Here is a 57,203-nt window from a genome sequence, read left to right as displayed (position 1 = left end):
GCATCGTGCGGAGCACGCGCGGCAGATCGAGCGCGCGGAACACGTCCCATTCGGTGACGATCACCGCGCAATCGGCCTGGTCGAGCGCCTGATAGGTGCCCGCCGCCATCGTCACCCCCGGCATCAGCGCGGTGGCTGCCTCCATGCCCTCGGGGTCATAGGCGATGACTTCGGCACCGGCGTCGATCAGCCCCTGCGCGATCACGATCGCGGGAGCGTCGCGCATGTCGTCGGTGTTGGGCTTGAAGGTGAGGCCGAGCAGAGCGATGCGCTTGCCTTCGACATCGCCGCCCATCGCCGCGATCACCTTGCGCGCCATCGCGCGCTTGCGCAGGTCGTTGACCCGCACCACCGCCTCGACGATCTGCAGCGGTGCCTCATGGTCCTGCGCGGTCTTCATCAGCGCAAGCGTATCCTTGGGGAAGCAGCTGCCGCCATAGCCCGGCCCTGCGTGCAGGAACTTCGACCCGATCCGGCCATCGAGCCCGATCCCGCGCGAGACGTCCTGCACATTGGCGCCCACCTTCTCGCAAAGATCGGCCATCTCGTTGATGAAGGTGATCTTGGTCGCGAGAAACGCGTTGGCGGCGTATTTGATCACTTCCGACGTGCGCCGCGAGACGAACAGCAAGGGCGATTCGTTGAGGAACAAGGGCTGGTAGATCTCGCGCATGTATTCGCGGGCCCATTCGACCTCGGTGCCCACCACGATGCGGTCGGGGCGCTTGAAATCGCCGATCGCGGCGCCCTCGCGCAGGAATTCGGGGTTCGAAACCACCTCGAAATCGGCGTCCGGGGCGGTATGGCGGATGATCTTCTCGACCTCGTCGCCGGTGCCCACCGGGACGGTCGACTTGGTGACGATGACGCAGCGTTTGCGGATCGATTCGGCGATCTCGCGCGCGGCATCGCGGACATAGCTCAGGTCCGCAAAGCCATCGCCGCGGCGCGAGGGCGTGCCCACCGCGATGAACACCGCATCGGCATCGGCGACGCTCGAGGGCAGATCGGTCGAGAACGACAGGTTGCCGGCGCGGACGTTCTTGTTGACCAGCCCTTCCAGCCCCGGCTCGTAGATCGGCATGACTCCGGCGAGCAGCGACTCGATCTTGGCGGGATCCTTGTCGACACAGACCACGTCATGGCCGAAATCGGCAAAGCATGCCCCCGATACCAGGCCGACATAGCCCGAACCAATCATTGCAATCTTCATGTCAGGATAAGCTCCAGAGCGTCTTTGCCCCGTCTAGTTGCCGTCACACAGGGCGTCAAATGTTCAACGGGCGGGCGATTGACCGCGCCTGATAGCGGCAGAATGTTGCAATGATCTGAACGGCGCGGCTGCGTCTGCCAGGGGGTCAGAGCGGCTTTTCGTAGATCACATATTCGCGGTTCACCTTGCTGTCGATCGCATCGGCAATCGCGACCATGCCCTGGTTGTCCTCCAGCACCCAGCCGAGCTCGCCGCGCACCGCGCCATATCTGCCCACCGCCTCGATGCGGATCGTCTCGATCATCATGAACGCCATCTGCGCCGCGAGCCGCGAATTCTGCAATTCGGTGCGCACCCCCATCAGCGGCACGCGCACGCTGGGCGAGCGGCAATCGCGTAGCCACCACAGCAATTTGGCCCAGCCGAACGGCAGCAGCGAACCCTTGAGCGGCGCGGTGACCGCGTTGATATCGGGCAGGGTCATCAGGAACGCGACCGGGCGCCCGTCATATTCGGCGATCATGATCAGGTCCTCGCGCACCAGCGGGCGCAGTTTCTTGCCGATATAGGCGATCTCCGCATCGGTGATCGGCACAAACCCCCAGTTGTTGCCCCATGCCTCGTTGAGGATCTCCAGGATGATCGCCGCCTCCTCGTCGAACCGGCTCTTGTCGACCTTGCGGATGCGGATGCGATCGTTGCGGTGGCCCGATGCGACGATCCGCTGGATCAGCGGCGAAAACCCGCCGACGATCGGCAGCTCATAGGTCAGCAGCTTCTTCGCGGGGGCATAGCCCATCGCCTCGATCCAGCCGCGATAGGCGCGGTTGTGGTGTCCCATCATCACCATCGGCGGTGTCTCGAAGCCGGCGGTCAGCAGTCCGGGCTCGTCCCAGATCGACAGGCTGAGCGGCCCCAGCGCGCGGGTCATCCCCTGGTCGCGCAGCCACGCCTCCGCCGCTGTCAGCAGCGCGCGCGCGACCTGTTCGTCGGCGGCCTCGAACATCCCGAAATTGCCCGTGCCCGGCCCCATGCCCTGGCTGACCGGCTGAGCGAGCGCGAGATGATCGATATGCGCCGAGATCCGCCCCACAACCTTGCCGCCGCGCAGCGCGATCATCGGCTGGACGGTGGCGTGGCCATAGAAAGGGTTCTTGGCCGGATCGAACATCTCGCGCATTTCGGTGCGCAGCGGCGGCACCCAGGCCGGGTCCGACGCGTTCAGCGTATAGGCAATTTCGATGAATGCCTTGAGCCCCGCCTTGTCATTGACCGGGCTGACCCTTATTTCACCTGGGTTCGTCAACGCCGTTTCCTTGTCCGGGCCGCGACCTCATCGGGGTCCGGCCGTGTGCGAAGCGTTCTTTGTCGCCCGGCCATGATCTGTGTCAAGGACATGCGGGCCAGATGTTGCCATGTTGCTGCCATCTTGGTCTGGCTTAAGCAGGCACTCACAAGCAGGATTTTTATGGCAAGCAGCTTTCCATTGACCGGCCCTGACGCCTCTGCATCGCAGGGTACGACCAGCGCGCGCGTCGTCGGCCAGGTGCCCGACGACATGGCGATGATCCGCGCGGCGGCGAGCCTGACGCGCGATCTCAACGCCGCGCGTCCGGCGATCTACTGGACCGATCTGCTGGCCTCGGTCGCGATCGGCTATGGCAGCCTGGCAGGCGCGATCCTGGCAGATTCGACTGCGCTCGCGGTGCTGTGCGGGCTGGTCGCGGTGCTGGCGCTGTACCGCGCGGGCAGCTTCATCCACGAACTCACCCATTTGCGGCCCGATGCGGTGCCGGGCTTCAATGCCGGGTGGAATGCGCTTGTCGGCATTCCGCTGCTGATCCCCAGCTTCATGTACGAAGGCGTGCACAACCTGCACCACCAGCGCCTGCGCTATGGCACCGTCAAGGATCCCGAATATCTGCCGCTCGCGCTGATGAAGCCGTGGACGGTGCCGCTGTTCGTCGCGGTGGCCGCGCTCGGTCCTGTCGGGCTGATCATCCGCTATGGCGTGCTTTCGCCATTGTCCGCGCTGATCCCGCCGCTGCGCCGCATCGTCGTCGAGCGCTATTCGGGGCTGGTGATCAACCCGGCATTCCGCCGCGTGATGCCGGAAGGTCCTGCCCGCCGCCAGTGGCTGGTGCTCGAGACGCTTGCCAGCGTCTGGGCGATGAGCCTGATCGCGCTGGTCGCGACCGGGACGATCCCGTTGCGCGTCTTTCTGATCGGCCTGGCCATCGCATCGGGCACGATGGTGCTCAACCAGGTCCGGACCCTGGTCGCGCATCTGTGGGAGAACGAGGAGCAGGTGATGAGCGTCACCGCGCAGTATCTCGACAGCGTCAACGTGCCCCCGCCCGGCCTGCTGCCCGAACTGTGGGCCCCTGTCGGCCTGCGCTATCATGCGCTGCACCATCTGCTGCCCGGCGTGCCCTATCACGCATTGCCCGAGGCGCATCGCCGCCTGTCGCGCGAACTGACCGGCGCCTCGACCTATGCGCTGGCGAATTATCGCAGCCTGTCAGGCCTGGTCGGTCGTCTGGTCCGCAGCACCTTCCGCACCACCGCGCGGCGCTAGTTTCGACCGTCATCCCCGCGCACGCGGGGGCGGCGGTCAGCTTTCAGCCGGGCTCGAGGCCGAGCCCGAACCCACGCCCCGCTTGCGCGGCTTGCGCTGGCGATCGACCATTTCGGGCTCGACCGGATCGCCCAGCACCGCGAGGCCCTGGCCCAGGGCCACGCGCTCGTCGAACACGAAGCAGCCGCCGGAAAACAGCGACTCCTCGGCGGGCACCTCCTCAAGATATTTGAGGATGCCGCCCTTGAGATGATAGACCTCGTCGAACCCTTTTGCGCGAACATAGGCGGTGGCCTTCTCGCAGCGGATGCCGCCGGTGCAGAACATCGCGATCTTCTTGCCCGACGCCTGCAGGGCGGCGGCCTGATCGTCAAACCAGGCGGGGAACTCGCTGAACCGCTCGGTCCCCGGATCGATCGCATGGACAAAGCTGCCCTGTTCGACCTCGAAGCTGTTGCGGGTATCGATCACCACCGTATCGGGATCGCTGATCAGCGCGTTCCAGTCGGCAGGGTCGACATAGGCCCCCTGGCCGTGCACCGGATCGATGTCGGGCACGCCCATGGTAACGATCTCGCGCTTCAGCCGCACCTTCATCCGGCGGAAGGGGGCAGAGCGCGCGCCCGAATACTTGACCTCGACATCGGCAAAGCCGGGCAGGCTGCGGATATGGTCGATCGCCGCGGCAACGCCCTGTGCCGATCCCGCGATCGTGCCGTTCACCCCTTCGCGCGCGAGCAGCAGCGTGCCGCACAGGCCATGCTGCGCGCACAGCGCCTCGACCGGGGGCCGGACGGCGGCGGGGTCCTCGATCCGCGCGAAATGATAGAGCGCGGCAACGGTGATCGGATAGTCGTCTGATTGGGTCATGCCCCGCCCATAAGCCACACCGCTGCCCGATGCCAATGCTCAGGCTTGCATGGGGGTGCGGACTGCGGCATGGCAGCGTCCATGGTTCCCCTTTCGTTCGCCGGACAGCAATTTGCGATCGTCGACCGCGCAGGCCTGTACTGGCCCGCGCAGTCCGCGCTGTTCGTCGCCGACCTGCATTTCGAAAAGGCGAGCTGGTATGCGGCATCGGGGCAGATGCTGCCGCCCTATGACAGCGCCGCGACGCTTGACCGGCTGGAAGCCGCGATCGCTGCGTGCGGCGCGACGAGCCTGTGGTGCCTGGGCGACAACTTCCACGACAGCCGCGGCGCGCAGCGGCTGGATGTCCGGCTGGCAGAGCGGCTCGAGAGCCTGTCGCGCCGGATCGCGGTCCACTGGATCACCGGCAACCACGACAGCGCGCTGGATGCGGGCTTTGGCGGGCAGGTGGTGGACGAGGCGGTGCTGGGCGGCCTCGCGTTGCGGCACCGTGCCGAATCAAGCCGCAGCGTGCCTGAACTTTCGGGGCATTTTCACCCGCGCCTGAGGGTGCGGCTGCGCGGCCGGATGGTGTCGCGTCCGTGCTTCGTGCGCTGCGCGGAGCGCTTGATCCTGCCCGCCTTCGGATCGCTGACGGGGGGAATGGATGCGGGCGATCCGGCCATATTGGGGGTGATGGGCGAGTCCCCCCAGGCGGTTGTCGCTACGGAAAGCAAGGCCCTGGCGTTCTATCTTCAAAAAACCGCAGATTTGCGCGCCTGACGCGCCCCCCGGGCGTGTGTTGCGTTTTTGCGACAATCGGCTGCATTTTTGCGGGAGACCCGCGCAAATGCTGGATTTGAGGCCGATTTGGTCTACCGTGAGCGTCAAGGCGGCAAAATAGCCGTCACGCTGAACCAAATCAGGAGAGAGATATGCCCAAGCGTTTCGGCACCACCAGCCGTGTGTCCCTCATGCTTTCCGCCGGCCTTGTCGCCATGGCCAGCCCGGCCCTCGCTCAGGAAGCCGCAGGCGAAGACGGCATCAACGACAGCAACACCATCGTCGTCGTCGCCCAGGGTCGCGAGCAGCTGCTCTCCGATGTTCCGGTCGCGGTGTCGGCGGTCAATGCCGAAACGCTCGAAAACACCGGCGCCAACGATATCCGCCAGCTCAACCAGGTCGTCCCCTCGCTGCTCGTGTCCTCGACCGGCAACGAAGCGAACGGATCGGCGCGTATCCGCGGTATTGGTACCGTCGGCGACAACCCGGGCCTTGAAAGTTCGGTCGCGGTGTTCATCGACGGCGTCTACCGTTCGCGTTCGGGCATCGGCCTCAACGAACTGGGCGAGATCGAGCGGGTCGAGGTCCTGCGCGGACCACAGGGCACGCTGTTCGGCCGCAACGCATCTGCCGGTATCATCTCGATCTATTCCAAGAAGCCCGAATTCGAATTCGGCGGCTTTGGCGAGGCGACCTACGGCAATTTCGACAACATCCGTCTGCAGGCGGGCCTCACCGGCCCGATCACGCAGGACCTGGCCGCCCGCATCGACGGTGTCTTCGAAAAGCGCGACGGCTTTCTGCAGGACGTCACCAACAACATCGATCTGAACAACCGCAACCGCTATTTCGTCAAGGGACAGCTGCTGTGGGAGCCCACCGACGCGGTGTCGTTCCGGCTGATCATGGATTATACCAACCGTGACGAACGCTGCTGCGGCGCGGTCTATCTCGGCCGGGACTTCAACCCGCTGATCGGTGACCTCAACAACCCGTCGGCGCCGCTGACGCCGCTCCAGGCCAATGGCAACAACATCATCAACGTGCTGCGCGATCTGGGCCAGCCGCTCAACTCGTTCAACAACCCCTTCAGCCGCCAGACCAACGTCACCCGCGGTCGCAACTACAACGGCAGCACCAAGGACGGCGGTATCTCGCTCGAGGTCAACTGGGACTTGGGCGGCGCATCGCTGACCTCGATCACCGGTTACCGCGAGTACAAGAACAGCCAGGCCGGCGACATCGACTACAGCGCGGTCGACATCCTGTATCGTTCCGATGACGAGGACGCGCAGTTCCGCCAGTTCAAGACCTTCACCCAGGAACTGCGGCTGCAGGGCGAGGCGTTCGACGGCAAGCTGGACTGGCTGGTCGGTGCCTATTATGCCGACGAAGACCTGACCGTCCGCGACAATCTGCGCTTCGGCAACCAGTACGGCCGCTTCGCGAGCTGCCGCCTGATCTCGGGTGGCGGTCTGGCAGGCCTGTACTCGCCGAACTCGCCCGGTTGCGTCGGTGCTCGTCCCGCGCTGTTCGGCGCGGCCTCGCCGATCATCTTCGGAGCGCTCGACCGGCTCGACAGCATCAACGATCGCGGTTCGATCAGCGATCGCTATTTCCAGAACAGCCGCAACTATGCGTTCTTCACCCACAACATCGTGCACATCACCGACCGGCTCGATCTGACGCTGGGCCTGCGCTACACCAACGAGCGCAAGCGCTTCAACGCGACCTTCAGCAACGACAACACCGCGTGCGTCCAGAACCAGGCCGCACTGACCGGCTTCCTCACCAACCCGGCGCTCGCTGCGGTGGCAGGCGGCATCATCGGCCTGTCGTGCCAGGGCAACTCGACCGCGGAACTCAACGGCGTGTCGATCAACGATCGTCGCAGCGAGAATGAGTTCACCGGCACCGCGGTGCTGTCGTGGAAGGTCACCGACGATCTGCTGCTCTATGGCAGCGCCTCGCGCGGCTACAAGGCTGGCGGCTTCAACCTCGACCGCTCGGCGCTCAAGGGCCCGATCGTCGCGCCGCTGGGCCAGGTTCCCACCACCACCTTTGCCTCGGTCGGCGGTGCGCAGGCGCTGGTGCGCAACCTGCAGTTCGACCAGGAAATCGTCGATGCCTTCGAACTGGGCATGAAGTACTCGAGCGGTCCGCTGACCGTGAACCTGGCACTGTTCCGCCAGCAGTTCGAGAACTTCCAGCTCAATACGTTCAATGGCACCGTGTTCCTGGTGCAGACCGTCAATGGCTGCTCGGCCAACCTCAATGGTGCGGATCGTGACCAGAACCTGTCGCCCCAAGGCGCGAACTTCAACGTAAACGCCGCGACCACCGGCGCGTGCGCTCCCGGCGACACGACCTATGGCGTGGTCGCGCAGGGCGTCGAACTCGAAGCCTCGATCAACCCGGCACGCAACTTCACCGTCAATGGCGGCGTGACCTATGCCCAGACCAAGTATCGCAACAACCTGGTCGGCAACAAGACCGGTGCTGCGCTGGATCCGGCGCTGCGCCTGCTGCCCGGCGACAACCTGTCGAACGCGCCCGAGCTGACGCTCACCGGTTCGATGGCCTGGACCCCGGATATCGGCGACAGCGGCCTGTCGGGCCTGGTCTATGTCGACACCCGCGTGACCGAGGGCTTCAACACCGGATCGGATCTGTTCCCGCAGAAGGAACAGCCCAGCTTCGTGGTGGTCAACGCCCGTGTCGGCCTGCGCGGACCCGATCAGAAATGGGCGCTCGAACTGTGGGCACAGAACCTGTTCAACGAAGACTTCACCCAGGTCGCGTTCAACAGCCCGTTCCAGGCTGGCGGTACCACAGCACCGTTCGTCGATCCGCAGTTCCCCGGTGGTCGCCAGATCTTCTCGGCGTTCCTTGCCGAGCCTCGCACCTATGGCGTCACGCTGCGCACGCGCTTCTGACAACAGCCTCGATCTGACAAAGGGCCCCGTCTGCACGCGCAGGCGGGGCCTTTTGTCGTTCTCGCCTAACGTGCCGCCTCGCCCCGGCCGTGGCGCGCCAGCGTGACCACCAGCACGGCCACCGCGCCCGCCATCAGACCGGCGGCAAGCACGAAGGGTGCGCCTGGAAACAGCAATCCGCGATCATCGGCATAAGCGGCGAACACCCCGGTCATCATCGGCGGGCCGATGATCGCGGTGAGGCTGATCACGCTGGCGATCGCGCCCTGCAATTCGCCCTGGGCATCCTCGCCCACGCGCGGGCTCATCAGCTGCTGCATGGCGGGAAAGCACATGCCCGGAACGCAACCGATGACCATGCCCAGGATGACCACCGGCGTGCTGGGCGCAAAGGCCAGGATGAGGAACGAGGGCACCGCAAAGCTGAGGCTCACCGTGGCGGTCCGCACCGGGCCGAAGCGGGCGATCATCCGGCCCGAGAGCACGCCCTGGGTGAGCACCAGCAATGTTCCGAACAGCGCCACGGTCATCCCCGTGATCGCGGGCGTCCAGCCGAACTTGAGCGTGCCGTAATATGCCCAGACCGATAGCTGCGACTGGCTAGCGAGCTGCATCAGGAAAATCGCGCCGAGGCAGCCGATGACCAGCGGGATCCGCGCCATGCGCACCAGCGTGCCGAACGGGTTGGAGCGGAAGGGATCGAACCGCCGGCGCTGCGCGGGATCGAGTGTCTCCTCGAAGCGCAACAGCCCGAACACCACCCCGATCAGGCACAGCACAGCCGCCGCGATGAACGGCAGCCGGTCGCCGAACTGGCCGATCAGCCCGCCGATCGCCGGGCCCAGCACGAAGCCGGCAGCGCCTGCGCCCCCCAGCATCCCGAAGGCGGCGCCGCGGCGTTCGGGCGCGATGCTATCGGCAATGCAGCTGTTGGCGGCGGCATAGCTTGCCCCCATGATGCCAGACACCAGCCGTCCGACGAACAGCCAGGTGATATCGGGCGCGGCGGCCATCAGCGCGTAATCGACGCCCAGCAGCGCGAGAGTCGCGAGCAATACGGGTCGTCTGCCGAACCGGTCGCTGAGGCCGCCGATGACCGGAGCGAACAGGAACTGCATCGCGGCATAGGCGAACAGCAGCCAACCGCCGAGCATCGCGGCCCGGTCGATGCCTTCGCCGGTGAGCTGCTGGATCAGCGAGGGCATCACCGGAACGATGAGCCCGATGCCGGCCATGTCGATGAACACGATCGAGGCCAGCACCACAAGGTTGCGATTGATCACGGCGGACCTTCCTGGAGATAACGGAAAGTCTCGGCCTGTGGACCGCGGCCGAGTCTGGAAACGAGAGCGGCTCGATCAACCACATCGCATGTGTGCGGTCCAGCGCGTTTTGCGCCGGTCCCCGGGCGCTATTCGTCGTCGGCAGCCGCCTGCGCCGCGCGTGGCTTGCGGCCCTGCGCGATGACGTACCATTCGCTGCTGGCCTTGCGGCTGGCAGGCGGCTTGGCATGCTTGACCGACTTGAAGTGCTGCTTGAGCAAGGCGAGAAGCTCGTTGTCGGTGCCCCCCGCCAGCACCTTGGCAACGAACGCGCCGCCTTCTGCGAGGTTATCGACCGCAAAATGCGCCGCAGCTTCCACTAGGCCCATGGTGCGCAGATGGTCGGTCTGCTTGTGGCCCACGGTGTTGGCGGCCATGTCGGACAGGACAAGGTCGGGCTGCGCGCCCAGCGCCTCGATCAGCGTGTCGGGCGCATGGTCCGCCATGAAATCCATCTCGAAGATGGTGACGCCCTCGATCGGGTCGACCGGCAGCAGATCGATCCCCACCACGGCGGCCTTGGGGTTGATCCGCCGGATCAGCTGCGCCCAGCCGCCCGGGGCAATCCCCAGATCGATGATGTGCCGCGCCTTGCGCACCAGCGAGAACTTTTCGTCCAACTCCACCAGCTTGTAGGCCGCGCGGCTGCGATAGCCGTCGGCCTTGGCCTTGCGCACATAGGGGTCGTTGAGCTGGCGCGAGAGCCAGCGGTTGGACGAGGCGGTGCGGCCCTTGGCGGTCTTCACCCGCTGGTGCAGTGCATCGCCATAGCGTCCGGTGGGCTTGCGCGCGCTTGAGCCGGGCACCTTCTTGCTGCCGCCGGTACCGCTGCCGTCCTTGCTTCCGCCGCCCTTGCTTCCGCCGTCCTTGCCGTCGCTACCGCTCATGTCCTGCTTCCGTGTTGGGCCTGCGCGGTCGGGGAGGATGGCAGCGGCGCATCGCGGCCCATCAGCGCGCGCAATATGCCCTCGCGGATGCCGCGGTCGGCCACGCCCAGCCGTACCGCGGGCCAGATGTCGAGAATCGATTCGAGGATCGCGCAGCCCGCCACCACCAGATCGGCGCGCTCCTTGCCGATGCACGGCAGTTCGCGGCGCTGCTGCAGGCTCAGCCCCGCGAGCCGGGCGCTGATCGCGCGCATCGATTCGGACGGCACGATCAGCCCGTCGATTGCATCGCGGTTGTAGCAGGGCAGGTCGAGATGCAGGCTGGCGAGCGTCGTCACGGTGCCGCTGGTGCCCAGCAGCCGCCGGTCGTCGTCTGCCAGCTGCGGCAGGCGCCGGGCGAAGGGGGCAAAGCTTTCCACCACGCGCGCGCGCATCCGGCGATACGCCGCATCACGCGCCTGTGCGTCATCGGGGTCGAACGATTCGCTCTCGGTCAGCGTCACCACGCCCCAGGGCACGCTCATCCAGTCGAGGATGTCGGGCACCGGTCCCGAGCTGTCGACCAGCACCAGTTCGGTCGATCCGCCGCCGATGTCGAAGATCAGCGCGGGGCCGTCGCCGGGCTCGAGCAGGATGTGGCAGCCCAGGACCGCCAGCCGTGCCTCTTCCTCGGCGGTGATGATGTCGAGCACGATCCCCGTCTCGCGGCGCACGCGCTCGATGAAATCGGGGCCGTTGCTCGCCTTGCGACAGGCTTCGGTCGCGACAGAGCGCGCCAGCGCGACATGGCGGCGGCGCAATTTGTCGGCGCAGATCGACAAAGCTGCGACCGCACGGTCCATCGCCGCATCGCTCAGCCGCCCGGTCTGGCCAAGGCCCTCACCCAGCCGCACGACTCGCGAGAACGCATCAACGACGACAAAACCATCGGCCGCCGGCTTGGCGATCAGCAGTCTGCAATTGTTGGTGCCAAGGTCGATCGCCGCATAGGCGCGGCGCGCGTTCCAGTTGCTGCGGTCCGCCATCCGGCCGTGCGTGGCGTTGCCCTGGCCATGACCGGCCTGTTTCGTGCTGCGCTGTCTTGCCGCATTCCGGCCACCGATGGCGGGTTTCGCCAGTTCGCCCGAGGCTGCCCCTGGATCGTCAGAGTGCGGTGCCAACGGTTCAGCCTGCGGCAACGGTGTCGATCGCTCCACCATGCCAAGTTGCTCTTTTTTCTCATCCGGTCCTGCCCGCGCGGCCAATATGCCCGCGCATCGCCGGTACTTGGGGCCAAGGCTAGCCAATATGGCGCTTCAGCGCAAGCACGGCGCCCATGCTGCCCCTTTTTGGGTCTTGACCCTCTTTGCCGAGACGCTTAATGGCGGGCGCTCCATTGCCCCTTCGTCTAATGGTAAGACCACGGACTCTGACTCCGTTAATCAAGGTTCGAATCCTTGGGGGGCATCCATTTTTCCCGATATATATTGAATAACCAGCGCATGATGTTCGCCGTTTGCACGGCTTGGACGCTTGCTCCAGATCACCACGCATTTCCGCTCGTTTCCAGGCGGTGGATGGTGTTCCAGCAGTTCCCTGCAGCACGATGCAGCATAACCCCAAGAGCGTGATGCGGTTCGCGGTTGCCGTGATTACCATGCTTGATCTGCCCGAAGCCTGAGCAGTCCAGGCCGTTACGGTCCAATGTCCCTTAAGTGGTCCCGAACACTTGTCGCGTCAGAACCTATGCGAAAGAGTGATTTATCGGCCGGTCGGAGGTCCGCTCAGCAGGGAAGAGGCTATCTTTCCCCACCCCGTCGTGCCACCGTTCGTTCCCGTATCAGCAGCTTCGTTCCTCGAATCGATCATGCGCGTCGCATATGTCCGAACGCACGCATGCCGGCAACAAACTGCGACCTGCCGCTCCCGTCAGTCAAATTACCCGGCGGTTCGCAAGGGGGGGGAGATGTGTTTACGCCAAATCAAGCTCGCAGGTCCTCCAGCCCAACGGCCTGCAACCTGCATTCCACTGTCTCCACGAGGAAAGAGCCACGGGGTGGACGCAAACTTCCCTGAACGGACCATGTTATTTCATCGGCATCGGTTGAAGCCTGGACCGCGGACCGCGCGGCCCGGCGTGGCGCCGGTGGGTTCGCCGTCGCGCAGCGCGGCGACGCCGTTGACGAGCACGTCGCGCATACCGATCGCGTAACGGTGGGGAGCCTCAAACGTAGCCGTATCGGCGATGGTGGCAGGATCGAACACCACGACATCGGCGAAATACCCCGGCCTGAGCGCGCCACGGTCCGTGATCGACAGATTGCGCGCGGGCAGCCCCGACAGGCGATGCACTGCCTCAGCCAGCGTGATCAGCTTCTCGTCGCGGACATAGCGGCCAAGCAGCCGGGCAAAATTGCCATAAGTGCGCGGGTGTGCGCCCGATTTGAGAAATACGCCCTCGGCAGATTGCGAGGCCGCGTCCGAGCCGAAGCTCATCCAAGGCAGCTTGACCTGTTCGCGGACATTGTCCTCGGACATCAGGAAGTACACTGTTCCGACGCGCGTGCCGTCCTCGATCACCAGATCCATCGCGGTCTGCTCGGGCGACTGGTTGCGCATCGCTGCGACTTCCGCCAGCGTCTTGCCGGTAAGAGGCTTGAGCGCGGGGTTCTTGAAGCCCACGAGGATCATCTTGTCCGCGCCGGCGCCGTGAAACAGGTTTTCCCAGTCGCTACCCGGCGCCTTCATCTCGGCTGCAACGCGCGCGCGGATGGCGGGGTCCTTGAGCCGCTCGATCCACGCCTCGACCCCGCCGGCCTGCACCCAGGTCGGCATGGCTGCATCGAGCCCGGTGGCACCTGCGGTATAGGTATACATGTCCGCGGTGATCCTGAGGCCTTCGCTCCGCGCCGCCTCGATCTGCCGGACCACGGCTTCGCGCTTGGCATGGTTGTCCTTGCCTGCCATCTTGAGATGATAGATTTCCGCAGGGGCCCCCGAACGGCGCGATATCTCGATCAGTTCTGCCACTGCCTGCTCGATCCGGTCGCCTTCGGACCGCATATGGCTGATGTACATGCCACCGCAGCGCCCGGCCTCTTTGGTCAGCGCGACCAGCTCGTCGGTCTCGGCGTACGAGCCGGGCGCGTAGATCAGCGAGCTGCCGACGCCCATCGCGCCCTCGTTCATCGCCTTGCGGACCAGCGTGCGCATCCGTGATAGCTGTTCGGGGCTTGGATCGACATCGCCTTCGCCCAGCTCGTGCACCCGCACCGTCGCTGCGCCGACGAAGCTGGCCACATTGGTCGCGACGCCGCGCTTTTCGAGATAGCTCAGATAATCGCCGAGGGTGGTCCATTCGATCGGGAATTTGAGATCGCCCTGGCGCGCGGTCTCGTCCGCCTTCATCTTGGCGTTGACCGGTCCCATCGACCAGCCTTCGCCCATGACTTCAAGCGTAACCCCCTGGCGGATGTCGCTCTGGCTGCGCGGATCGATGATCAGCGATTCGGTCGCCCAGCTCAGCATGTTGATGAACCCGGGCGCCACCGCCATGCCGCGCGCCGAGATTTCGCTGCGGCCTGCACCCTCGATCGTGCCGACTGCGACGATCCGGTCGCCGTTGATCGCGACATCGCCCGTTGTCGGCGCTGAACCCGTGCCATCGTAGATGGTGCCGCCGCGGATGACGACGTCATAGCGGGCAGGGGAACCTTGGGTGCTCGCGCACCCTGCCAGGGCAAAGGGCAGGATGGCAGCAGTCGCGTACCGCGTGATCAACCGGCGCAATTTCATGTCACCATCTCCCCAAATCTGCCGCACATTGCGGAGGCATCATCCGTGCAGGCTCATCAGGGAATCCATCAGGCCGTCATCGGCGCTCGAACACACGCCCAGCACCAGCGCCTCTTCGCAGCCTTCGGCGACGACATAGGCATGGCCCATCGACGAATCGAGATAGATTCCCTGGCCGGCGGTGAGCGCGACGGCATCGTAGAATTCGGTGTGAATCTCGACCTCGCCTTCGATGACGTAGATGAACTCCTCGCCATGGTGGCGCACCAGATCTCCGAACTCGCTGGCGCTGCGCGCGCGGATGCGGGTGATGATCGGGATCATCCGCTTCTGACGAAGGTCGGTACACAGATAATGGTAATCGTAATTGTCGGTGGTAACCCGCACCGCCTTGTCGATGGTCCCGATGCTGCGGCGACCGGTCACGCGCGGGGCGGGTTCTTCCTGCGATTCGGCGAACAGGTCCGACATGCGGATGTTGAGCCGCTGGCTGAGTTGCTGGAGCTTGTCATAGCTCAACGTCAGCCGGTCGTGCTCGACCTTGGACAGCGTCGATACCGGGATACCCGACTTTGCGCTCATCTGCTTGAGCGTCCAGCCATTGCGCGCACGGATATCGCGCATCACTGTTCCCAAAGTCGGCGGGGAGGAACGATCCGCCATCAAAAAATCCAATCGTTGTTTGACAATTTTCTAATCAGGATCATTATGTCCCTATCGGGCTAACAGTTGTTAGCTATTGGTAAGCCGTCGCGTCGCAAGCTGCAAGCATGTCGCGTGGGTATTCAGGGACAAAAGGGGAGTGCAATGCGTTTCATCCGCAAGGCGATGATCGGGCTGGCCGCTCTGGCGGCGCTGCCGCTGGTCGCGCAAGGGCCGGTGCCGCAGCCGAAAGCCGAAAAACCGGCGAAGGCGGCGGTCGACGCTGACACAGGTGCAGCTTCGGCCAACCCGCTCAACAGCGCCGATGTGGAAGCGTGGCTCGACGGGTTCCTCCCTTATGCGCTCGAAAAGGGCAAGATCCCTGGTGCAGTCGTTGTCGTGGTCAATGGCGACGGAGTCGTGCTGCAGAAGGGCTATGGCTATTCGGACGTTGCCAAGCGCACCCCGGTCTCGCCTGAGACAACGCTTTTCCGGCCCGGCTCGGTCTCCAAACTGTTCACCTGGACCGCGGTGATGCAGCAGGTCGAGGCGGGCAAGCTCGACCTCGACAAGGACGTGAACAGCTATATCGATTTCGAGATTCCGCCGTTCGAGGGCAAGCCGATCACGCTGCGGCATATCATGACGCACACCGCAGGCTTCGAGGAATCGGTGCGCCACCTGATCAGCAGCGATCCCAAGGCTGCGATGACACTCAAGAAGCAGATGCCGTTGGCGCTGCCCGAGCGGGTGTTCGCTCCCGGAACCACGCCTGCTTACTCGAACTATGCCACCGCGCTTGCCGGCTATATTGTCGAGCGGGTCAGCGGCGAGCCCTTCGACGACTATATCGACAACCATATCTTCGACCCGCTGGGAATGGCGCATTCGTCGTTCCGCCAGCCGCTTCCGGCAAAGCTCGTCCCGCTGATGTCGAAGGGCTATCCCGATGTCACGCAGAAGCCCGAGCCCTTCGAGATAGTCATTCCCGCGCCTGCCGGCAGTCTTTCATCGAGCGGCGAGGACATGGGCAAGTTCATGATCGCGCATCTCAATCAGGGCGGCGTGCTGCTCAAACCCGAGACCACCCGGATGATGCACGACTTCCCCGCGCCCGGAATCGCCAACCTCAACACGATGGCGCTGGGTTTCTACGAACAATGGGTCAACGGCCAGCGCGCGATCGCGCATGGCGGCGATACCGTGTGGTTCCACAGCTATCTGTGGCTGTTCCCCGAATCGGATATCGGCCTGTATATCTCGATGAACAGCGCAGGTGCCGAAGGCGCCGCAGGCGGCGTCCGCAGCGCGCTGTTCCACAAGTTCGCCGATCGCTATCTTCCCGGCGATGAGCCCATGACCCCGATCGATGCCAAGACCGCGCGTGAACACGCGGCATTGGTGGCTGGCACCTATGTCTCCAGCCGCGGATCGTTCACCAACTTCCTCAGCGTGCTGGGGCTGCTGGGGCCGACCAGCATCATGCCCACCGAAAACGGATCGATCAGCCTGCCCGGGCTCGACGGCCTCAGCGCCGCCGCGCGCGACTGGGTCGAGGTCGAGCCATTCGTCTGGCGCGACCGCAACACCGGAGAGCGGCTGGTTGCCGAGGTCAAGGATGGCAAGGTCATCCGGGTCAGCATGGACGCGGTTTCGCCGTTCATGATGCTGACCCCGGTACCCGCAGCGGTGAACACCGACTGGATCAACCCCGCCTTGATCTTCGCGCTTGCCATCGTCGTGCTGACTGCATTGGCATGGCCGGTGCGCGCGCTGGTCCGGCGCAACTTCGCTGCCGCCATGCCGTTCGAAGGCAGGGCGCGCACCGCCTATCGGCTGTCGCGCCTGTTCGCCTGGCTGGTGATCGCAGCGGTGGTCGGATGGATGGCGCTGATCCTCACCTTTTCGGCCGATATCGGCGCGATTGGTGGTCCGCTCGACTGGCTCATCCATCTGCTGCGCATCCTCACACCACTGGCAAGCTTCGGCCTGCTGCTGACTGCGGGCTGGTATGGCTGGCTTGTCTGGACCGGCAAAAGGCGCTGGACGACCAAGCTTGGTGCAACGCTGCTGGTGCTCGCGGCGCTGCCATTGGTCTGGGTCACCGTGGTGTTCAACCTCTATGGCTCCAACATGGTGTATTGATGGCACTGCAGACACAGACGGCACTGACGCTCGACCTTCGGGTCGAGCGCTTCGCCTACCACCAGCCGTTCCGCATCTCGGGCCATGTCTTCACCGAAACCGCCTTGCTGGTAGCAACCCTGTCCGATGGGCAGCATGTCGGGCGCGGCGAGGGGGCGGGGGTCTATTACCTGGGCGATGATATCGATCATATGCTCGCGCAGGCGACCAGCGTGCGCGAAGCAATCGAGCGCGGGGCGAGCCGCCAGGATCTGCAGGAAATGCTTCCGCCCGGAGGCGCGCGCAATGCGCTCGACTGCGCCTATTGGGATCTCGAGGCGAAGCAGGCCGGACGTCCGGTGCGGGAACTGGCAGGGCTTGAATCCCCCCGGCCGTTGCTGTCAACGCTGACGCTCGGCGCCGACACGCCCGCGGCGATGGCGGCGGCAGCCCAGGCGCTCGATCCGCTCGCGCCGGTCAAGGTCAAGCTTACCGGCGATCTCGACAACGACATCGCCCGGCTCGAGGCGATCCGCGCTGCGCGGCCCGAGGCGTGGCTCGGCGTCGATGCCAATCAGGGTTACGATATCGGCACGCTCGCCAGCCTGATGCCGGTGCTGATCGGCTTGCGCATCGCGCAGCTCGAACAGCCGCTCAAGCGCGGACGCGAGAGCGATCTCGACGGCTTCAAGCGGTCGATCCCGTTCGTTGCCGATGAAAGCGCAGTCACGCTGGCCGACACCGCAAGCCTCGTCGGCAGGTTCGACATGGTCAACATCAAGCTCGACAAATGCGGCGGGCTTACCGAGGGCCTGGCGATCGCGCGCGAGGCGCGGTTGCTCGGGCTTGGCGTGATGGTGGGAAACATGATGGGTTCCAGCCTGTCGATGGCGCCATCGTTCTTGCTCGGCCAGCTGTGCGACATCGTCGACCTCGACGGCCCAACCTTCCTTGCACGCGATCGCGTGCCGGGCGTGAGCTATCGCGATGGCCGCGTGCATTGCCCGTCAGAAATTTGGGGCAACTGACATCAGCCTTTGCCAGCGACGCAGCCGCTTGAGAATTTTCTCTCGCCTGTCATCCCACGAGGGTTGACAAGTTTCTGTTTAGAGTAAAATATCTCCAATAAGAAAATAGGTGCAGAGACGGGTGCCAATCAGGACAATCAAGCGAAGTCCGACGGATAGAGTGCGTCCAAGGCATTCGCCTGCCCGGAGGCTAGAGCACATCAACGTTCAATAGGGAGCGAACGCGCGCTGCCCGGCGGAAAACTCCGCCCGGAGCAGGCAGTCGCTCAAAGGGGAGATCATGATGAAGAACGCACTTTTGGCCGCCGGAAGCACCTTGGCGATGTGCACCGCAATGCCTGCTTTTGCCCAGGATTCCGCCGATACGGCCGCGCGCGATGGCAATGAGATCGTCGTTACCGCGCAGAAGCGCACCGAACGGCTGCAGGATGTTCCAATCTCGATCAGTGTCGTTACCGGCGAGCAGATGCAGCAGAGCGGAGGATCACAGCTCACCGATTATGCTGCTTATGTTCCCGGGCTGCAGGTCGATAACGCCGGCTCGCCCGGCCGCTCGACGCTGTCGTTGCGCGGCGTCGCGCCGATCGGCCCCAGCGCCACGGTCGGCATCTATCTCGACGATGCGCCGATCGGGTCGAGCGGCATCTACAACCGCTCGCAGATCTTCACGCTCGACCTTTTGCCCTATGATATCGAACGGCTCGAAGTGCTGCGCGGACCGCAGGGCACGCTCTACGGTGCGAGCTCGATCGGCGGCCTGTTCAAGTACGTCACCGTCCAGCCTGACCTTCGCGATCTCAAGGCCAAGGCGACCGGCGAAGTGTTCACCATCTCGAATGCCGACGATATGGGATGGGCGGCCAGCGCAATGGTCAGCGTGCCGATCATCGCGGACGAGCTGGCAGTCAGCGGCAGCTACTCGCGCCGCGAAACGCCCGGGTTCATCGACAACATTCTGACCGGCGAGAAGGACGTCAACGACGCAGTCCAGCAGGGAGCGCGCGCCGCCTTGCTGTGGCAGCCCGATCCTGCGCTTACCATCAAGCTGAGCGCGATCTGGCAGAAGACCGATTCGGACAATCAGGGTATTTTGTATGAAGGATTCGGCGGTACGCCTCTGGCAGCCGGAGCTGCGTTCCTGAGCACGAACAATCAGCTGGCCGATCCCTTCAACAGCGAGTTCCAGTATTATTCGGGTTCGATCGCGTATGATTTCGGCTTTGGCGAGCTGAGCTCGACGACGTCGTACAGCAAGCTCGATATTTTCGAGGTCAGCGATGCCAGTCGCGTCTTTGGCGGAGCCTTCGGCGGACTGGCGCCATTCCCGTCCGAACTGCTTCAGAAGAAGTTCACCGAAGAGGTTCGCCTGACGTCGGCACCGAGCACCAGCTTCGAATGGATGGTCGGCTTCTTCTTCACCGAAGAGGACAACACCCACAGCCAGATCGTGCGTGCGCTCGATTTTTCGCTCAATCCGATCCCGGGAGTCGATCCCTTTGCGATCGTGGGTCTGCCCAACACCTACAAGGAATACGCCGTCTTCGGCAACGCGACCTGGAAACTCAGCGAGGCGTTCCACCTCACCGGCGGCCTGCGCTGGGCGCGCAACGACCAGACCTTCACCCAGCTTACGGAAATTCCGCTGGCAGGCCTGAGCATCGGCGGCGATGGTACATCGCGCGAAGAGGTGGTGACCTATAGCGTCAGCCCGCAGTTCATCATCAATCCCGACACGATGGTCTACGCCCGGGTCGCAACCGGCTATCGTCCGGGTGGGCCGAACGTCGCGTTGCCGGGTTTCCCGACGACAGTCGGTTCGGAGCGGGTGACCAGCTATGAAGCGGGTATCAAGGCTGCGTTTCTCGATCGTGCCGTCTCGATCGATGCATCGGTGTTCATGCTCGATTGGGACGATCTGCAGACGTCTGCGCCCTTTGCCGGCGGGATCAACGGCTTGGTCAACGCCGGGACGGCGCGCAGCAAGGGTGTCGAAGCCGCCTTGCGGATTCAGCCCGTTGCCGGGCTAAGCTTTGGCTGGAACTTTGCCTATACCGACGCGACCTGTACCGAAACGACCGCCGCCTGCACCGATGGCGACCAACTGCCCAACGTTCCCAAGGTGTCCACGGCAATGACCGCCGACTATGCGTTTGCACTGGGTGATTCCGCCAGTGCGCGGGTCGGAGGATCGGTCCGCATTGTCGGTGACCGGATTTCGGCGGTCGAGAGCTCGCCGCTGGCAGTGCCGGTCGAGGGCTTTGCCACGCTCGATCTCAACGCCGCTGTCACCTTTGGTGAGCGTTGGACCGTGCGAGCCTATGCCCGTAACCTGACAAACGAGGAGGGGCGGATCACCACCAATGTAGCAACAACCAACCCCGGCTTCCTGGCAACCATACCCTTGCAGCCGCGCACCTTTGGCGTCGCGCTTGACCTGTCGTTTTGACGCACGGAGTTTGATGAATGAACGCGCCCATGATGCGTCTGGCTGAAAGCCTGGCTCTGCCGCAGCCTTATCTGCTCTTTCTGGGCGACACCACCGAACGGGGTTATGCCAAGACCGCATTGGGGCTTGCTGACTGGGCCGCAGACCGCTGTGTCGGCGAGTACTGGGTCGACGGCTGCACGGTGACGACCGGGCTTGCCCGGATGTCTCCGGCAGAGGCGCGCGCGGCTGGGGCGCAGTCGCTGGTCATCGGCGTTGCCAACCGGGGCGGGCTGATCGGCCCGACCTGGATTGCCGCGCTGATCGAGGCGATGGAGGCGGGGCTGGATATCGTCAGCGGGCTGCATGTCCGGCTGGCCAGCATCCCTGCGCTTGCTGAAGCGGCATGCCGCACCGGCCAGCGGCTGATCGATGTGCGTACCCCGCCCGCCAATATCCCGATCGGCACCGGCCGCAAGCGCAGCGGCAAGAGGCTGCTCACCGTCGGCACCGATTGCGCACTGGGCAAGAAATACACTGCGCTGGCGCTGCACCGGGCGTTCGTGGCGCGCGGCATCGACGCCAATTTCCGCGCCACCGGTCAGACTGGGATCATGATCGCGGGTGGCGGCGTTCCGATGGATGCGGTGATATCCGATTTCGAGGCGGGGGCTGCCGAGATGCTCAGCCCCGATGCCGCGCCCGATCACTGGGACCTGATCGAGGGCCAGGGATCGATCTTCAACCCCGCTTATGCTGCGGTCTCGCTCGGCCTGCTCCACGGCAGCCAGCCCGACGCGTTCGTGGTCTGCCACGATCCGTCGCGCAAGGTCATCCTGGGGATGGAAAGCTTTGCGTTGCCGAGCATTGAGGAGGTCATCGATCTCACCGTCCGCCTGGGCAGCCGCACCAATCCCGCGATCCGCTGCACCGGCGTCAGCCTCAACACCTCGAGCATGGGTGCGGAAGAGGCGGATGCCTATATGGCCTCCGAAAGCGCGCGCCTCGGACTCCCGGTTGCCGACCCGATCCGCGGCGGGGCAAGATTCGATGCGCTCGTGGACAGCTGCCTGTCATGATCGCTGCAGCGCCTGCCAAAAGGGCGAGCTGGTTCCAGCGGTTCCTGCTCCCCGGGCTGGCGCTCAAGGCGGTGATCATTGGCGGCGGCTATGCCACCGGGCGCGAACTTGCCGAATATTTCGTGCCCGCAGGGCCCTGGGGCGGGCTTGCGGCGATGCTGCTGGCGACGCTGATCTGGACCGTGGTCGCGGCGATCACCTTCATGCTTGCGCGCGCGCTGCACGCCTATGACTATCGCAGCTTCTTCAAGGCGCTGCTCGGGCCGGGCTGGATCGCATTCGAGATATCCTATCTGATATTCGTCATCCTGATCATTGCGGTGTTCGGCGCAGCGGCAGGCGAGATCGGCGCGGCAACCTTCGGCTGGCCCGGATTCCTGGGATCTGCGGTGCTCGCTCTGGCGATTGTCGCGGCGACATCGCTGGGCGAAGGCGCGGTCGAGCAGCTGTTCAAATATGCCTCGATGCTGATCTATGCGGTCTATGCCCTGTTCCTGGTGTTCGCGCTGTCGAGCTTCGGCGACCGCATCGGCGCGACGTTTGCCGCAGCGCCGGCACCGTCGGGCAACTGGATGGCGGGCGGGCTGACCTATGCCAGCTACAACATCGTCGGCGCGGTGATCATCCTGCCGATGCTGCGCCACCTCACCAGCCAGCGCGACGCGATGGTCGCCGGGCTGATCGCAGGACCGCTGACCATGATCCCTGCGGTCCTGTTCTTCATCGCGATGATGGCCTTCTACCCTTCGATCGGTGCCGAGACGCTGCCTTCCGATTTCCTGCTGCGGCAGATGGCGGTGCCGGGCTTCCATTTCGTGTTCCAGATGATGATCTTCGTCGCCTTGCTCGAAAGCGGTGTCGGCGCGATCCATGCGATCAACGAGCGGATTGCAGGCGCACTCGAGGCGCGCTCGCGTCCCGAGCCTGGCGCCCTGGCGCGCGCCGCGATCGGCGCTGTGATCCTGACGGCTTGCATGTTCGTCGCCGCGCGGATCGGTCTGGTCGATCTGATTGCCAGCGGTTACCGCTTCCTCGCCTGGCTGTTCCTCGCGGTCTATGTCGTCCCGCTGCTCACGCTTGGCGTCTATCGCCTGATCCGTACCCCGAGTTCTTCGCCATCGGAGTTGCCTGCATGAAACGCTTCCATCTGCTCGCGGGCGCTCTGCTCGCGGCCGCTGCCGTGCCTGCCTGGGCCGAACCCCCCAAGGACATAGACCAGAGCGTCGAGGCGCTGCGCCAGAAGGTGGGCGCTCCGGGCGTGTCGATCGCGATCGTCGAGGGCGGCAAGACCACGCTGTCGCGCGGCTGGGGCGTGCGCAAGCTGGGCGACAAGGCTCCGGTTGATGCCGCAACCTTGTTCCAGACCGGATCGACCGGCAAGGCGCTGACGGCCGCGGCGCTGGCGATCCTGGTCGATGAAGGCAAGATCGCCTGGGACGATCCGGTGATCAAGCATATGCCGTGGTTCCGCATGCACGATGCCTGGGTGACGCGCGAGATCACGATCCGCGATCTGCTGGTCCATCGCAGCGGGCTGGGGCTGGGGCAGGGCGATCTGATGTTCGTCCCGCGCACCAATCTGACCCGCCGCCAGACCGTCGAGCGCGTCGCCTTCCTCAAGCCCAAGACCAGTTTTCGCTATTCCTACGCCTATGACAACATCCTCTATGCGGTGGCAGGACAACTGATCGAGGAGGTCACCGGCCAGACCTGGGAAGTGTTCATGCGCGACCGCGTGCTCAAAGCCGGTGGCATGAAGCACGCGACCAGCGACAGCAACGATCGCTTCCGCATCGCCAACCGCTCCTGGCCGCACGCGCGGCTTTCGGGGCCGTTGCGCGGGCTAGGCGACCAGCAGGTGCTCGACGAGCGCGACGAGCTCGGCCGCAACGGTGCGCCCGCGGGCGGCCTTGCGATGAGCGCTGACGACATGGCGGCGTGGCTCAAGATCCAGCTTGCGCAAGGCAAGATGCCAGGCGGCAAGCAACTGTTCAGCGCGCAGCAGGCGAAGGAAATGTGGACGCCGGTGACTCCGATGGAGGTCACCCCGCTACCCGCCGAATTGAAACCCGCGCAGCCCAACAACCAGGCCTATGCGCTTGGCTGGCAGGTACAGGATTATCGCGGCCACCAGATCATCAGCCATGGCGGCGGGGTGTTCGGATCGATCACCCGCGTGGTGATGATCCCCGAACTCGATGTCGGCTTTGCGATCATGCTCAACTCCGAGGAGAGCGGAATGCTGCTCGGGCTTAGCTATGATCTGATCGATCACTATCTCGATGAACCCGACTTCGACTGGACCACCAAATGGCAGGACTGGTATCTGGCGCGGCTCGAGGACGGACGGAGGTATCTGGAGACGACGCAGACCGCGGCCGCATCGGGGGCGAAGGTCGGTCCCTCGCTCGATGTCGCGCGCTACGCCGGACGCTATCGTGATCCGTGGTACGGCGATGTCGTTATCGCCTCGACCCCACAGGGGCTGACGATCGATTTCACCTCGACCCCGCGCATGGTCGGGCGGCTCAAGCACTGGCAGTATGACAGCTTCGTCACCGAATTCGACGACAAGGCGATCGAGCCTGCCTATGTCACCTTCGCGCTTGATGCCGATGGCGCCATCACCGGGGTGACGATGAAGACCGTGAGCAAGATCGCCGATTTCAGCTGGGATTATCACGATCTGGACCTCAAGCCCGTGGAGAATTCCAAGTGAACCGTATCGCCATGCTCCTCGCCGCCACCGCGTTTTCCGCGTTGGCTGGTTGCGCCACCACGCCCAACGATGCAGGCGGCGATGCTGCCACGCTGCATAGCCGCATCCTCACGCTCGACACCCATCTCGATACCCCGCTGCATTTCGCGCGTCGTGGCTGGAGCTTTGCCGATCGCCACGATCTGGCGACCGATCTTGCCCAGCTCGATATCCCGCGGATGGAGGACGGCGCGCTCGATGGCGGGTTTTTCGTCACGTATACCGATCAGGGTCCGCTGACCGCCGAAGGCTATGCCGGCGCATTGGCGCACGCACGCGCGCGCTCGGACCTGATCGATGCCACGCTGGCAAAACACGCCGACCGCATCGGCACTGCGCTCACCGCCGCCGATGCCCGCCGCCTCAACCAGCAGGGCAAGCTGATCGCGTTCAAATCGATCGAGAACAGCTATCCGCTGGGAGAAGATATCTCGCTGCTCGCCGAGTTTCACGCCAAGGGCGTGCGCATGGCGGGGCCGGTGCATGGCAAGAACAACCAGTTCGCCGACAGCTCGACCGATACGCCGCGCTGGAACGGGCTGAGCCCGCTGGGCAGGAAATGGGTCGAGGAAATGAACCGGCTGGGCATGGTGATCGACGCCAGCCATTCGTCCGACGCGACATTCGACCAGATGCTCGAGCTGTCGAAATACCCGATCATCCTCTCGCACTCGAGCCTGCGTTCGGCGAATGACCACCCGCGCAATCTCGACGAAGGCCGGTTGCGCGCGCTCGCCGCGAAGAACGGCGCGATGTGCGTCTCGACGATATACCTGTCCGAGATGAACATGACCCCCGAGCGCGCCAAACTGTTCGCGATGTATGAGCAGATTGGAACGATGCCCCCGGCGCAGCAGGCCGATCTCACCCGCCGCTGGCGTGAGCTCGATAAGACCGAGCAGATGTGGAATGCAGATTTCGAGAAGTTCATGGCGATGGCGCTGCGCGCGATCGAGGTCGCGGGCCCCGATCATATCTGCTTCGGCGCAGACTGGGATGGCGGCGGGGGCCTTGTCGGGATCGAGGATATCTCGGCGCAGCCCAAGATCACCGCGCGACTGAAAGCGGCGGGCTATTCGGACGCGGACATCGAGAAGATGTGGAGCGGCAATGTGCTGCGCATCCTTCAGGCGCAGGGCGGGGGAGCGGTCCGCTAGGCCGCTGCCCGCTCCCTTTCGGTCTGCTCCAGCTCATCGAGCCTGACGGACTGAACCAGCACGATCTGCTCGAGCTTGGCCGCGACGATCAGCGCATGCGCTCGCGCAAGGTCGCTTACGGTCAGGCTGATCGTCATCTTGTCATCCCCGACGCGCATCTGCAGCGCATCGGGGACCACGCTGCGCTGGGCGAAATAGCCCAGCACCCGGAGGAGCGACTGCGGATCGATCATCGCCTCGACCTCGAACCGCCAGTTCTCGCAGCTCATGCCGGTTGCATCTCGCGTGCGTTGGCGATCACCTGCTCGGCCATTTCATCGGCGACATGCGCGGGCGAGCGGCCTTCGGCGGCTGCGCGCGCGATCAGCAAGCCGACGCGTGGCGCGATGGCTGCGACCCGCTGGCCGACATGGCCCACATCCTCGCCCAGATACTCCGCCGACACGCTGATGATCCCGCCCGCGTTGACGACATAATCGGGCAAATAGACGATGCCGCGCTCCAGCAGCAGCGCAGCGACATCGGGGGAGGCGAGCTGGTTATTGGCCGCGCCGCACACCAACCTGGCGGTGAGATTTGCGACGACATCGCGGGTCAGCGCGCCGCCCAGCGCGCAAGGCGCAAACACATCGGCCTCGACCGAGGCGATCTGCTCGACTCCGACGACACTGGCACCGACCTCCTTCGCCAGCGCAAAACATCGCGCGGCATCGGTGTCGGCGATCACCAGCCGTGCGCCGGCGGCATGGAGGCGGCGGCACAGATCGGCGCCGACATTGCCAACACCCTGGACGGCGACCGTCAGCCCATCAAGATCGCCGCGCAGCACCTGCGCCACGCCGGTCTGCATCGATTCGAACACGCCTTGCGCGGTCCAGGGCGAGGGGTCGCCGCCAGCGCATCCCGCTTCGGGCGGCAGGCCGGCGACATGGCGCGACATCGAGGCAACGACCTGCATGTCGGCGACCGAAGTCCCGACATCTTCCGCTGTCACATACCGGCCATCGAGCTGCGCGACCGCGCGACCGAACGCCTGGAACAGCGCCGTGCGGTCGAAGTCCTTGTCGGGCCGGCGCAGCACCGCCTTGCCGCCCGAAAAAGGAAGGCCAGCCAGCGCGTTCTTGTAGGTCATGCCCCGCGCCAGCCGCACCGCATCGGCTTTGGCGTCCTCGCCATCGGCATAGCTCCAGAACCGGCAACCGCCCGCAGCAGGCCCCAGATCGGTCTCGTACATCGCGATATAGCCATCAAGCCCGCTGGCGGGATCGTGCAGACGAACGCATTCGACAGTGGCGGTTTGCAGGTCAAATTGATCGGACATGATGGGCTCCTGAAATGTTGTGCTGCTTATGGCAGCGCGCGCGCGGGCAATCTCGGTCTGGTTTGGGTGGCAATCGGACATTTATAGGATGGTATGATCGTCAAAACCGACTTATGCGAAATGAATGACCCAGCTTGATCGATTCGAGATAAAGATACTTCGCGAGATGCAGCGCGATGCGACGCAGACCACCGCGCAGATCGCCGAGCGCGTCGGGCTGTCGGTGTCGCCATGCTGGCGGCGGATCGACCGGCTGCAGCGCGAGGGCTTCATCCGCAAGCAGGTCGCGATCCTCGATCGGCGCAAGGTCGGGCTCAATGCGCACGTTTTTGCGCAGGTGAAGCTCAACGCGCATGGCCGCGCCAATCTCGACGAGTTCAGCGCCGCGATCCAGGGCTTCCCCGAGGTGATGGACGCCTATGTGCTGATGGGCACCACCGATTTCATGCTGCGCATCGTGACCGCCGATATCGACGCCTATGAGCGGTTCTTCTTCGACCAGCTGAGCAAACTGCCGGGCGTACAGGAAATCAACTCCACCGTGGCGTTATCTGAGATCAAGTCGACGACCGAATTGCCGCTTCAACAGACGCTGTGACAGGACGGCCATGCTGACTTCTCGGCCTTTGGGCGTTGAGTAATCGTAAAAACGCCCGCCGTTCGGGACATCATAGGGGAACGGCAGAATTGTCCACACTTCGATCCAGGTAACCTTCGATACCTATGGCCATCTGTTTCTAGACGCATCGCGTGACGCAGCCACTGCCGACGCGATGACACGGCTATGCTCGATGCTGCATGAATGCGACAAACGACCGAGCAACGTTAGATAACCGTCTCTCTGAGCGGGCTTTTGGCTCCGTTAAGCGAGGTTCGAATCCTTGGGGGGCATCCAAAACTCTCTGTCTATCTCGAGACATCACGGGCAAATCCCCGTCTCTGCGGCGAGGCTTGCGCCACCGGCGGATTGCCACGCATTTCATGCGGCATGCGTGGCGCAACATCTGGATACCGACAGAACCGCGCAGCCAAAGTGCAGCCTGACATTCGGCGGACGCGCGATTCGCGGCCCGGGCCATATCCGACTATCGGTCATCCGGGTCGGCACGGGTGCCCTCTTGCCCGGGTGCTGCGAGCAAGGCAGCATTCAATGACCCGATCCGTCAAGCCGAGGTGTTCATGAAAGCTGCCGTCCCCGCTCTTTTCGCCGTTGCGCTTGCAGCATTGGTGCCGCTGACCCAAGCGCCCGTGGCAGTCGCCGCGCCGGCGGCAAGCGAGGCGGCGCAGGGCAAGCGTCTGTTTCTGCGCTGTTCGGCCTGTCATGCCGTGACCGCTTCCGCACCGGCCAAGGTCGGTCCGCATCTACAGGGCATCGTCGGGCGCAAGGCGGGCGCCGTGAAGGGCTTTGGCTATTCGCCGGCGATGCGGTCGTCCGCGGCGGTGTGGAACGAGGCCACGCTCGATGCCTGGCTGCAGCGTCCGCAGGCGGTGGTGCCCGGCACCTCGATGGCCTTTGCCGGCCTGTCCAAGCCCGCGGACCGCAAGGCGTTGATCGCCTATCTCAAAAAGCCGGTTCCTTGATCGCCCTTCCGGCCTGACCCGATGGGCCGCACGCTTTACGCCAAGCTCTGGGACAGCCATCTCGTGCGCGCAGAGGAAGGCGGCGAAGACCTCATCTACATCGACCGGCAGCTGGTGCACGAGGTCAGCAGCCCGCAGGCGTTTCGCGCGCTGGCCGACGCCGGACGGCGGCTCAGGCGACCCGAAACGCATCTCGCGGTCGCAGACCATGCGGTACCGACCCGGGCCCGCAGCATCAGTGGGCATTCGGGCGCAGATCCGGTGGCCGCGGCGCAGATCGCCGAGCTGGAAACCAACGCGTCCGACTTTGGCGTGCGCTACCATCCGCTGGATGGTGCGGGCCACGGAATCGTACACGTGATCGGGCCTGAACAGGGCTTTACCCTGCCCGGGATCACTCTGGTCTGCGGCGACAGCCACACCACCACGCATGGCGCGTTCGGCGCGCTCGCCTTCGGGATCGGCGCGAGCGAATGCGGTACCGTGATGGCCACGCAATGCCTGACGCAGAAGCGCGCGGCGACGATGCGGGTGGAACTGCAGGGCACGCTGCCCGCCTGGACCTCGGCCAAGGATATCGCGCTCGCGCTGATCGCGCAGATCGGCGCGCAGGGTGCGCGGGGCTTTGCGGTGGAATATGCAGGCCCCACCATCGCCGCGCTCGACATGGCGGGGCGGATGACATTGTGCAACATGACGATCGAGGCGGGGAGCCGGATCGGGCTGATCGCGCCCGATGCCACGACCTTTGCCTATCTCAAGGGCCGCGCTGGAGCGCCGCAGGGCGCCGACTGGGGCCGCGCGGTCGCGTTCTGGCGGACGCTGTCGAGCGATCGCGATGCGGCGTATGACCGGGTGGTGACGATGGATGTCTCGGCGCTGGCGCCGCAGGTTACCTGGGGCACCAGCCCCGATCAGGGTGCGTCGGTGGCCGGCCGTGTCCCCGATCCTGACGACGCCGAGCCGCAGCTGCAGGCGCAGATCCGCCGCGCGCTTGGCTATATGGATCTGACGCCGGGCATGGCGCTGACCGACATTGCCATCGACCGCGTGTTCATCGGATCGTGCACCAACGCGCGGATCGAGGACCTGCGCATGGCCGCGCGGGTCGCATCGGGTCGCAGGGTCGCAAGCGGCGTGCGCGCGATGGTGGTGCCGGGGTCGGCAGCAACCCGGCGCCAGGCCGAAGCCGAGGGGCTGGCCGATATCTTCCGCGCCGCAGGGTTCGAATGGCGTGATGCGGGGTGCTCGATGTGCGTGGCGATGAACGACGACCGTCTCGCTCCCGGCGAGCGTTGCGCCTCGACCAGCAACCGCAATTTCGAGGGGCGCCAGGGGCAGGGCGGGCGCACCCATCTGATGAGCCCGGCGAGCGCGGTTGCCGCAGCCGTCACCGGGCGGATCGCCGATGTCCGCGTGCTGATGGCCGGGGCGGACTGAGGCGATGCACCCCTTCACCCGCCTGACCGGATTGGCCGCGAGCCTGGCCGAGGACAATGTCGATACCGACGTCATCTATCCTGCCCGGTTCCTGACGATCACCGCGCGCGAGGGGCTGGGCGACTATGCCTTTGCCGATCGCGCGTTCAGGCCCGGCGGAGCGCCGGTGCTGGTCGCGGGCGCGAATTTCGGCTGCGGGTCGAGCCGCGAGCAGGCGGTCTGGGCGCTGCTGGGCTGCGGCGTGCGCTGCATCATCGCGGCGAGCTTCGGCGAGATCTTCGCGGGCAACTGCATCCGCAACGGGGTGCTGCCGGTGACGCTGGACGCGGCCCAAGTCGCGGTGCTGCACCGCGCGGCGGACGCGGGCGCGACCTTCACGATCGATCTGCACGCCTGCACGCTGCAGGCGGGCGATACGCCGGTCATCGGCTTTGCCATCCCCGAACCCCAGCGCCAGGCGCTGCTCAACGGCTGGGACGAGACATCCGCTATCCTGGCGCGCGATGGTGCGCTGATCGATGCGTTCGAGCAGCGCCAGCGCGGCGAACAGCCCTGGCTTTATCCCCCGGCAGGCTGACCGGGCTCAGTCCGCGCCCTTGCCCCATTGGCGTTCGAACGCCCACACATCCTCGAACCCGATCAGCGAGCAGAATTCGCTGAAGCTGAACAGGCCTTCGGGCTGGCCGATCCCTTTCGTCTTCAAGTCGACCAGTGCCTTTTCCATCGCGGCGGCCGCCGCGAGCGAGGTCAGCGAGGGATAGATCGCAAAGGCATAGCCGATCTGCGCCAGCACATCGGCCACCGGCACCGGGCTCGATCCGCCGTTCGACATGTTCGCCATCATCGGCCGATCGAACGCGGCGCAGGCGCGCGCCATCTCCTCCTCGCTCTCCAGTGCCTCGGGGAACAGCACGTCCGCGCCGGCCTTGGCATAGGCCTCGATCCGCCGCATCGCGCCGTCAAACCCCTCGCTCTGCCTCGCGTCGGTACGCGCGATGACCAGGAAGTTGCGCTTGTCCTCGCGTGCGGCGCAGGCAACCTTGATCTTCTCGACCATCTCCTCGACCGGGATCACCCGGCGAAAGGGGGTGTGGCCGCATTTCTTGGGAAATTCCTGATCCTCGATCTGGATCGCGGTGACACCCGCGGCTTCATAGCCGCGCACGGTGTGGTGGACGTTGAGCAGCCCGCCATAGCCGGTGTCGCCATCGGCGATCACCGCAGCGTTGCTGGTGCGCACCAGCGTCGCCATGCGTTCGCGCATCTCGGTATAGGTGACGATCCCCGCATCGGGCAGCCCGTGGGCGGAGGCGGTGAGCCAGTATCCGGTGCCATAGACCAGATCGAACCCGACCTTGTTGGCCACCACGGCGGCGATCATGTCCTGGATACCCGGCACGACGAAAAAGGTGCCGGAATCGAGCTTGGTGCGCAAAACGGGGTTGGCCATCAAGGTGGTCCTTTCCTGGGATCAGCTGTGCCTGCGCGATGCATCGGAGATGCGATGCCACCCCTCGCGGCGTGCGCGAATATCCGCCATGCGGTCTTACCCGCGCAGAAGGCGGCGGCTAATGACCGACAGGCGGATAGTTGGCCGAGGTGGATTTGCATGAATGGAGGGGTTCATGCGCTCATTGCCCTGTCAGGAGCAAGCCAGTCCTCGCAACGAGACGGGCAGCGATATTCGATCCGGGCGCCATGGCGCGGCGCAAGACGGAAAAAAGGGAAAGTCACCCGGCCAGGTGTCACATTTGGGGGATATGAAATCATGAAGGCTTTGCGTGCTTCGGGCTTTGCCCGTTCGGTTCTGTTCACTGGCGTTGCCCTGGGCAGCATCACCGCCGCCGCCCCGCTTGGCGCGCAGGAGACCGTGGCAGAGGACGATGGCGACCGCTCCGAGATCGTCGTCACCGCGCGCAGGCGCGACGAGGACATCCAGTCGGTTCCGATCTCGATCAACGCCTATTCGGCCGAGGATCTGGCGGAACGCAACATTCAGACGCTGGCGGACCTGGGCAATTCGACGCCGGGCATCGTGATGAACAGCATCGCGGGCGGCAACACCCAGACGATCTACATTCGCGGCCTGGCGCCGGGCAACACGGCCAACGACCTCAATGTCGAGGCCAATGTCGGCGTGTTCATCGACGGCATCTACCAGACCAGCCGCAACACCATCGACATGATCTCGGTGCTCGATGTCGGCCAGATCGAAATCGCCAAGGGCCCGCAGAGCGCGCTGTTCGGCCGCTCGACCTTTGCCGGCGCGATGGCGATCAGCACCGGCAAGCCGACCGATGACCTTTCGGGCAGCCTGCAGGTGACCGCGGGCATCGACGAGGATTACCGCATCCGCGGGGCGATCTCGCTGCCGATCTCGGACACGCTCAAGGCCCGCATCGCGGGCGGATACGTCACCTATGACGGCTTTGGCACCAACGCGGCCGCGCGCGGCAACAATCTGGGCGGGTTCGAGAAATATGCCGTCACCGGAGCGTTGGAGTTCAAGCCGAGCGAGAATTTCCGCGCGCTGCTGTCGGGTTTCTACACCCATTCCGAAGCGGAAGTGTCGCCGGTTTATGGCTTGCCGATCCGCAACCTCAACTGCGGCAACGTCAATGCGGCGACCGGTCTGCCTTTGCTGTTCTGCGGCGAGCTCGCGCCGCAAAGGGTCAGCGATGTCTCGCCGCGCCTCAACGACACGGTCGCCAAGAACACCCAGGTCTCGCTGACGCTTGAAGGCCGCATCGCCGGCGTCAAGGCGACCAGCATCACCGGCCTGACCTGGGCCGACAACCGCGGCACCAGCGATTACGACCTGACCTCGGGCGGGACGCAGTTCGGCGTCTGCACGCTGGGCAACGCCACCAACGCCAGCTGCGGCACCAATTTCCTCGCTGCGCCTTATTCGCGTCTGACCCGCGTCAACTTCTCGATCGGAACGGTCGAGCGGGTGCGCACCTTCAGCCAGGAAATCCGCATCCAGTCGGACAATGAATCGCCCTTTCAGTGGATTGTCGGCGGCTATTACTTCAACTCGCGCATCCCGCTTGCCGCTGGCGGCCTGGGCGCGGACGGAGCGGGGCTGGCGGCGAACGAGCGGCTGGTCCAGGTGTCGCAGCTCACCACGCCCGCGCCGACCGGCGTGGGCCCCTATGACTTCACCGGCAACCTGTTCCTCGTCCCCGACAGCAATTCCGGCCAGGTGTTCGGCAACTATTCGTCCGCGAGCACCAAGACCTTCTCGATCTTCGGCGCGCTCGGCTATGAGTTCGGCGATTTGCGCTTCAACGCCGAAGGCCGCTACAATTCGGACGTGAAGGAGGCGCAGGTCTTCTCGATCCTGAACCCCACCTCCGCGCCGCGGGTGAACCAGCCGATCAACGGGACCACCATTCCGGCCGCTGGGACATTCCCGACCGCCGGTCCCCGGTTCAAGCGCACCTTCAACAGCTTCACCCCGCGCTTCACGCTGGACTATCGCCCGGCCGAGGACATCCTGCTCTATGCCTCTGCCGCCAAGGGCGTGCGCTCGGGCGGCTTCAACACCGCCAACCCGGTCAGCGCGACCGGCATCCTGGCGAGCGAAGTGCCCTATGAGGAAGAAACCAACTGGACCTATGAAGCAGGCTTCAAGAGCCGGCTGTTCGAGCGGCGGCTGACGCTCAACGGCGCGTTCTTCTATGTCGACTGGAAGGACGCCCAGATCTCGGCGTTCACCCAGAACCCGACCGCGGTGAACCCGGTGCGCATCGTCCAGAATGCCGGCGCGCTGCGCGCCAAGGGCTTTGAAATGCTCGCCGAATTCGACGTCACCGACATGTTCGCGATCGGCGGCAGCTTCATCTATTCGGATCCCAAGTTCCGCCCCGGCGCCTATGACGGCTCGCAGATCCCGCAGTGCCGCACCGGCACCACGCCTGCGACCTTCGGCAACGCCAATGGCTGCCCGCCGATCATCGCGGTGCCCACCGCCAATGGCGGTACGCAGTTCGTGCCCACGCTCGAGGGACTGCGCCCGACGCGGTCGGTGAAGGTGCAGTGGAATGTGCACGCCACCGCCGACATTCCGCTGTCGGACGACTGGGCACTGCGCGGCCGCGTCGATGTCAACCACACCGGCCCGGCCTTCAACAACCTGATCAACACGATCAGCTTTGGCGAGCGCACGCTGGTCAATGCGCGGCTGGCGGTGGAAAGCGACCGGTTCAGCATTGCGCTGTGGGGCAACAACCTGTTCGACAAGGCCTATGTCCAGAACTCGATCAACCAGCCCCGCGCCGGTTTCCCCGCCGCCTTCTCGATCCCGGAAATCTATCTGGGCGAGGGCCGCAGGATCGGTATCACCGCGGGCATGAAGTTCTGATAGCAATGCGGGGCGTGGTCCGTAGCGGAGCACGCCCCGCCGTATCGCCAACGCCATCGCCAAGCCGCGGCGCAGCACCCACAAGGACCCAAGCCATGATCCGTCGCCGTGAAGCCCTTGCCGGAATGATGGCCACCGGCGCAGCGCTCGCGGTGCCGGCTCCGCTGCGTGCGGCGTCGGCTGCTGCGCCGTCGTCGCTCGATGTCACCAGCATGGCGGGACGCCAGCGCACCTTCCTGATGATGCGCGGCGCGCTCGACGAGGATCTCGTCACCAACTGGGTGCAGGCGAATTATTACGGCGTGGTCGAGGACCGGATGCAGCCGCTGTTCAACGTGGTTTCCGCAGTGTTCTCGCGCACCCGCGCGCTGGCCGATGGCGCGTACCAGCAGGTGACCTTCGAGCTGGCCTGGTTCACCGACATCGCGACCGGCAAGGCGCTGGATACCTTTCGCAACCCCTATACCAACAAGGACTGCAAGATCCCGAGCGGCGGCTTCGCGCCGTCTTCGACGCGGTTCGACAAGGACCTGTCGTTCCATCTGCCCAAGGAGATGCCGGGGCTGCAGCTCGAGCACGAGGTGCTCCCGATCGTGACCCGCGGCAACGATGTCTGGGTGACCGAGCGCATCCGTTCCGCGGCGAGCTTTCCCGGCGCGGCCAGGCCGTTCCGCTATTCGGACAGCACGGTGATGCACGCTCAGGCCAGCGACTTGCAAAGGCCGGGTGCCACCCGCGTGACCTCGAACGTCAGCTACACCAATGTCGTATCGTGGAGGCCCTGGCTGGAGATGGGCGACCATCCCGGCCATCTGACCGCCAGCGGCGTTGGCCGCCAGAACGCCACCCGCGATTCGATGCCGCCGGCCTGGCTGGAAGCGACCGAAGCGCGGCGGCCGGATGTGTTCAAGGACCCGGCCGCGCTGCTCGCGCCGTTGTGGGACGCGAAAGCCTGATCAGCGCCGCAGCGCCCTGATCCGCCGGGCGATGGCGAGGTCTGGCACGGTGTCCAGCCTGCGAAATGCCAGACGTGACGTGCCGGCAGCGTCCGGCTTAAGGAGATGCCGTTTGTCCAGAACCCGACCAAGATGGATCCGCAATCTCCTGTTTGCCGGAGCCTGCCTGGGCCTGGCAAACCCCTTGGCTGCCCAGAGCCGGATGCCGCCGGCCGACCCGCAACTCGGCGACGGGGGCGCGGGAGCGTTCTACCAGTGGGACGGGGATGTTCCGACGGGAGCCCCCCGGATTGTCCGGCGAGAGGCCATGGCGCCCGATAAGGCGCTGGCGCAAGCGGGATCGAGTGAAAGGGTTCTGTACACCAGCCGCGGCGGGCCGGACGGCACACGGTCGATCGTCGTGTCCGGCGGTGTCTACCTGCCCCGGGGTCTGCCCCCGCGCGGTGGGTGGCCGGTGATCGCCTGGGCGCACGGCACGGTCGGATTCCCCGACGTCTGTGCGCCCAGCTTCAACGGTTGGTCCGCGCGGGACACAGCATATCTCAACACCTGGCTGCAACAGGGTTACGCTGTCGTCGCCTCCGATTATGAGGGTCTGGGAACCAATGGTGCCCACCCCTACATGATGAGCCGGTCGGAAGGACAGGGCGTGCTGGATGCTGTGCTGGCGGCGCGCAAGCGCTATCCGCTTTCGCGCGACGTCGTCCTCGTCGGTCAATCGCAGGGCGCCCATGCCGCTACCAATGCCGCCCTGATGCAGTCCGTCGTTGCCCGAACGCTCAGGTTGCGGGGTGTCGTCCTGACCGGCTGGCCCGGCTCCATGGATATGTCGGCGCTCGACATGCAGAAGTTCGACGGCTGGGCTGCGCTGTACATGCGATTTTTGCCGACCTATGCCTTTCTGGATGCTGCCGTTCGCCCGCAGGCCATGCTGACGCCTGCAGGTCAGGCCCTGTATGAGCGGTTTCGGTCGACATGCGGATCAGACGCGATGCGCCAGTTCATGGTCGACCGGCCCGTCGCAGGCACGTTGTTCAGCAAGGACCCTAGCCTGCTGGAGGCAAACGCCCAGCCTTACCGCGCATACCCGCCACTCAGGTTCAGCGTGCCGGTCTTCGTCGGGATCGGCCTCAGCGACGAGCAGACCGCTCCGCGACAGGCCTTTGATGCTGCCAGAAAGGCCTGTGCGATGGGCTCCAACGTTGCGATCCATTTGTATCCTGGGCAGGGCCATGGCGCGACGGTGGCTAAATCGCAGGAGGATTCGCTACCCTGGGTGCACCATGTCTTCGAGGGCCGCGTGCCGAAGGGTAACTGCGACGAGGCTGTTTTCCCTAGCGCCGCAACGCCTTGATCCGCTGCGCGACGTTCGCCTGGATGTCGGCAAAGAACAGGCCGTATTCGTGATAGTGCAGGCTGCCGCCCGGAAGCGGCTGCAGATCGAGCGCAGGGTCTGCATCGACCACCAGAAAGCCGCTGTCGCATCGCGCGGCGACCTTGCTCCTGACCGCTGCGCGCATCTGCCCCTCGCCGGGTTCGCCGGGTATGGCACCTCTGGACGTTGCGCGGCTTGCGGCGGGTTTTGCCATGTCGAAGGTCAGCGGGTTGATGCACAAGGGCGTCTTGCCCTCCTCGCGGCCATGGATGTGCGCGAACCGTGATCCGGCAAAGCCGCCCAGCATCTTGAGGTCCGCTTGCGGCGACACCGCGTTCCAGGCCAGCACGCAGCCGGTGCGCACCGGAGTGTCGCAGGGCTTGAGCGTGCGATAGCGCGTGCCGAAATAGCCGACCGAAAAATCGATGCCGATCGCATAGGCGGCGACCATCCGCTTTTGCAGCGGCGTGCCGTCGATCCGGTCGGCGAGCAGCCGCATCAGCATCTCGCCGCCCTGGCTGTGGCCTGCCAGGATGAACGGACGGCCCTGGTTGCGGCTGGCCTGCCACTGGTCGAAGGCGGCGAGCACATCGGAATAGGCCAGCGCATAGGCCTTGCCGCCATCGCCTTCCATGAACCGGTCGCGCGTGGCGAGGAACGAGGCCTGGCGATAGCGCGGGGCAAAGACGTTGCAGCAGGCGTTGAACACCGCCGCCTGGCGCGCGATCACGCTGGCATCGGTCCAGGCGTTGACCTTTGCATCGGCAAGGTCGGCGTTCCAGCGGTCCGGGGTGCGAAAGGTCGTCGGGTGGACATAGAACACGTCGACGCCGCGCAGCTTGCCGGTGACCGGCTTGCGCCCCTGCGGCACCGTATCGGCAGGCCCGCGCACGCCGGGAAGCGCCGCCCAGGCGCTGTGAGTCGCATAATCCGGGGGCGTGGGTTGCGGCTGGCTGTCGAAGGGCGGCGGCGGGGGTGCGGCCTGCGGCGCCTGCGCTCCGGCCATGCTGCTGGCGAGGGCCGCGAGGGCGCCGATTGCGGTCAAAGTCCTGTTCATCGCTGCACCCCTCGTCGATCCCGTCACCGCATGCTTGCCCAATATCGTCCGCGACGCCAGAAGATGCGCGCACTGTCCGCAGGGCGGACAAGCCGGGGTGGCAAATGGCCAAAGCCCGGCTGCGATGATGGGATTGTCCGATGACCCCTTGCCTCACCCGTCGCGGCCTGATCGGCTCTGGCCTCGCGCTCGGCACGATCGCGCGTGTTCCCGCGCTGGCCCGCGCGTCCGGCCCGGAGGTCATCGACGTGGCGCTGCCGTCGGCGCGGGTGTGCCGCACCTGGCGCTATGATCCTGCGGGGCAGCGCCGCGGCACGATTGTCTTCGGCCATGGCGCAGCCTCGGCCCCCTGGAAGTACGAGGCGCTGTTCGCTCGCTGGACCCAGGCGGGGTACCGCGTGCTCGCGCCGCTGCATGTCGATTCGACCGACCATCCCGACCGCGCCAGCTTTGCCGGGCTGGCGGGCTGGGCGGCACGGATCGAGGATATGCGCGGCCTGACCGCGACCATCGAGAATGCGCAGTATGTCGCCGCCGGGCACAGCTATGGCGCGCTGGGGGCGCTGGCTTTGGGGGGCGCCGAGCCCCTGCTGCCCGAGGGGGTGACGGGACCGCTGCGTGATCCGCGCGCGGTGCTGACGCTCGCCTTCTCGCCGCCCGGGGCGGTGGCTCCGCTGATCGATGCCAAAGGCTATTCCGCACTGGCGGTGCCAGTGCTGATCCAGACCGGCACTGCGGACATTCCGCCCGGCGCCGATGGGTGGACCAGCCATCTGCTGGCATTCGAATCCGCGCCCGCAAGGGGCGACCGCTTCGGGCTGGTGCTGGACGGGGTCGACCATTATTTCGGCGGCGCGATCTGCCGGCCGGAGCTGCCGGGGCCCAGGCAGCTTGCCCAGCTCGACCGCGCCGCTGTGCTTTCGCTGCTGATGCTGCAAGGCTGGGCCCAAGGCGACGCTGCCGCGCGAGCAGACATGCTCGCCGCTGTCGGCACGCGCCCCGGCGAGACGCTGATGCAGCGTTAGTTCACCGCGATATCGGCAATCGTCGCGCGATAGGCCTCGTCGGTCTCCTGCGCGGCGGCTTCGTTCGCCTCCTTGCGCGCCAGATAGAACAGGCGGTCGAGGAAATCCTGACGATAGGCCTCGCGCGTCTGCAGCGCCTCTTCGTCGAGCGTCAGCGCATCGATCCCTTCGGCGAGGTTGATGCCGTGCATCCTGGCGACGCGTTCCTGCGCATCCATCCGGTCGCGCAGCATGCAGACCTCGCCCGCCAGCACCATCACCATCGACATCAGCTGATCGATCCCCGGCTCGGCATAGAATTGCGGGCGCTTGCCCTTGGCGTCCTTGATGACGTGCGGGCGGTCGGCAGTCTGGGTCATGGGTCTGTTCCTTGTCTCAGGCGGCTGCGGCAAGATCGATGGGCTTTTGCGCGATCAGCACTTCCCAGCCGCCGCCGGGAGCATATTCGCCCGCGGTGAATTCGCGATCGGCGACGCTTTCGGTCGCGTCCGCCGCATAGCCGGCTCCCATGAACTCCATGATCGCCATCGGCGCGGTGGTGAAGCGCGCCTCGCCGGGCGGAAAGCCTGCAGCCTCGGCCAGCGAAAGCTGGTCCATGTCACGCATCGCGCCCCAGAACGGCTCGTTGTTGTACCAGGTCTCGTTGTCGAGGATGAACTGGGTGAACGGGTCCATCAGGTCGAACGGCGGCAGATCGGCGTGGATCATCAGCCCGCCGGGCGCGAGCAGCCGGTAGGCCTCCTTGAAGATGCGCGGCATCGCCTTGCCGCTGGTCTCGTGCAGCAGGATGTGGCTGACGACGAGATCGAAATGGCCTTCGGGAAAGCTGGTGTCTTCCGCATTCATCTGCGCGAAGTTGACCTCGTGCCCCAAAGCCGCCGCGCGGGCATGGGCGTAGCGGATGCACGGGCCGCCGACATCGATTCCCCACACTTCGGCATCGGGGAAATATTCCTTGTAGGGCAGGGTCGAGTGGCCGACGGTGCAGCCCATGTCGAGGATGCGGCGCGGCTTGAACTCGGGCATGGTCCGCTGGACATAATTGCACACCGACCGGCCCATGTCGTCGTTATGCGGCCCGCCATAGCCCATCGAATAGAGGAACACGCCGCGGTCGTAGAGCACGCCCACCGAGACATCGTCCTGGCACACCTCGCTGGCATAGCCGCCGGGCATGCAGTGGATATCGAGCGCGGTGACGTAGCGCGGCGGGACAAAGCCCTCGGGCATGACCAGCTGCGCCTTGCTCGAGGCGCTGAGCGCCTCCGCTTTCGCGATCAGATCGGGCAATTCGCGCTCGACCGAAAGGTTGGTCGCTTCCCACAGCAGCTCCTGCGCGATGCGGTTGATCGAGGCGTAGAGCTGGAAATAGGGATCGGGCACCATTGCGGCGCGGATGTCGCGGCGGTCTTCGGGTTTGCGGCCGTGCTCGCGCTCGAACGCCTTGGCCGCGCGGGTCTGGTAGACCGGGGCGAGCCCCGGCAACAGCCCGGACTGGATGAAGCCCTTGAGGCTCTTGGCGAATTCCTGGCGCGATGCCTCGTCGTGCGTCGGCACGGGCAGCATCGCGTGGTGCGCCTGCTGGAAGCAGTTGAGCATAAGGCGTGTCTCCATCGAGCGGACGCAAGGGCAATGTCCGGTCTGCCGAGCTTCGCCGATTCATGCCCGGCATGGCAAGCGCAGGATAAGCGGACTATCCGGTGCGTGGATAATTGTTCACAAGCCTTGCGGCGGCGCACAACTTTGCCATCAATCTGTTTCCATCAGGACGCGCCTCAGGAGGACATGATGGCATACCGGGCTTCGGGACTTTTCAGGCAGCTCACGCTGGGCCTTGCGGTCGGCGGGCTGATGCTCGCAGGATGGGCAGGCAGCGCGGTGGCGGCGGCGGCGAAAACGCCGTCCTTCGTTTCGAAGATCGACCTCAAGGACCCGGTCTGGAACCGCGATACCTATGCGCGCATCGATGGCGAGATCGATACGACCAAGCAGAAGGTCAGCCGCATCACCGGCACCGTCTATGGCGTGCGCGACAACGAAAAGGTGAAGCCTTTGTTCAAGATCGACGGCTTTTCGGTCGTCCGCACGCTGCGCCTGCCCGATGGCAACTGGCGCCGCGTGCTGAAGGAGGTGGTGTTCTACCGCGATCTGGAAACCGGCAAGATCATGGACAGCTGGAAGAACCCCTACACGAACGAGACGGTGAAGGTGGTGCCGATCGCCAACGATCCGTTCAACTACGACATCCGCGACACCAAGCCGCAGCCGCCGAGCTATGGCGGGCTCAACAAGGATACCCGCCCGCCCGAGCCGTTCCTGCTCAACTGGAGCGACGGGCCGGGCAACACGCTGATCCTGGAGACGGGGATCGACCTGTTCTATCCCGCCTCGCTTCAGCCCAAGGACTGGCCGCGCGAATCGGCGGGCGCGTTCAACCGCGTTTCCGAACATTTCCTGTTCTTCGTGGACAAGGCCGATATCGAGAACCGCAAGCTCACCGCGATTCCGGTCACCGGCAGCTGGTCGCGGATCACCCCGTGGCTGCCCTGGATGCTGATGGGCGAGGCTCCCGGGTTCATCAACTATTTCGCCTCGTTCGGCACGATGACCAACGGCATCAAGGACCTGCCCGCTGATCTGGTCGAGGCCGCGCGCAAGATCGATCCGGGTTATCTGACCGCACCGACGCAAGATTACGGGCCGTCGCTGTCCAGCCTGGAAAACTACAAGATGACGCAGAAGCCCGCGCCGGTGCCCCAGGGCTGGACCCCGCCGCAGCCGCCTGCCGCGCCGACGCTGCCGCCGATGCCGCCACGTCCGTGACCGCGCAGGCGGAACCGCTGGCGGGCGACGCCCCGCCCGCCGCCGCAGCCCGGCTCTCGCTCGGCGGGCAGATGGGCTATGGCGTGGGGCAGATCGCGGGGCAGATCTTCCGCGATATCCCCTCGCTGCTGCTATTGTTCTTCCTGACCAATGTCGTGGGCATGGATGTCGCGCTGGCGGGCGCGGCGATCTTCCTGCCCAAACTGGTGTTCGGCGTGGGCAGCGATTTTGCCGCCGGCATGCTGTCCGACCGGTTCAAGGCCCGGATGCCGCGGCGCTACTGGCTGCTGATCGGCGCGGTGCTGGCGCCGGTGGCGCTCAACCTGCTGTTTCGCGTGCCTGAAGACGGCAACGCGCTGCGCGTCGCCTGGGTGGTGATGACCTTCAGCCTGTACATGATGGTGTTTGCAACCTTCTCCGTCCCCTATCTCGCGATCGCGGGCGAACTCGCGTCGAACGAGCGCCAGCGCACCGTGCTGATGGCGTGGCGGCTGGTGTTCACTGCGGTCGGCGTGCTGACCGCGGGCGCGGTCGCCCCGGCTTTGGTGGAGCACTTCGGCGGCGGCATGGGCGGATACCGGCAGATGGCGATGGTGCTCTCGGTGATCGCATCGGGCTCGCTGCTGCTGGCGTTCTTCGGCATCGGCCATCGCGCGTATGGCGCGCGTGGCGGGCCGGCGCTGCCGCCGCTGAAGCTGGGCGCGATGGGCGGGCTGTTCGCCAAAAGGCGCTTCGCCAGCCTGTTTGCCGCCAACTTCCTGCAATTGACCGGCAGCGGCATGGGGTATGCGACCATGCTGTATTTCCTGACCTATCAATCGGGGCGCGCCGATGCGCTGCAGGTGATCGGGATCATCATCGTGTGCGCCTGTGTCGGCATCATCGCCGCGCAGCCGATGTGGGTGTGGGTCGCGGGGCGCTTCGGCAAGCCCGCAGCGTTCATCGCCGGATCGGTGATCTATTCGCTGAGCTACATGGTCTGGCTCGCGCTGGCCGACCAGCCGATCGAGGTCGCCTATCTGCTCGCCTTCACCGCGGCGATCGGCAATTCGGGATGGACCGTGATCGGCTTTTCGATGCTGGCGGATATCGCTGCCGATGATTCGGAGCATTCGGGGCTGTATTCTGCCGCCTGGATCGCCGCGGACAAGATCGCCTTTGCGCTGGGCGGCACCTTGCTCACCGGGCTTGTCCTCTCCGCTTTCGGGTTCGATGCCGCGCGCGCGGTCGCGGGGCTGCCGCAAAGCGAGAGCGCGGTGCTGGGCGTCGGGCTCGCCTTCGGGCTGATCCCGCCGCTGCTCACGCTCACCGGCGCGGCCATCATCGGCATCTGGGGGCGTCGATATCCGCCTGTCGGATAAAACTGGATCAACAGCCACCATCCGGATAGTTTGACGCAGCATTCGCATCAGGGCACGCCCGGTCACGGCGGCCCGCAGCGAAAAGGGAGCTGTCAGATGAAGGGTGTTCCGATCCAGTCGTTCAGCCGCGCGATTGCGGCGCTCAAGGCGATCAATCGCAACCGGTCGATGACGATGATGGAAATCTCGCGCGCCGCCAACGTGCCCTATCCCACCGCGCACCGCATCGTGCAGACTCTGCTGTACGAAGGGCTGATCGAGCAGGAGCCCGCGCGCAAGCGCTATCGCCCCACGCTGCTGGTGCAGAGCCTGTCGAGCGGATATCAGCATGACGGCGTGCTGGTCGAGGCTGCGCGCGCGCCGATCGTCGATCTCACCCGCAAGGTCGGCTGGCCGGTCTCGATCGCGATCCGGGTGGGCAAGAACATGATGCTGTGCGATTCGACCCACGCCAACACCTCGCTGACCTTCGCGCAATATTATCCGGGCTTCACGCTGCCCCTGCTCGACAGCGCCTCTGGCAAGCTTTCGATGGCCTATGCGGATGACGACGAGCGCGCGCAGATCCTCAAATGGATGCGCGCGGACCAAGACATCGACCCCAATTATCTGGCGGCAGCCGAGCTGGCGTTGAATGCGGAAGGAATCCGCGCGCGCGGCTATGCGGTGCAGGGGCGCAATTACTTCAACCACACGCCGGGCAAGACATCCTCGATCGCGGTACCGATCTTCAAGCAGGGCCGGTTCGAGGCTGCGATGACCCTGGTGTTTTTCGCCTCGGCGCTGAAACTGGAAAACGCGCTGGAAAGCTATCTGCCCGAGATGCTCGCCACCGCGCGGACCATCGGCGAGGCGCTCGACAAGGCGGTGGCGGAGCCGGTCGCGGCTTGAGGCAAACCTCTGTCAGAGTCTGGCGGTGACCGCCTTGGTCTCGAGATAATTGTCGAGGCTCTCGCGCCCGAACTCGCGTCCCCAGCCCGACTGGCCATAGCCGCCGAACGGGATGTTGTGCGCCACCGCGCCATGGCAGTTGATCGAGACATGGCCCGAGCGGATGCGCGCGGCGATCTTGTGCGCGGATGACAGCGAGGTCGTCCAGACGCTGCCCGACAGGCCATAAGGCGAGTTGTTCGCCATCGCCGCGATGGCATCGATATCGAGCGTGTCGAAGCTTTGCACCGCCATCACCGGGCCGAAGATCTCGTCCTGCACGATCCCCATGTCCGGGGTGGTGCCGGTGAAGATGGTGGGCGCGATGAAGCTGCCTGGCCGGTCGAGCCGCTCGCCGCCGGTGCGCAGCACCGCGCCTTCGCTGAGGCCGCGCGCGATATAGCCCATCACCTTGGCGCCATGCGCGGGCGAGACCATCGGGCCGATCTGGCAGCCGGGAGCCAGGCCGTGATCGACCACCATGCTCTGCGAGAACGCGACCAGCCCATCGACCAGCGCGTCGTGGATATCGGCATGCGCAAAGATGCGCGTGCCCGCCATGCAGTTCTGCCCGCCCAGGAAATAGGTCGCCATCGCGACCCCGGGGATGGCGAGCGCAAGGTCGGCATCGGGCATCACCACGACGGGCGACTTGCCGCCCAGTTCGAGCGTGACCTTCTTGAGGTTGCCCAAAGCTGCCTCGACGATCCGCCGGCCGGTCGCGGTCGATCCGGTGAACGCCACCTTGTCGATCCCCGGATGTCCGGCCAGCGCCGCGCCCACGGTACCGCCGGTGCCGTTGACGATGTTGACCACGCCTGCGGGAAATCCGGCCTCCGCGATCAGATCGGCGAGCGCCAGCGCGGTCAGCGGGGTCTCCTCGCTGGGCTTGACGATGGCGGTGCATCCCGCGGCGAGCGAGGGGGCAAGCTTGAGCACCGCCATCGAGAGGGGCACGTTCCACGGGATGATGTGCGCGGTCACCCCCACCGGCTCGCGCAGGGTGTAGGTGATCGCCTCGGCATCGTGCGTGACATGCGCGGGCGGGGTGATCGTCGTGCCCTCGATGGTGCCGGCAAGCCCCGCGTAATAATGCAGCATTGCGGTGCAGTTGCTTACCGTCAGGCTGGCGATGAACAACGGCATGCCGCTGTCGATCACCTCGAGTTCGGCGAGCATCTGCGCATCGCGCTGCATGAGGTCAGCGAGCCTGCGCAGCAGCGCGGCGCGAGTGGCGGGTTGCGAGCGTGCCCAGCCGCCGTCGAACGCGTTGCGCGCGGCGACCACCGCGGCGTTGACATCTGCCGCCTCGCCGATCGCAAAGCGCGCGGCGACCAACCCGGTGGCAGGATCGCGCGTTTCCATCCAGCCATCGCCGCTGGCATCGCGCCAGGCGCCGTCGATGAACAACAGGTGGTCGCGCTGCAGGAAGGCGCGGGTCGCATCGCTGACCGGATGGCCGTCAAATGGCAGGGGAAGGGTGGTCATGGCCGCAATCCTTAAACCGCAACGCTGCGGCAATCATAGTCGAACAGGCCCAGGGTCTCTTCGTTGCGCAGCTCGCCCAGCCCGAACAGGTCGGTCTCCTGGCCCTGCATCCGGTCGGCATTGGCGTTCGATTCGGCCTGGATGAAGGTCGTGCGCTCGATCCGTGCAGCCTGGTAGCGCTGCAGTCCCTCTTCGGGCGTTCCGCTCGCGACCATCGCCCGCGCCAGCACCACCGCATCCTCGATCGCGCAGGCCGCGCCATGGCCCAGGAACGGCGTCATCGCATGCGCCGCATCGCCGAGCAGCGTGACGCGTTCGTCGGCGATCCAGCTCTCGAGCGGCTGACGCGCGTTCAAGGCCCAGCGGAAATGCGGGACCGCTTCGGCCGCCGCGATCATCGCCTGAACATCGGGTTCCCAATCGGCGTAGAGCGCGCGCAGCTCGCCCGGCTCGGCCGGGATGGTCCAGCCATCGTCCTGCCAGCCCGGTTGCCGCGCGAAGAACACCATGTTGAGCAGGTTCGAGCCGCGCACCGGATATCGGGTGATCATCTTGCCCGGGCCGATATGGATGCCGGGCCAATCGACCAGCGGGCGCAAGCCGTCGGTGACCGGCACCACCGCGCGCCAGGCGACATGCCCGGTGAAATGCGCCTTGACCGGTTCGAACCGGTCGCGGATCGCGGACTTGAGGCCGTCGGCACCGACCAGCACGTCGCCGCTGACCGTCTCGCCATTGGCCAGCGTGACAGTGGTGCCTTCGCTCGAGACCACCGCCGCATCGGCCCGCAAGGTCACGCCGGCCTTGCGCGCGGTTTCGACCAGGATCGCGTGCAGATCGGCGCGGTGGATGTAGACGTAAGGCGCGCCGTATTTTTCGCGCGCATCGGCACGTTCGAGCGTCAGCAGCGCACGGCCATCCTGCCAGTGCTGGATCCGCTGGCGCTTCGGCTCGACGCCGGCGGCGGCAACCTCTTCCATGCAGCCGGTGAAATCGAACCCGCGCATCGCGTTGGGCGAGAGCGTGACACCCGCGCCGATCTCGCCGAATGCGGGTGCGGCCTCGAGCACGGTGACCGCGAAGCCCGCCTGCGCCAGCCCCGCCGCCGCGGTCAACCCGCCGATGCCCCCGCCGACGATCAGGATCGCGGGCCTGCTCATCCCAGCTGCCCCGGAATGTGCGATTCGTGGTTCTCCAGATACCAGGCGGCGATCTCCTCGCGGGTCGCCCACCAGATGCCGGGAAGCGATTGCGCGTGCTCGATGAACTCGCGGATCGCGCGGATGCGGTGCGCGCGGCCCGAGACATGCGGGTGCAGCCCGACATTCATGATTCGCCCGGTCACCGCGCCTTCCTCATGCAGCACGTCGAGCTCCTCGATCAGCGCCTGCGCGAACTGATCGGTGGTGAAGTTCTTGCGGGTGATGAAGGTGAAGTCGTTGATCTCGTTCGAATAGGGCACCGAGACGATCGGGCCGTGCGGGGTCCGCAGCAGATAGGGCTGATCGTCGTTCATGATGTCGCAGTAGAAGGTGCAGCCCTGCTCGGCGAGGATGTCTGCAGTCTGCATCGTCCCGCGCAGCGAGCTCGACAGCCAGCCCCTGGACTTGCGCCCGGTGTGCTTTTCGAACTCGGCGAGCGAGCGCAGGATGATGTCGCGCTCCTTTTCGGGCTCGTGCGCGAAGTTGCTGAGCAGCTCGCCCTGTTCCCAATTGTGCGTCAGCAGCTCCCAGCCGCGATCGAGCACCGCATCGGTCATCGCCTTGCGCCGCTGGAAGGTGACCGCATTGGTGGTGCAGCTCGCCTTCGCCCCCAATTGATCGAACAGCTCGAACAATCGCCAGATGCCGACCCGCTGGCCATATTCGCGCCAGGTGAAATTGGGGAAATCGGGCGTGTTGCCGGGCAGCACATCGGGCAGGATCGCAGGACCGCCGGCGTAATAGGGCTTGTCGGTATCCTTGGTGAGATCCCAGGTTTCCAGATTGAAGGTAAGGATCAGCGCGACGCGCGCCCCGTTCGGCCATTTGAGCGGCCGGCGCTGGGGAAGCGGGATATAATCGTAGTCCATCGTCTGCCTTTATGCGGTGGAGGTGCGGATCAGAGCCCGAGCACGCCGGGGTTCATCAGGTTGTGCGGATCGAGCGCGGCCTTGGTCGCCTGAAGCAGCGCGCGCGCTGCCGGATCGAGCCGCTCGAGATAGGGATAGGCGCGCCCGATCTGGAAATGTGCGCTCCCGTGCGCCTGCATCAGATCGACCAGCGCCGCCTTGAACCGGTGCGCGAACGCGCGGGCCTCGGGGTTGTCGGGATAGGCCGGGATAGTGGCGAGATACTCCGCGCCCAGCACCTCGCGATGATAAGGCGTAACCGCATCGGGCCAGTAGATCGCGATCTCGTAGAGCAGGCCGTGACCGCCGATGCTGCTGAACATCGTTCCGGTCCACAGGCCGTGGCGGTCCATTTCGGGCTGCTGCTCGCCCAGAAACCGCTCGAACGCCGCGTGGAATTCATCCGCCGCGCTGTGCGCGAAGATGCCGTGCAGCGGCACCCAGCGCTCGCCCTTGGGGCCGAGCACGTTGAACAACGGCGCAAACGGCATCGAGCTGACGAAGGCGGCGGCGGTGTTGGCGATCTCCTGCCCGTCTGCGGTCATGATCGAGCGGATGCGCGTCAGTCGCGCTGCGACATCGGCCTTGTCGACGCCCTCGACGATGACATGGCAGCTGTAGCGCGCCTCGCGCATCTCGGATTCGCCCGCCAGCGCCATCTTGCCCAGCTGGAACAGGCCTGAGACAGGGTTGGGCGCGGCGCGCATCACGTTGCGTGCGATGGTGACCCTCGCCGCGGTGCCTTCCGATCGCGCGATCTGGCCCTGCGACAGGGCCTGGTCGATGCTGAAATGCTCTTCGTCCAGCCCTTCGCGCGCGAGTTGGGCGACCGAGCGATGATAGCTCGTGAAATCGGCGAAGGCGAAGCTTGCGGTGTCGAACGCGGGCCGCGCGGCGATCAGCGGCAGCGTGATCGCGACCTTTACGCCCAGCGCGCCACAATCGCCGGTGAACAGCCCGGTGAGATCGGGTCCGTAATGGCGGGTGCCGGTGGTAACCCCGGTGTTGAGCAAGCTGCCATCGGCCAGCACGACCTCGATCCCCAACAGCGATTGCGCGGAAATTCCGTGCGCGCCGCTGCCGTGGCTGATCGTGTTCTGGCTGACGCTGCCGCCGATGGTCGCGGCGATGCCGGAAAACGGCCCCCAGAACGGCGTGCGCAGGCCAAGCGGGTCGAGCGCGGCCTTGAGAGCGGCCCAGGTGACGCCCGCCCCTACGCGGACGTACGCATCGCGCTGGTCGATCTCGATAGCCTGCAGCGCTGAGAGATCGAACAGCACATGCGGCCGATCGATCAGATAGCCGTCCGAATAAGACGCACCGCCGCCGCGCGGCACCATCGCCACCCCGGCTTGTGCGCACAGCCGTGCCGCCGCCTGCACGCCTGCACTATTGGCCGGGCGCACGACGCACAGCGCCTGCGCGCCGTGGGTGAAAACGTCGTGCGCATAAAAGGCCAGCCGGTCCGCCCCGGTCAGCACCTGGGCAGCGCCCAGCGCATCGGCCAGCGATTGTGGCAATCCGGTGATATCGTCCGCCATAGACTGTTCGTGGCTCCCTGGCTGCTCCGCGTCGGTTCGACCATGTTGGTGGCCGCGCCGACACGGGACACTGCCGATTTATCCGCCTTGCGGTTGATGGTCGCGTAATGATTACATGGCGAGCACGATTTTCTAGCCTCGTCATCAGATACAGGGAGTTTCATCCGCATGGCCTTCGCCCGACCGCCGCTTTCCGACAGCGTGACCGCCTTCCTCGCCCGCAGGGGCCAGGGCCAGGGGCTGCTGATCGGCGGCGAATGGACCGGCGGGCAGGGCGAGACCTTTGCCACCGTCGACCCCGCAATCGGCGACCAGATCGGCGTGCTGCCGCGCGGCGGCGCGCCCGAAATCGATGCCGCGGTGGCCGCTGCGCGCGCGGCGCTGGCGGGATGGAAGGCGACCACGCCGCTGAACCGCGCCAAGATCCTCTGGGCCGCCGCCGACCTCATCGAGGCGCATATCGACGAGCTCGCCGAAATCGAGACGCTCGACCAGGGCAAGCCGCTGTTCGTCGGGCGCTGGGCGGAAATCCCCGGCGCGGTCAATCAGTTCCGCTTCTTTGCGGGCCAGGCGATGGCAATCGAGGGGCAGGTGATCGAATCCTCGATCGACTATCAGCCCGCGGGCAAGAAGATGGCGAGCTGGACGAAGCGCGAGCCGGTGGGCGTGGTCGGCGCGATCGTGCCGTGGAACTCGCCCCTGGTGCTCACCGCGATGAAACTGGCGCCTGCGCTGGCGGCGGGCTGCACCATCGTGCTCAAGCCCGCGGAAAACACCTCGCTCTCGGCGCTCAGGCTGGGCGAGCTGCTGATGGAAGCGGGCGTACCTGCAGGCGTGCTCAACATCGTCACGGGGCTTGGCGGAGAGGCTGGCGCGGCGCTGGCGGCGCATCATGGTGTCGACAAGATCGCATTCACCGGATCGACCCAGACCGGCCGCGCGATCATCGATGCCGCCAAGGGGAACCTCAAGCGCGTCAGCCTCGAGCTCGGCGGCAAGTCGCCGATGATCGTGATGCCCGATGCCGATCTGGAGCTGGCGATCCCCGGCGTTGCCAGCGCGATCTTCTTCAATGGCGGCCAAGTGTGCGTCGCGGGATCGCGGCTGTATGTGCACAGCGCCATAAAGGACGAACTGCTCAAGGGCGTCGCCGCCTATGCGCAGGGGCTGGTCGCCGGGCACGGGCTCGATCCTGCAACCCAGATGGGGCCCCTGGTCTCGCGGTTGCAGGCCGAGCGGGTCGAGGGCTTCATATCTGCCGCGCGCGATGGCGGGGCGACCGTGCTGACCGGGGGCGAGCGCTTCGGCGATGCGGGCACCTTCGTCCAGCCCACGGTGATCACCGATGTCACCCCCGACATGCCGATCGTGCGCGAGGAGGTGTTCGGGCCCGTATTGGTGGCGCAGGAATTCGACGATGCAGATGCGGTGATCGCGGCGGCCAACGACAGCGACTACGGCCTTGCCGCGAGCATCTGGACCCAGTCGCTCTCCCATGCGCACCGGATGGCCGATGCCATCGAGGCGGGCACCGTCTGGATCAACTGCCACCTGATGTACGACGCCGCGCTGCCGATCGGCGGCATCAAGCAATCCGGATATGGCCGCGACAGCGGGCGTGCCGCGCTCGACAGCTATCTCGAATGGAAAACCGTCTGCGCGGTCCTCTGACCGGCGCGTACCCAAAGGACAATGCCATGATCTATGAATCGGTGTGCGCGAGCATTTCGCGCCGGACGCTGTTCGGCGGCGTGGCGGGGCTGGCGACCGCGGCGGCCCTGCCCGGCATCGCACAGGCAAGAACCGGCAACATCCGACCACTCGACATCATGGATCCGCGCGACAACCTTTACGGCTTTGCCAAGATGTGGGGGACGATCGGCGAAAAGGCGGTGCTCTCGGGCTATCAGGGGGTGCAATATGCGATCGTCGGCGCCAACCGCGCCAAGCCGGTGTTCGGCTATGCCGGCTTCGGCAACATCCGCAACGCCATCCAGCCCGATGGATCGGTGCGCGTCATCGGCAAGGAGTGCGGCTATTTCACCGACCTTGCCACCGGCGAGATCCTCGATCACTGGGACAACCCCTGGACCGGCGAGCGGGTGGAGGTTTTCAATTTCCTCAACGACAAGTTCCGCGGGACGCTTGGCCTCACCCGCAAGGTGTTCAAGGTCGGCGATGGCGAGACGGTCAACAACGACATCGGAAAGGGCGGGGCCGGAGAGCCGTATCGCCTTCCATGGCAGCCGATCGGCGACCAGTATCTGCTCGGCTGGGACTATGCGCACGAATACACCAACCCGGTGACGCCTGCGGGCTGGCCCAAGGCCTCGACCGGCAAACGCGTCAATCCGTCCGAGCATTTCACCTTGTTCACCCCGCGCGCGGCAATCGACGACCGCGATGTCGTCTCGGCGCCTTATACCGGCGGTTTCATGCGGCAGGCGCCGTGGTGGCCGTGGATGCGCATGGGGCAGAGCGGCGTGGACGGCGTGCTGATGGGGCGGATGCACACCTACAAGATCACAGGCGGCCTGGACGATGTGCCCGCGGCGGTGCGCAAGCGCGTCGAGCGCGACCGGCCCGATCTGTTCGAGGAACCGGTCGACGGCCCCGACCTCGGCGTTATCGGAACGCTCGAACATTATGCCGAACAGGTGCCGCCCGAAACGCCCGGCTACAGCCGCAAGAAATAGCGGCGGTCAGCGCAGGCCCAGGCCCCGGATCAGCAGGTTGGGCAGCTTTGCATTGTCCCATTCGGGGGTCTTGGGCGGAGTCTCGCCCATGCGCAGCACGATCAGCCGGTGCTTCGGGCTGATGTGCACCGTCTGGTTGGAGTTGCCATCGAACAGGAATATCTCGGGGTCGAGATAGGCTGCCGAATGCAGCACCTGCGGTCCGGCGGTGCCCGGCGCGCCGAAGCCGCGGCGCTCGCGATAAGGCTCGCCCAGCCACAACCCCAGGCCGAAGTTCGGGTTCTGCGGCGTGCCGGTGCGCATCGCGCGGACATAGCCCTTGGGCAGCAGCCGTCTGCCGCCTGCCTCGCCGTCATCAAGCAGCAGGATCGCAAGCTTCATCCAGGTCTCGGCGGGAAGCTTGATGCAGCAGCCCGAATGCGCAAGCCCTTGCGGCCGGTTGACCCAGACCTCGCCGCCCGCAGCGCCCAAGGGGGCCAATACCTCATTGCTGATGAACTCGGCATAGCGCCGCCCGGTGGCGCGTTCGATCACCAATGCAATGAGCTCGCTCGGCGCATTGGCATAGGCATAGCGCGTGCCCGGCGGGTCGGTCAGCGGATAGTCGCGCACGATATACGCGCCGTGATCGGGGTCGAGATACGCCCGGTTCCAAGGGTGATCGGGGTCGGGCGAATAGCCCTGGTCGAGCAGGCCCGATCGCATGTCGAGCAGGTGCCGCACCAGGATCGCGGCCTTGGGCGTGCCAGCCAGCTCGGGGATGAAATCGGCGATTCGCTGGTCCAGCCCCTTGATCTTGCCCAGCTGGATCGCGCGGCCGATCGCGATCGCCGTCAGCGGCTTGGCAAGCGACTTGGCGACCAACGGCGTGTCGCGCGTGGTGGCGCCGAAATAGCGCGAGGCCTCCAGCTTGCCGTCGCGCCAGACCAGCAGCGCGCTCGACCGGTTGGCTTGCGCATAGCGCGCGGCCTCGTCGAGCGCGGCAGCGGCGATCCGCGGCGCGCGCGAAGCGGGTAAACGCCGCACCTTCGGCGCGCCGGGCACGGCCTCCATCGGACTGTAATCGAACTGCGCAGGGTTCGCCATGAACGCCTCGAACCGCGCGCTATAGGTCCCATCGTCCGCAGGCGTCGCGGCGGTCGTGGCCAGCAGCGCAAGCGCCGCGAGCGGTTTAAGCACGTTCAAGGATCTCGAGCGCCGCGATCTCCGCGGTCTCCATCGCCGATTCCATGCCCGGTTCCATCCGCCGCAGATGCTCGCCGGCAAAGTGCACCCGGCCATGCGGCAGCGCCATTTCCTTGGCGAACATCTTGACCTGGCCTGCGGCAAAGCAGTGCTTGTTGCCGCCGACGAACGGGTTCTTCTCCCAGCTGTATTCGAACAGCGGCTCGAGCGCGCCTGCGGTCGAGGGGCGCGCGGCGGCCAGTTCCGCCATGATGAATGCGCGCTGCGTGGGCAGGTCCATCGCGTCGAGCCGGGTTGCGCCGTCGCCGTTCATCCAGACGATCAGCGACCCATGCGCGCCGCCCTTGTCCATCACGAAGGCACGCTCGAAAAAGCGGTCCGACCAGATCGAAGGGGGCAGGCCGTCCGCCTCCCAGAAGGGCTTGAGCACGCGGAAATGGAACTGGGTGGTGGCGGAATAGATCGCGCCCTGCACTGCATTGGCCTGAGCTGTCGGGAGGCCGGGGGTAAAGTTGATGTAACGCACCGCCGAGAAGGGGGCGGCCATCACGACGAAGCGGGCGCGCATCCGCTCGCCGCCCATCAGCCGCACCTCGACCTCATCTGCCGTCTGGTCGATCGCGGACACCGGCGACTTCAGCATCACCCGGCCCTTGAGGGCAGCGGCCATGGCCTTGGGCAGCATGTCCGATCCGCCGACGATATAGTGCCGCTTGCTGGTGTTACCCGCGCCATATTGCGGCTTGGTGGGGTCATTGAAACCTTCCACCTTGAGCCGCGCCAGATCACGGAAGATGCTCATCGCCGAGACCGAATGCACGCTCGGTCCATTCAGATCGATATCGGCCAGCCGGATCGCCGCTTCGGACACGCCCCTGGCGCGCATATAGGCAGCGGCGGACATGTCATGTTCGTGATACTTCGCCTCCAGCCAGTCGGCCGGATCCTCGAACGGCACCCAGTCGAAAAACAGCCGGTTCTGGATGAGAAAGGGCAGGATCTCGCGCTCTGCACCCATGGTGTGGTTGGCGTTCGACGATGCCCAATCCTTGGGCAGCACCATCTGCCCTTCGATGTTCAGCACAAACGGTGTCGACTTGCCGCCATCTTCGGTCAGGCCGACATTGAACTGCGTGCAGGCATTGCGCACCCGGCCATACAGCGGGCCGACCTCGCTGCCGCCCAGCTCTGCGGTATAGCCTTCGGCATGGCCGGTGCGCAGCCGTCCACCGACGCGGTCGTTCGCCTCGAGCACCGCGACCTTGAGGCCCTGGCTTTCGAGCACATGCGCCGCATTGAGCCCGGCGAGCCCTGCGCCGACGACGATGACATCGAGCTTTTCGGGCTGGCCGGCTCCCCTTGCGGTCTTGGCAACGGCAGAGGTCGCAAACATTGCGCCGGCTCCGGAGAGAAAGGCGCGGCGGCTACCGGTGAGGATCGTGTGCGACATGGGGCTGAACTCCTGCAGAGCGAAGCCGACACTATGCCGGGCGCTTGGAGATGCACCAGCGCAAAACGCTGCTGCTGTTCACCTGGTGGATAGTCGCGCTTGGTGCAGCGCCAGGGCGGCGCTCGATCGCATCAGCGCCAGATGCTCGCGCGCAAGGGTGGTCAAGTCCATGGCGCCCTCAGCCATCGGCGCCATCGTGTCACGCGCGATGGCATAACGCGGCGTGAAGGCATGCCCTGCGCGCAGCATCGCCCATGCATTGACCAGATGGTTGCCATAGCGGTCGGGCGTGAGGTCGGGGAACAGCAGCTCGGGCTCGCCGGGCAGCAGGGGCTCGCTTCGGGTGTCGCTGGCGCCCAGTTGCTTGGCTGCCGAATCGATCACCGCAGCCCAGGCGGCCCAGTCGAGCGGCGGCTCGCCCGGCCAGCGATCGGACAGGCCATGCCCGGGAAGATCGATCGCCAGCACGCTCTCGGGCAGCAGATCGAGCGATCGGCCGGGCCCATGGATGTGCAGCACGTCGCCGCTCCCGCGCCAGTGGATCAGCCCGTCAAAGGCATCGGTTCGAACCGGAAGAAAGCCTCGGTCACTGTCCTGCACAGGCGTGAAGGCGTGCGCGGGATGGTGCGCGAGCCAATCGGCATTGCCGCTGGAATGCGCTGCCGGATCGGGCTGCTCGGCGGTGCTCCATCCAGCAGGCAGCGCAGGAAACCGCGCCATGTGCGCGGTCATCGGGTCGCTGGAATAGCTCGAGAGCAGGGCGGGCGGCACATCGGCACCGGCGGGCGGGACGTCGTAGCCGGCGCTGAGCGCGGCACGATAGCCGTGGCGATAGGCATCGCCCGATGCGAGCAGGTCCATCACCTGCGGATGAAGCACCATGGGGTCAGCATGCGGCGCCGACATGCGCCGCGCCTGTTCGGGCTTGTACCACGGGAAGTACCAGCTCTGTTCGAGCATGCGGTTCCATGCCCATAACAGGTGCTCGCCATAAGGCTGGGGGTGGAAGGGACGCAGATACGCCTCGCCGACATCGTCGAGCTCGTGCGGATGAAAGCGCGGATAGCCGCCGACGGCGAGCGCGACGAAGCGCTCGGGATGGCGGCGCAGCGCATTCATCAGGAAGATGCCGCCTGAATGGAAGCCATAAGCCGCGATTGCGCGAAACCCCACGGCGTCAGCAAAGTCGAGGATCGCGTCGGCAAAGTCCTCAGTCGTCGGGCTTGCGATCGGCAGCGGATCGGACTGGCCGAAGCCGGGCGAATCGGGTGCGATGCAGGTGAAGCGCTCGCCCCATTGCGCCATCATCGCGGTATACTCGTCCGATGATCGCGGGCTCTGGTGGACCAGCAGCACCGGCGGACCGCTGCCGCACATCCGGTAATGCACGCGCCGTCCGGCGAGCGTCAGATAATGTCGGGTGATGCGCATGGCGCAGTGTCTACCGCATCGCGCCGCCCTGCAAGCCCGGCCCGGCGCGTGACTGGCCGCATCGTGGATAGCCGCCCGCTCGCCCGATGATCTCGCCACCGCGCTGCCACCAAGGGGCTAAGGCCGCCCTGTGCGGTGCGATGCAAACCAAGGGGAATGATCGATGCGTGATGGCGTAACCGAGGTGGGACCACAGCGTTACCGCGAAACCTATGGCCGCTTCTTCGAGGAGTTCGCGGTGGGCGATGTCTATGAACACCGCCCGGGCCGCACGATCACCGAAACCGACAACATCTGGTTCTCGCTGCTGACGATGAACCAGCACCCGGCGCACTGCGATGCCAACTTTGCTGCGAAGACCGAGTTCGGAAAGCCTTTGGTCGCATCGCCGCTCACCGTGGCGATCATGACCGGGCAGAGCGTTTCCGACGTCAGCCAGAAGGCGGTCGCCAATCTGGGGTGGAAGGAAATCCGCCTGCTCAAACCGGTGTTCGCGGGCGACACGCTCTATTCGGAATCCGAAGTGCTCGAAAAGCGCGAGAGTGAAAAGCGCCCGACTCAGGGCATCGTCACCATCAAGACCATCGGCAGGAACCAGACCGGCGATGTGGTGTGCGAATTCACCCGGGTGATGCTGATCTGGAAGAAGGGCTTCGGCCCGATGGACGATTGATCCTGCACGCACGGGCGCGCCGGTCGGCCGGGCACTCGCCGCAAGGCGGATAGTTTGGGCCAAGGGTGCATCGGGGCGCGCGCGCGCTTTCTAGCCAGATCACAGTCGATATGAGGGGCAGGACGTATGTCCGCAACAGAACGTTGCCAGGTAGTAATTGTCGGGGCCGGTCCGGTGGGCACGACCATGGCGACCTTGCTGGCCAAGCAGGGCGCGGACGTGATCGTGCTCGAGGCCAATGAGGACTGCGCCCAGGACCTGCGCGCCTCGACCTTTCACCCGCCGACGCTGGAAATGCTCGACGAGGTCGACGTGACCCCGATGCTGCTGCAGCGCGGGCTGAAGGCGCCGGTCTATCACTGGCGCGATCGCCAGTCGGGCGAGGTCATCGGCTTCGATCTGGGCGAGCTGTCCGATGTCACGCGCTATCCGTTCCGCATCCAGTGCGAGCAATATCATCTTTCGCGCGCGCTCGCCGAGGGGCTGGCGCGCTACTCGAACGCGCAAGTGCGCTTCAACCACCGTCTGCTGGCGTTCGATCAGGACGACAAGGGCGTCAGCGTGTTCGTCGAGAGCCCCACCGCAATCCAGCAGATCCGCTGCGATTTCCTGATCGCCGCGGACGGCGCCAACAGCGTGGTGCGCAAATGGCTGGGGATCGAGTTCGACGGGTTCACTTATCCCGAACGGTTCCTGTGCCTGTCGACCGACGAGGATCTGACCGCGCATCTCGATAACCTGGCTTATGTGAACTATGTCTCCGATCCGGAGGAATGGCTGGTGCTGCTCAAGGTGCCCTCGCTGTGGCGGGTGCTGGTCCCCACCGATGGCGATGCAAC

General features: G+C 65.4%; 46 protein-coding genes and 1 tRNA gene (2 of these 47 only partly in view). 26 read left to right on the top strand and 21 right to left on the bottom strand.

The features are described 5' to 3' along the window. On the bottom strand, positions 1-1,213 hold the 5' portion of the coding sequence (locus tag BSY18_RS15585; protein ID WP_069051117.1) for a UDP-glucose dehydrogenase family protein. 89 nt of this gene lie to the left of the window's left edge; the window shows 1,213 of its 1,302 coding nt (coding positions 1-1,213); the start codon lies at positions 1,211-1,213; its stop codon lies off the left edge, out of view. A gap of 145 nt (positions 1,214-1,358) precedes the next feature. Next, positions 1,359-2,519 carry a hypothetical protein gene (locus tag BSY18_RS15580; RefSeq protein WP_069051116.1) on the bottom strand — a complete coding sequence of 387 codons (1,161 nt, stop codon included), beginning with the start codon at positions 2,517-2,519 and terminating at the stop codon, positions 1,359-1,361. 162 nt (positions 2,520-2,681) lie between these two features. Here BSY18_RS15580 and BSY18_RS15575 point away from each other — a divergent pair, with 162 nt between their 5' ends. Further along, entirely contained in the window at positions 2,682-3,791 is a 1,110-nt protein-coding gene (locus BSY18_RS15575; protein ID WP_069051115.1) for a fatty acid desaturase family protein, read from the top strand. Positions 3,792-3,827: 36 nt separating this feature from the next. On the opposite strand, the gene trhO is transcribed toward BSY18_RS15575, so the two are convergent. Further along, a complete protein-coding gene (gene trhO / locus BSY18_RS15570; RefSeq protein ID WP_069051114.1) occupies positions 3,828-4,661 on the bottom strand; it encodes an oxygen-dependent tRNA uridine(34) hydroxylase TrhO in 834 nt (277 codons plus the stop codon). 81 nt (positions 4,662-4,742) lie between these two features. Between trhO and pdeM the strand changes: the two genes are divergently transcribed. Next, positions 4,743-5,423, top strand: a complete 681-nt coding sequence (gene pdeM / locus BSY18_RS15565) for a ligase-associated DNA damage response endonuclease PdeM (protein WP_069051113.1) — start codon at positions 4,743-4,745, stop codon at positions 5,421-5,423. Between the two features lie 152 nt (positions 5,424-5,575). Further along, positions 5,576-8,359 carry a TonB-dependent receptor gene (locus BSY18_RS15560; RefSeq protein WP_069051112.1) on the top strand — a complete coding sequence of 928 codons (2,784 nt, stop codon included), beginning with the start codon at positions 5,576-5,578 and terminating at the stop codon, positions 8,357-8,359. Positions 8,360-8,424: 65 nt separating this feature from the next. Here BSY18_RS15560 and BSY18_RS15555 read toward each other — a convergent pair whose 3' ends face one another. The 3 genes from BSY18_RS15555 to BSY18_RS15545 form a co-directional block, all read right to left on the bottom strand. Further along, positions 8,425-9,642 carry an MFS transporter gene (locus BSY18_RS15555; RefSeq protein WP_083231504.1) on the bottom strand — a complete coding sequence of 406 codons (1,218 nt, stop codon included), beginning with the start codon at positions 9,640-9,642 and terminating at the stop codon, positions 8,425-8,427. A 128-nt stretch (positions 9,643-9,770) separates the two neighbouring features. After that, entirely contained in the window at positions 9,771-10,568 is a 798-nt protein-coding gene (locus BSY18_RS15550) for an RlmE family RNA methyltransferase (protein WP_083231503.1), read from the bottom strand. Beyond that, positions 10,565-11,593, bottom strand: coding sequence for a Ppx/GppA phosphatase family protein (locus tag BSY18_RS15545; protein ID WP_054135923.1), 1,029 nt, complete (start codon positions 11,591-11,593; stop codon positions 10,565-10,567). Before BSY18_RS15545 ends, BSY18_RS15550 begins: the two co-directional genes overlap by 4 nt. A gap of 351 nt (positions 11,594-11,944) precedes the next feature. Here BSY18_RS15545 and BSY18_RS15540 point away from each other — a divergent pair. Next, positions 11,945-12,018 (top strand) — tRNA-Gln (locus BSY18_RS15540). Positions 12,019-12,638: 620 nt separating this feature from the next. Here the strand turns inward: BSY18_RS15540 and BSY18_RS15535 are convergent. Further along, entirely contained in the window at positions 12,639-14,342 is a 1,704-nt protein-coding gene (locus BSY18_RS15535; protein ID WP_069051111.1) for an N-acyl-D-amino-acid deacylase family protein, read from the bottom strand. A gap of 39 nt (positions 14,343-14,381) precedes the next feature. Continuing rightward, positions 14,382-15,005 carry a helix-turn-helix domain-containing protein gene (locus BSY18_RS15530; RefSeq protein WP_069051961.1) on the bottom strand — a complete coding sequence of 208 codons (624 nt, stop codon included), beginning with the start codon at positions 15,003-15,005 and terminating at the stop codon, positions 14,382-14,384. 144 nt (positions 15,006-15,149) lie between these two features. On the opposite strand from BSY18_RS15530, the gene BSY18_RS15525 reads away from it, so the two are divergent. The 7 genes from BSY18_RS15525 (at position 15,150) to BSY18_RS15495 (ending at position 25,555) form a co-directional block, all read left to right on the top strand. After that, positions 15,150-17,129 carry a serine hydrolase domain-containing protein gene (locus BSY18_RS15525; RefSeq protein ID WP_069051110.1) on the top strand — a complete coding sequence of 660 codons (1,980 nt, stop codon included), beginning with the start codon at positions 15,150-15,152 and terminating at the stop codon, positions 17,127-17,129. Next, positions 17,129-18,136, top strand: coding sequence for a dipeptide epimerase (locus BSY18_RS15520; RefSeq protein ID WP_069051109.1), 1,008 nt, complete (start codon positions 17,129-17,131; stop codon positions 18,134-18,136). The genes BSY18_RS15525 and BSY18_RS15520 overlap by 1 nt, the downstream gene beginning before the upstream one ends. A gap of 280 nt (positions 18,137-18,416) precedes the next feature. Further along, positions 18,417-20,582, top strand: coding sequence for a TonB-dependent receptor (locus BSY18_RS15515; protein WP_083231501.1), 2,166 nt, complete (start codon positions 18,417-18,419; stop codon positions 20,580-20,582). 17 nt (positions 20,583-20,599) lie between these two features. Beyond that, a complete protein-coding gene (locus BSY18_RS15510) occupies positions 20,600-21,640 on the top strand; it encodes a DUF1611 domain-containing protein (protein WP_069051107.1) in 1,041 nt (346 codons plus the stop codon). Continuing rightward, positions 21,637-22,776, top strand: a complete 1,140-nt coding sequence (locus tag BSY18_RS15505) for a YkvI family membrane protein (RefSeq protein WP_054135916.1) — start codon at positions 21,637-21,639, stop codon at positions 22,774-22,776. Before BSY18_RS15510 ends, BSY18_RS15505 begins: the two co-directional genes overlap by 4 nt. Next, complete coding sequence (locus BSY18_RS15500) at positions 22,773-24,359, top strand: serine hydrolase (RefSeq protein ID WP_069051106.1); 1,587 nt, start codon at positions 22,773-22,775, stop codon at positions 24,357-24,359. Before BSY18_RS15505 ends, BSY18_RS15500 begins: the two co-directional genes overlap by 4 nt. Then, positions 24,356-25,555, top strand: a complete 1,200-nt coding sequence (locus BSY18_RS15495) for a dipeptidase (protein ID WP_069051105.1) — start codon at positions 24,356-24,358, stop codon at positions 25,553-25,555. The genes BSY18_RS15500 and BSY18_RS15495 overlap by 4 nt, the downstream gene beginning before the upstream one ends. On the opposite strand, the gene BSY18_RS15490 is transcribed toward BSY18_RS15495, so the two are convergent. Continuing rightward, complete coding sequence (locus BSY18_RS15490; protein WP_069051104.1) at positions 25,552-25,824, bottom strand: hypothetical protein; 273 nt, start codon at positions 25,822-25,824, stop codon at positions 25,552-25,554. The genes BSY18_RS15495 and BSY18_RS15490 overlap by 4 nt on opposite strands. Continuing rightward, positions 25,821-26,876 (bottom strand): Leu/Phe/Val dehydrogenase, encoded by a 1,056-nt coding sequence (locus BSY18_RS15485; protein ID WP_069051960.1) that lies wholly within the window; start codon positions 26,874-26,876, stop codon positions 25,821-25,823. Before BSY18_RS15485 ends, BSY18_RS15490 begins: the two co-directional genes overlap by 4 nt. A 124-nt stretch (positions 26,877-27,000) precedes the next feature. On the opposite strand from BSY18_RS15485, the gene BSY18_RS15480 reads away from it, so the two are divergent. The 4 genes from BSY18_RS15480 to leuD all read left to right on the top strand — a co-directional run bounded on the left by BSY18_RS15480 (position 27,001) and on the right by leuD (position 30,474). After that, positions 27,001-27,474 carry an Lrp/AsnC family transcriptional regulator gene (locus tag BSY18_RS15480; RefSeq protein WP_054135912.1) on the top strand — a complete coding sequence of 158 codons (474 nt, stop codon included), beginning with the start codon at positions 27,001-27,003 and terminating at the stop codon, positions 27,472-27,474. 581 nt (positions 27,475-28,055) lie between these two features. Beyond that, positions 28,056-28,457, top strand: coding sequence for a c-type cytochrome (locus BSY18_RS15475; protein ID WP_054135911.1), 402 nt, complete (start codon positions 28,056-28,058; stop codon positions 28,455-28,457). A 21-nt stretch (positions 28,458-28,478) separates the two neighbouring features. Beyond that, positions 28,479-29,897: a 3-isopropylmalate dehydratase large subunit gene (gene leuC / locus BSY18_RS15470; protein WP_069051103.1), complete on the top strand. Its 1,419-nt coding sequence runs from the start codon at positions 28,479-28,481 to the stop codon at positions 29,895-29,897. A gap of 4 nt (positions 29,898-29,901) precedes the next feature. Then, positions 29,902-30,474, top strand: a complete 573-nt coding sequence (leuD, locus tag BSY18_RS15465) for a 3-isopropylmalate dehydratase small subunit (RefSeq protein WP_069051102.1) — start codon at positions 29,902-29,904, stop codon at positions 30,472-30,474. A gap of 6 nt (positions 30,475-30,480) precedes the next feature. Here leuD and BSY18_RS15460 read toward each other — a convergent pair whose 3' ends face one another. Continuing rightward, a complete protein-coding gene (locus BSY18_RS15460) occupies positions 30,481-31,347 on the bottom strand; it encodes an isocitrate lyase/PEP mutase family protein (RefSeq protein WP_069051101.1) in 867 nt (288 codons plus the stop codon). Positions 31,348-31,665: 318 nt separating this feature from the next. On the opposite strand from BSY18_RS15460, the gene BSY18_RS15455 reads away from it, so the two are divergent. The 3 genes from BSY18_RS15455 to BSY18_RS15445 all read left to right on the top strand — a co-directional run bounded on the left by BSY18_RS15455 (position 31,666) and on the right by BSY18_RS15445 (position 36,573). Next, positions 31,666-34,263: a TonB-dependent receptor gene (locus BSY18_RS15455; protein ID WP_069051100.1), complete on the top strand. Its 2,598-nt coding sequence runs from the start codon at positions 31,666-31,668 to the stop codon at positions 34,261-34,263. A 95-nt stretch (positions 34,264-34,358) separates the two neighbouring features. Continuing rightward, positions 34,359-35,219: a DUF1838 family protein gene (locus BSY18_RS15450; RefSeq protein WP_171900252.1), complete on the top strand. Its 861-nt coding sequence runs from the start codon at positions 34,359-34,361 to the stop codon at positions 35,217-35,219. Between the two features lie 184 nt (positions 35,220-35,403). Further along, complete coding sequence (locus BSY18_RS15445) at positions 35,404-36,573, top strand: alpha/beta fold hydrolase (protein ID WP_171900251.1); 1,170 nt, start codon at positions 35,404-35,406, stop codon at positions 36,571-36,573. Here BSY18_RS15445 and BSY18_RS15440 read toward each other — a convergent pair. Then, entirely contained in the window at positions 36,554-37,651 is a 1,098-nt protein-coding gene (locus tag BSY18_RS15440; protein ID WP_069051098.1) for a DUF3089 domain-containing protein, read from the bottom strand. The genes BSY18_RS15445 and BSY18_RS15440 overlap by 20 nt on opposite strands. Positions 37,652-37,791: 140 nt before the next feature. On the opposite strand from BSY18_RS15440, the gene BSY18_RS15435 reads away from it, so the two are divergent. Then, on the top strand, positions 37,792-38,676 hold the full coding sequence (locus BSY18_RS15435) for an alpha/beta hydrolase (protein WP_069051097.1): 885 nt from the start codon (positions 37,792-37,794) through the stop codon (positions 38,674-38,676). Here the strand turns inward: BSY18_RS15435 and BSY18_RS15430 are convergent. Continuing rightward, the gene (locus tag BSY18_RS15430; protein WP_069051096.1) at positions 38,673-39,035 is read right to left on the bottom strand and encodes a hypothetical protein; all 363 of its coding nucleotides are present in this window, start codon (positions 39,033-39,035) and stop codon (positions 38,673-38,675) included. The two genes, BSY18_RS15435 and BSY18_RS15430, sit on opposite strands and share 4 nt — an antisense overlap. Before the next feature lie 16 nt (positions 39,036-39,051). After that, positions 39,052-40,290: a class I SAM-dependent methyltransferase gene (locus BSY18_RS15425; RefSeq protein WP_236823386.1), complete on the bottom strand. Its 1,239-nt coding sequence runs from the start codon at positions 40,288-40,290 to the stop codon at positions 39,052-39,054. A gap of 171 nt (positions 40,291-40,461) precedes the next feature. Here BSY18_RS15425 and BSY18_RS15420 point away from each other — a divergent pair, with 171 nt between their 5' ends. The 3 genes from BSY18_RS15420 (at position 40,462) to BSY18_RS15410 (ending at position 43,751) form a co-directional block, all read left to right on the top strand. Next, the gene (locus tag BSY18_RS15420) at positions 40,462-41,499 is read left to right on the top strand and encodes a DUF1838 family protein (RefSeq protein WP_236823385.1); all 1,038 of its coding nucleotides are present in this window, start codon (positions 40,462-40,464) and stop codon (positions 41,497-41,499) included. Next, complete coding sequence (locus BSY18_RS15415) at positions 41,496-42,860, top strand: MFS transporter (RefSeq protein ID WP_069051094.1); 1,365 nt, start codon at positions 41,496-41,498, stop codon at positions 42,858-42,860. Before BSY18_RS15420 ends, BSY18_RS15415 begins: the two co-directional genes overlap by 4 nt. Positions 42,861-42,956: 96 nt before the next feature. Then, complete coding sequence (locus tag BSY18_RS15410; protein WP_069051093.1) at positions 42,957-43,751, top strand: IclR family transcriptional regulator; 795 nt, start codon at positions 42,957-42,959, stop codon at positions 43,749-43,751. A gap of 12 nt (positions 43,752-43,763) precedes the next feature. Here BSY18_RS15410 and BSY18_RS15405 read toward each other — a convergent pair whose 3' ends face one another. The 4 genes from BSY18_RS15405 to BSY18_RS15390 are packed head-to-tail and all read right to left on the bottom strand — an operon-like array spanning position 43,764 to position 48,929. After that, the gene (locus tag BSY18_RS15405; protein ID WP_069051092.1) at positions 43,764-45,278 is read right to left on the bottom strand and encodes an aldehyde dehydrogenase family protein; all 1,515 of its coding nucleotides are present in this window, start codon (positions 45,276-45,278) and stop codon (positions 43,764-43,766) included. Between the two features lie 11 nt (positions 45,279-45,289). Next, a complete protein-coding gene (locus BSY18_RS15400) occupies positions 45,290-46,438 on the bottom strand; it encodes an FAD-dependent monooxygenase (RefSeq protein WP_069051091.1) in 1,149 nt (382 codons plus the stop codon). Further along, positions 46,435-47,349: a polysaccharide deacetylase gene (locus tag BSY18_RS15395; RefSeq protein WP_069051090.1), complete on the bottom strand. Its 915-nt coding sequence runs from the start codon at positions 47,347-47,349 to the stop codon at positions 46,435-46,437. Before BSY18_RS15395 ends, BSY18_RS15400 begins: the two co-directional genes overlap by 4 nt. 29 nt (positions 47,350-47,378) lie before the next feature. Beyond that, entirely contained in the window at positions 47,379-48,929 is a 1,551-nt protein-coding gene (locus BSY18_RS15390) for an FAD-binding oxidoreductase (protein WP_069051089.1), read from the bottom strand. Between the two features lie 168 nt (positions 48,930-49,097). On the opposite strand from BSY18_RS15390, the gene BSY18_RS15385 reads away from it, so the two are divergent. After that, positions 49,098-50,600: an aldehyde dehydrogenase family protein gene (locus BSY18_RS15385; RefSeq protein WP_069051088.1), complete on the top strand. Its 1,503-nt coding sequence runs from the start codon at positions 49,098-49,100 to the stop codon at positions 50,598-50,600. 26 nt (positions 50,601-50,626) lie between these two features. Continuing rightward, positions 50,627-51,625, top strand: a complete 999-nt coding sequence (locus tag BSY18_RS15380; RefSeq protein ID WP_171900250.1) for a DUF1838 family protein — start codon at positions 50,627-50,629, stop codon at positions 51,623-51,625. Positions 51,626-51,631: 6 nt separating this feature from the next. Here the strand turns inward: BSY18_RS15380 and BSY18_RS15375 are convergent, their stop codons facing one another. From BSY18_RS15375 to BSY18_RS15365, 3 genes are all read right to left on the bottom strand, one after another. Further along, positions 51,632-52,804 (bottom strand): serine hydrolase domain-containing protein, encoded by a 1,173-nt coding sequence (locus BSY18_RS15375; RefSeq protein ID WP_069051086.1) that lies wholly within the window; start codon positions 52,802-52,804, stop codon positions 51,632-51,634. After that, entirely contained in the window at positions 52,797-54,260 is a 1,464-nt protein-coding gene (locus BSY18_RS15370) for a flavin monoamine oxidase family protein (RefSeq protein ID WP_083231495.1), read from the bottom strand. The genes BSY18_RS15375 and BSY18_RS15370 overlap by 8 nt, the downstream gene beginning before the upstream one ends. A gap of 78 nt (positions 54,261-54,338) precedes the next feature. After that, on the bottom strand, positions 54,339-55,691 hold the full coding sequence (locus tag BSY18_RS15365; protein ID WP_069051084.1) for an alpha/beta fold hydrolase: 1,353 nt from the start codon (positions 55,689-55,691) through the stop codon (positions 54,339-54,341). A 163-nt stretch (positions 55,692-55,854) separates the two neighbouring features. Between BSY18_RS15365 and BSY18_RS15360 the strand changes: the two genes are divergently transcribed. Both BSY18_RS15360 and BSY18_RS15355 read left to right on the top strand, forming a co-directional pair. Beyond that, on the top strand, positions 55,855-56,364 hold the full coding sequence (locus BSY18_RS15360; protein WP_054135889.1) for a MaoC family dehydratase: 510 nt from the start codon (positions 55,855-55,857) through the stop codon (positions 56,362-56,364). 126 nt (positions 56,365-56,490) lie between these two features. After that, a protein-coding gene (locus BSY18_RS15355; protein ID WP_054135888.1) for an FAD-dependent oxidoreductase crosses the window boundary here: on the top strand, positions 56,491-57,203 show its 5' portion. Its footprint extends 493 nt past the window's final position; only the first 713 of its 1,206 coding nucleotides appear in the window; the start codon lies at positions 56,491-56,493; its stop codon lies off the right edge, out of view.

The sequence above is a fragment of the Blastomonas sp. RAC04 genome (genome assembly GCF_001713435.1).
In the GTDB taxonomy this organism is placed as follows: domain Bacteria; phylum Pseudomonadota; class Alphaproteobacteria; order Sphingomonadales; family Sphingomonadaceae; genus Blastomonas; species Blastomonas fulva.
Note: the sequence above shows the minus strand (reverse complement) of the source record. Positions and strands in the feature narration are given on the sequence as shown.

What these genes read in the sequence shown, in the direction of transcription:
- BSY18_RS15450 (WP_171900252.1), top strand. Translation starts at nt 34,359, where the DNA reads ATGATCCGTCGCCGTGAAGCCCTTGCCGGAATGATGGCCACCGGCGCA.
- BSY18_RS15560 (WP_069051112.1), top strand. Translation starts at nt 5,576, where the DNA reads ATGCCCAAGCGTTTCGGCACCACCAGCCGTGTGTCCCTCATGCTTTCC.
- BSY18_RS15530 (WP_069051961.1), bottom strand. Translation starts at nt 15,005, where the DNA reads ATGGCGGATCGTTCCTCCCCGCCGACTTTGGGAACAGTGATGCGCGAT.
- BSY18_RS15425 (WP_236823386.1), bottom strand. Translation starts at nt 40,290, where the DNA reads ATGGAGACACGCCTTATGCTCAACTGCTTCCAGCAGGCGCACCACGCG.
- BSY18_RS15505 (WP_054135916.1), top strand. Translation starts at nt 21,637, where the DNA reads ATGATCGCTGCAGCGCCTGCCAAAAGGGCGAGCTGGTTCCAGCGGTTC.
- leuD (WP_069051102.1), top strand. Translation starts at nt 29,902, where the DNA reads ATGCACCCCTTCACCCGCCTGACCGGATTGGCCGCGAGCCTGGCCGAG.
- BSY18_RS15435 (WP_069051097.1), top strand. Translation starts at nt 37,792, where the DNA reads ATGACCCCTTGCCTCACCCGTCGCGGCCTGATCGGCTCTGGCCTCGCG.
- BSY18_RS15440 (WP_069051098.1), bottom strand. Translation starts at nt 37,651, where the DNA reads ATGAACAGGACTTTGACCGCAATCGGCGCCCTCGCGGCCCTCGCCAGC.
- BSY18_RS15525 (WP_069051110.1), top strand. Translation starts at nt 15,150, where the DNA reads ATGCGTTTCATCCGCAAGGCGATGATCGGGCTGGCCGCTCTGGCGGCG.
- pdeM (WP_069051113.1), top strand. Translation starts at nt 4,743, where the DNA reads ATGGTTCCCCTTTCGTTCGCCGGACAGCAATTTGCGATCGTCGACCGC.
- BSY18_RS15420 (WP_236823385.1), top strand. Translation starts at nt 40,462, where the DNA reads ATGATGGCATACCGGGCTTCGGGACTTTTCAGGCAGCTCACGCTGGGC.
- BSY18_RS15395 (WP_069051090.1), bottom strand. Translation starts at nt 47,349, where the DNA reads ATGGACTACGATTATATCCCGCTTCCCCAGCGCCGGCCGCTCAAATGG.
- BSY18_RS15520 (WP_069051109.1), top strand. Translation starts at nt 17,129, where the DNA reads ATGGCACTGCAGACACAGACGGCACTGACGCTCGACCTTCGGGTCGAG.
- BSY18_RS15480 (WP_054135912.1), top strand. Translation starts at nt 27,001, where the DNA reads ATGACCCAGCTTGATCGATTCGAGATAAAGATACTTCGCGAGATGCAG.
- BSY18_RS15475 (WP_054135911.1), top strand. Translation starts at nt 28,056, where the DNA reads ATGAAAGCTGCCGTCCCCGCTCTTTTCGCCGTTGCGCTTGCAGCATTG.
- BSY18_RS15545 (WP_054135923.1), bottom strand. Translation starts at nt 11,593, where the DNA reads ATGGCGGACCGCAGCAACTGGAACGCGCGCCGCGCCTATGCGGCGATC.
- BSY18_RS15365 (WP_069051084.1), bottom strand. Translation starts at nt 55,691, where the DNA reads ATGCGCATCACCCGACATTATCTGACGCTCGCCGGACGGCGCGTGCAT.
- BSY18_RS15360 (WP_054135889.1), top strand. Translation starts at nt 55,855, where the DNA reads ATGCGTGATGGCGTAACCGAGGTGGGACCACAGCGTTACCGCGAAACC.
- BSY18_RS15380 (WP_171900250.1), top strand. Translation starts at nt 50,627, where the DNA reads ATGATCTATGAATCGGTGTGCGCGAGCATTTCGCGCCGGACGCTGTTC.
- BSY18_RS15405 (WP_069051092.1), bottom strand. Translation starts at nt 45,278, where the DNA reads ATGACCACCCTTCCCCTGCCATTTGACGGCCATCCGGTCAGCGATGCG.
- leuC (WP_069051103.1), top strand. Translation starts at nt 28,479, where the DNA reads ATGGGCCGCACGCTTTACGCCAAGCTCTGGGACAGCCATCTCGTGCGC.
- BSY18_RS15430 (WP_069051096.1), bottom strand. Translation starts at nt 39,035, where the DNA reads ATGACCCAGACTGCCGACCGCCCGCACGTCATCAAGGACGCCAAGGGC.
- BSY18_RS15490 (WP_069051104.1), bottom strand. Translation starts at nt 25,824, where the DNA reads ATGAGCTGCGAGAACTGGCGGTTCGAGGTCGAGGCGATGATCGATCCG.
- BSY18_RS15390 (WP_069051089.1), bottom strand. Translation starts at nt 48,929, where the DNA reads ATGGCGGACGATATCACCGGATTGCCACAATCGCTGGCCGATGCGCTG.
- BSY18_RS15385 (WP_069051088.1), top strand. Translation starts at nt 49,098, where the DNA reads ATGGCCTTCGCCCGACCGCCGCTTTCCGACAGCGTGACCGCCTTCCTC.
- BSY18_RS15500 (WP_069051106.1), top strand. Translation starts at nt 22,773, where the DNA reads ATGAAACGCTTCCATCTGCTCGCGGGCGCTCTGCTCGCGGCCGCTGCC.
- BSY18_RS15535 (WP_069051111.1), bottom strand. Translation starts at nt 14,342, where the DNA reads ATGAAATTGCGCCGGTTGATCACGCGGTACGCGACTGCTGCCATCCTG.
- BSY18_RS15460 (WP_069051101.1), bottom strand. Translation starts at nt 31,347, where the DNA reads ATGGCCAACCCCGTTTTGCGCACCAAGCTCGATTCCGGCACCTTTTTC.
- trhO (WP_069051114.1), bottom strand. Translation starts at nt 4,661, where the DNA reads ATGACCCAATCAGACGACTATCCGATCACCGTTGCCGCGCTCTATCAT.
- BSY18_RS15550 (WP_083231503.1), bottom strand. Translation starts at nt 10,568, where the DNA reads ATGAGCGGTAGCGACGGCAAGGACGGCGGAAGCAAGGGCGGCGGAAGC.
- BSY18_RS15410 (WP_069051093.1), top strand. Translation starts at nt 42,957, where the DNA reads ATGAAGGGTGTTCCGATCCAGTCGTTCAGCCGCGCGATTGCGGCGCTC.
- BSY18_RS15575 (WP_069051115.1), top strand. Translation starts at nt 2,682, where the DNA reads ATGGCAAGCAGCTTTCCATTGACCGGCCCTGACGCCTCTGCATCGCAG.
- BSY18_RS15370 (WP_083231495.1), bottom strand. Translation starts at nt 54,260, where the DNA reads ATGTCGCACACGATCCTCACCGGTAGCCGCCGCGCCTTTCTCTCCGGA.
- BSY18_RS15400 (WP_069051091.1), bottom strand. Translation starts at nt 46,438, where the DNA reads ATGAGCAGGCCCGCGATCCTGATCGTCGGCGGGGGCATCGGCGGGTTG.
- BSY18_RS15455 (WP_069051100.1), top strand. Translation starts at nt 31,666, where the DNA reads ATGAAGGCTTTGCGTGCTTCGGGCTTTGCCCGTTCGGTTCTGTTCACT.
- BSY18_RS15515 (WP_083231501.1), top strand. Translation starts at nt 18,417, where the DNA reads ATGATGAAGAACGCACTTTTGGCCGCCGGAAGCACCTTGGCGATGTGC.
- BSY18_RS15485 (WP_069051960.1), bottom strand. Translation starts at nt 26,876, where the DNA reads ATGTCCGATCAATTTGACCTGCAAACCGCCACTGTCGAATGCGTTCGT.
- BSY18_RS15510 (WP_069051107.1), top strand. Translation starts at nt 20,600, where the DNA reads ATGAACGCGCCCATGATGCGTCTGGCTGAAAGCCTGGCTCTGCCGCAG.